Origin of the sequence: Methanofollis sp. W23 (assembly GCF_017875325.1) — an archaeon.
GTDB lineage: Archaea > Halobacteriota > Methanomicrobia > Methanomicrobiales > Methanofollaceae > Methanofollis.
The window spans coordinates 1,095,758-1,153,428 of record NZ_JAGGMN010000001.1 but is presented as its reverse complement, the minus strand read 5'-3'; the positions used below and the strand labels follow the sequence as shown (position 1 = coordinate 1,153,428).

Below are 57,671 nucleotides of genomic sequence, written 5' to 3'. Positions count from 1 at the left end.
CATGAATCCCTCGCCCTCGCCGTGTGCGGGGTGCTGCATTCTCTGTATCATGACCGCCGCCCTTACCGCCTCGGCCGGTGCGTTGCAGGCAGGACTCTTCGGCACAGTCCCCCTCTCCAAGGAACGATACTTCAATGGTCTCACCGACGGGATCTTTGTCCTCGACCCCCAGTTCAGGCTCGTCGAGATGAACAGGAAGGGCGAGGAGATAGTGCGGCACCAGTCTGAAGAACTGATCGGACTGCCGGTCGCAGAATTTATCAACCATTTTCCTGAACTCCAGAAAGGATACAGAGGAACATCTGAGGTCGCCTATGTCCAGAGCCTCACCAAGAAGGATGGGAAGAGAGAGCACTATGAACTCCGGATCTCCCCTATCATCGACTGGCGTTCCAGGACCACCGGCCACTTTCTCCTGGTCAGGGATATCAGCAGGCTCAAAGAGACCGAAGACGCTCTCCGCAGAGCCCAGAAGAAAGCCTCGATCCTCAACCAGATCTCCCAGCACGACATCAAGAACCAGCTCGAGGTGATCATCGGCTATGGAGGGCTACTCGAAGAACTCACGCCTGACGGCTCTGAGCAGAAGACGTATGTCAGGCGGATCATCGAGGCCTCGGAGATGATCGGGGAGCACCTCGGCGCCGCCAGGGACTACCGCGATCTCGGGCTCAGGGCGCCTGAGTGGCAGTCGGTGGCGGGGGCGGCAGAGCGTACGGCCAGGATCCTCGATCATCATGGCGTCACTCTTGAAGTCGAGGCAGGAGGGCTTGAGATCTATGCCGACCCCCTCTTCGGGAAGGTCTTCTACAACCTCTATGAGAACGCCATCAGGCACGGCGGCGATGTCACGGCAATGAGGGTGAGCGTTTCAGAGGCCAGGGGAGAGAACCTGATCGTCGTTGAGGACAATGGTATGGGGGTGGCCGCGGCGGCAAAAGAGAAGATCTTTGAGAGAAAATACGGTTCACACACCGGCCTTGGGCTCTTTTTGACCAGTGAAATCCTCTCTGCCACCGGGATCTCCATCAGAGAGTGCGGAGTGCCTGGCAGGGGGGCGAGGTTTGAGATCCGCGTCCCGTCCCCCCGGTGCCGGTGGCCCGGGCCCGGGGGAGACGGCCCGGGATAGAGTTATATCTGAAGCGGATGAGGAGACGGGGGGGACGGAAGATGGATAAGAAGAGTACGTCCGCCGGTGGACCGACGGTCGCCGAGGCGATGGTCGCGGCACTGGCAGACTGGGGGGTTGGTCTCTATTTTGGGGTGCCGGGAACGTCGTCGCTCGGGATCATCGACGCCGTCAGGAAACACCCTGGGGCCAGGTTCATCCAGGTGCGGCATGAAGAGAATGCAGCGATGGCGGCGTCGGCCTACCATAAACTGACCGGGAAGGTGGCGGCCTGCGTGACGATCGCGGGGCCCGGGGCGACGAACCTGGCGACCGGGCTTTATGACGCAAAAGAGGACCGCGCCGCAGTCCTGGCAATCAACGGCCAGGTGGAAGGCCAGTATCTCGGGCCCGGGGGGTTCCAGGAGATCGACCAGGACGCTTTCTTCAGGCCGGTCACGGTCTTCAACAATACAGTCCATGAGAAGACCCGTGCCCTCAAACTTGTCGACATGGCGGTGCGCCGCGCTCTCGTGGACCGGGGCGTCGCCCAGATCTCGGTCCCGAACAATATCCAGAAGGAGGTCCTGGACCCGGCCTGCTGCCCGCGTGAAGGACCGCCCCCCTCGGTCAGGATCGCACCAGACGACGAGCAGGTGAAGGAGGCGGCACGGGCCGTCAATGCCGCAAGGCGCCCGGTGATCATCGCCGGGTGGGGGGCCCGCGGGGCGGTGGAGACTCTCCTTGCGATCGCCGAGCAGGTCCAGGCCCCGGTCCTCACCACCTACCGGGCGAAGGGACTGGTCCCTGAAGACCATCCCTGGCACCTCGGGGTGCTCGGGAGCGTGGGCACCCCGGCGGCGCGACGGTGGGCGAACGAGGCCGACCTCCTCCTCACCTGCGGGGTCGGGTTCTCAAGCCAGACGCGAGTACCGGCAGAGACCCCGCTTGTCCAGGTCGATCTCGACCCGGTCAAACTCGGGAAGAACAAGGAGACGGTCTCTCTCTGGGGGGACTGCGCCGTCGTGCTCCCGCGTCTCCTGAAAGATCTCGAAGCGCGAGAGGAGAAAGGGGCAAAAGATGAGATCGCCGGTCAGAAGGCGGCATGGCTGGCACAGATCAGGGGCGAGGCCGACCCCGCCGCTGTGCCCCTCCGCCCGCCTTATATCATGCAGGTCCTCTCCGAAGTCCTCCCTGACGACACCGTCATCGCCGTCGATGTAGGCGAGAATGGGTGGTGGTTTGGCCGGAACTTCAGGATGCGCCCAGGGCAGACGTTCGTGATGTCAGGCTACCTGGCAACGATGGGATTCGCCCTGCCGGCGGCGCTTGCTGCACGTCTGGCCTACCCTGAGCGTCCGGCTGTCTGCATCACCGGCGACGGCGGGTTTACGATGGCGATGGCCGAGTTCCTCACTGCGGTCAAGTACGACCTCCCGGTCGTGGTCGTCGTGCTCGACAACCATGAACTCGGGATGATCCTGGTGGAGCAGCAGATGGAACATTTCCCCCGCTTCGGGACCGAACTGCACAACCCCGACTTCGTGGACTATGCACGGGCCTGTGGGGGAGAGGGGTTCAGGGTGGTGCGGCCAGACGAACTCGCCCCTGCTGTTACGAGGGCGCTTGCCGCGGGCGTCCCTGCGATCATCGACGTGGAGACCGACCCGAAGCGGTTCTGAGAGAGAAAAGCCTTTTTGGAGGGGTCATGCGAGGGGTTCGCCCTCTCCCCCTTCATTGATGGAGATTGGCGGGGGATTGCATCCACTCTTCATGATCTTTAGGTTCAGTAGAAATTCTCTTGATGAATATCTCTGACGGGGGGCGTGCCGCCCCCCGACCCCCCCCGCCACACGATAGGTCGAGGACGGCACCACCCTCTTTATGGCCATCTATTCTGCCTTCCAGGCCCTATTGCCATCCCGCGGGTCAGTGCGGCACTCGCCGCTGGTAGGAGGGTGTGGGAAGGCGTGATGATCGGGTGTGCCGCCCTCATCGTAGATTCCTCCTGTCCTCTCGCACCAGAGGACGGCACAACGCTTGATCTCTGTTCGTTTATCTGAGGCAAGGGTAGGGGCCAGGGATCGATCTGTCCTCACACCAGGGAACCACAAGAATGTGCAACCGCGTATGCGCGGTCCTCGGGTCCATGCCCCATTCTCCAGGCCCGGCAGAAGGGATTTATAGCGAGGGTTGTGCATAGGATGCCGGAGTGGGGGGAGAGCAATGCAGCAGATGTATGCGATCAGGACAGATCCACGGATCGATGCGGTCGCGGTCCCTGAGAACCTGCGGGTCGGACTGATGGTCGCGGAGCAGAGAAAACGGTGCAGCGCAATGGGGTGCCAGGCCAGGTTCTTCAACTTCGCCTTTGGACAGTCGCCCTTTCCGGTGCCGCCCGAACTGGTGACCTCATTGAAACGCGAGGCCACGCTCGGGTATTATACCGATGCCGCCGGGACCGAGGAATTGCGCGAGGCGGTGGCCGGGTTTTATGCACGACATTTTGGTATCGAAGCCGGACCAGAACGGGTCGTCGTAGGCAACGGATCCAAAGAACTCATCTATATCATCGTCTCGATGATGGAGGCGACCTGGGTGATCCCGTCGCCGGCCTGGATCGGGTATGCTCCGATCATCACGTTGCTTGGCAAGGAGTACAGGACGCTCCCTTCAAGACCGGACCGGGGATATCGTCTCGACCCGGCCGACCTGGAGGCGGTGCTTGCGGCGCATCCGGCCGAACGCCACATTCTGATCTTCAACAACCCCAACAACCCGACCGGGGCGGTGTACACCAGGCAGGAACTGGAGGCGATTGCATCGGTCTGCCGCGAGTACGGTTGCCTGGTGATCGCCGACGAGATCTACGCGCTCACGACATACGACTTCGAGCGCTTCACCTCGATGGGGACAGTGTACCCCGAAGGGACTTTTGTCACCGGCGGGCTTTCGAAGGACCGTTCGGCGGCAGGCTACCGCCTGGGTACCTGTATCCTGCCCCAGGACTGTCCCGAAGAACTGGTCGCTGATTTCACAAAGGTGGCGGCGACGATGTACACCTCGGTCGCCACCCCGGTCCAGTACGCCGCCATCACGGCGTACGCCGAGGACCCGGCAGTCGAGGAGTACATGCAGACGGCAAGGGCGGTCCACGGGATCATGTCCCACTATATGAGTAAGGCGGTCTCGACCATCGATGGGGTGCGGGCGACGGTGCCTGAAGGCGGGTTCTATTTTCTTGCCGATTTCAACCTCCTTGCCGACGACCTCAGGCAGTGCGGGGTCACGCGTTCCCATGACCTCAGCACCGCCCTCCTGGCCCACCCGCACCATGTGGCGACGATCGGCGGAGACGCGATCATGCTCCCGCAGGACCAGTATGGTGTCAGGGTAGCCTGCGTCGACTATGACGGTCGCCGGGCCCTCGACCTGTATCGGGAGGACCGCCCGACCACCAGTCTTGAGAAGACAGCCTTCGTCCACGAGGTAGCGCCGCTGATGGTGGAAGGCGTCGGGGCGATGCGGCGGTTTGTGGAGGAGGTGCGCAAGGAGTCAGGATAGAAAGGGGAGAGAGACATTTTTTTCATCGACGCCGCACCGCCGCACGTCTCACCCATAGGCGTGCATATTGGTCTGGGGCGCACTTCCGGGCATGGAGGGATCTCTGCTCTTTCTTTCTTTCCAAAAGAGCAGGGGGGAGCACCACACCATGCCGTCCCTCCATTTTCACGTGGGGCCCCTTGAGAGTCAGATATCTACGGAAAAACCTATTTTTCGCTCTGGAGAATTCCCTCAGGCTGGGTCTCTCTATGGGGGAAGACCACCCGAATCAAATGCGGAGTGCCCCCTGTCTCGCGCGGGGGCGCAATGACATCCAGGGACTCTTCCTGGTCGTCGACCCTATGACCTGAGCAGGATGACGATGGAGTCAGGAAGGCGGTATAGACAACCATGAAGAGAGGGGAGGGGTGGAGAGTGTTGGGATGACCTCGATGAAAAACCTCCTCATGATTTTTCAAAGAGCCGTCAGAAATTCAGTTTTAGAAATTCGTCTCCAGATCCGGGTGCAGGACTACCCAAAGACCTCCTCGAAGGAATACCTGGTGAACGGCGCAAACGGGGCGTCGAGGGTGTGGTTCACCAGGTCCTCGGTCGCCACGGCAAACGCTCCCTGGTCGGGGTAGGCAACGAAGGTGTACTCGGTGATCCCCTGATACTCCTCTGAAGTCGACGCCGCCTGCATCAGCGCGATCATCTCAGGGGTACCGATGGTCTGCCCCTCCTCCTCATACGTATCGAAGAGGTCGAGCATCGCCAGATATCGGTAGTCTCCGGGTTCGATCGTCTCGTGATGACCCTGCACCTTCGAGACTGCCTTGGGATTCGCACCCTGGTACTGGTAGAAGTTGTTTGTGATGATGAGGGAGAAGGGGTCTTCCGGCTTGATGAACCCGGCTTTGCGCTCGACCCCCCCATAGGAGTCCGCCTCAAAGCAGACCGGAGCGCTTCCTGAAGAGTTCAGGTACGGCATCGAAACCCCGGCGTTATGCCCCCCCGTCCGCGTCTGGTTCATCGTCTGCCAGAATTCCCACGCACTGTCCACACTGCTCTCTCCCTGGAGCGTGTCCATGTACAGCAGGACGTACGGGAGAAAATCGGTCTCGTTCCATGCCGGGACCGAGGGGGATGAGTGGGGCACCAGGACAAGTCCGTCCTCATTCATGCCATTGAAGGTGCCGATGAAGCCGGGCCAGTCGAACCCGACCACACGCTTCTGTCCCGACCCTACCTGAGGCTCAGAGGCGACGATCAGAAGGGAGTTCACCGTCACCTTCCTGAGGTCGGTCTCGCCGTCCATGTTTTTGCCATGGATGACCCCCCCGCCGAGTTCGTCGTTCTCTGTCCAGTTCCCCCATGCAACTGCGCTCGAACAGAGGTGCGGTGAGATCCCTCTGTCCTGGATACTTTCATTCCCGGGATCGAGGTCGCCCATAGCGAGGCCGTAGATCCTGAAGTACAGGAGGAAGGGGTAGGCATTCTCAGCGAGGATCTCCTCGCGGGCGAGATCTCTGCCCAGGGTGTCGGAATAGAGGTCGACCCCTCTCGCTTCCATCCCATCGATGACCGCATCGAACTCGTCGCCGCGTGTTGCGAGCACGCCTATCATGTGTGCTTTCAGATAGGGGATGAAGATATCATCATACTCCTCGACTGAAGGGTAAAATGTCTCAAGGAGGACGTACTCGATCCAGTCCTTGATCTGCGGCCCTGCCAGATACCCCATCGCATATGCCCGCTCCTCGGGTGTGCCTCTGAGCTGGAGGACAGGGCGGCCTTTCATGACGGTGAGTCTCCCCCCGCCGTCACCGACTGAGATCTTCAGTTCGGCCGGGTATGGGGAGGGGGCGACGAGCCTGATCCCGACGTCCTGGAGGGACTCCCCCTGAGCGAGCGAGATGGTACCCGGCCCAAGACGTTCCCCGGTGCTGTGCCATCCGGTCGGGTCGCGGTATGCCGCATGGTCGATCCAGCCGTTGTCGTCGGTGTCGGCCCAGGCGTACAGGGTGTAGTTCCCGGCAGGCAACCCGTCAATCTTGAAGGCGCCGGGTGCCGTGAGAACAGTGAACGCGGTGACATACTCCGACTGTTCAGGATGCTCACCCTCCTCCATCACTCTGAGATCTGAGGGCCCATACCGGTCTGCATCGAGGGCGACGACATAGACCGGCCCTTCGGTGTAGTCGCCGGTGATCGTGCCGGCGACCGAGGCCTGCGTCTGCCCGGTCGTGGTGCAGCCACAAGAGATGAAAAGAAGAAACAGTACTGAGAGAAGAAAGAAGAGTTCAAGTCCATGAAACACATTTTTTCCTGGATCCATTGTGCACATTCGGATAATCTCTATTTATCTTTTTCCCGTGTCACTCTCAGGTCGAGATGTCGGCCCGGGCAAAAGCATGATGAGGGGGGAGAGAGCAGAGGGGGGACCAGCACATGGCCACACCTACAGGACCGAACAGAGAGAATCTTCCCCAGATGCCCCCCCGCACCAGGCCGCGGGGGCGCTGAGCGATGTGGCTGCGACGGGCCGTCCCCTTCATCTGGGTCTCGCTTGTCGCCTTCGGCCTCATGGCATATCTGCGGTACCCGGAGTGCTTCAACCTCACCGCCCTCGAGGGCACCACCGCCGAGCACCATGCCGTCGCCCTCCTCGTCTACTTCCTTATCCTCTCGATCAGGGGCCTGGTCCTCGTCCCCTCGACGCCTCTCCTCATCTCGGGGATCGTGCTCTTCGATCCCCTGGAGGCATTTGTCGTGAGCATGCTCGGCATCCTCACCTCCTCCACCCTGGTCCATTGCTGTGCACGGCACCTTGGTTTTGATGCCGTCCTCGAGAGGCGCTACCCCGAGCAGGCCGGGCAGATCAGAGCGCACCTCATGGAACACCAGTTCCCTGTCATCGCCGGGTGGAGCATCTGTCCTGTTGTCCCGACCGACCTCGTCGTCTACCTTGCCGCCACGCTCAGGGTCCCGCTCTGGAAGTGCCTGGTCGGCGTCGGGGCAGGGGAGGCGGGCCTCCTCTCCCTGTACATCCTCATTCTCAGGGCGGTGCTCGCGGCCTGACCCTCACAACCGGCACCTATTCATAGGAGACGGCGCAGTATCGGCAGACATGGTCATCAAGACTCTGCAGGTCGATGTGATGAAAGACACAGAGGCCCTGCTCGACCGGTATGGAGGGATGCCGCTACGCCTCTTCGAGGACGAACTGGTCAGGATGGGTTTTGTCCAGCAGGGCGGCGACCCGGCAAAGGTGGCGATGGAACATGCAGGACAGGGGCTGTACCTCGAACTATCCCTTGACGAGGAAGGGGCACTCCACAGTTACACGCTTGTCCCCCTCGGGGAGTTGAGGAGAAAACAGGAACGGTTCAGGTGGTGAGGGGTCGCGTCCACCGGGAGATGCCAGGACCCGTCGACAGGGTGATGGGGGCCACCCTGGGTAAAACTTCTGTGGGCAGAGAATATGGTGGTCCTGCGCGGCCATAAAGAGCAGGAGGCGGCGCGGAACTATCAGGTGGCCCTATGTTTGCCTGGTGGCCCGGCATGATCGCACCCGGCCAGATGAGTCTGGGTCGGTGAATCGCCCGGACTCACGGGGGCGGCGTTTTATGATCTCTACAACGACCCGCGCGAGGTCCAGCCAAAGATGCTCCCGCTCTTCCCGACAAAGGGCATGTTCAACATCATGAAGGCACGCCACGAGATCTGGAAGCAGAAGTACCCTGACCGGAAACCTGCACGCGACTTCCCACTGAAGGGGATCGAGAATGCCAGACCTGAGACTCTGGCCGCCTCGCAGATCAGGGTGGACCTTGAGAAGATACCGTTCGACCCGCGTGAGTTCATCAGGAACCTCCCTGACTGGGAGAACATCGATGTGGGGTGGGGCGCGGGTGAGAAATGACCGCCCGGAAGGACGAGGAAATCCTGCGGTGCTCTCTCGCGCGTTGTGCAGGACCATGGGCAACACCCCTGGCGAAGGTGAGGAGGAAGGCATGAGATTCACCGATGGGGCCTGTAGAATATTTCATGAGGCGAGAGCACGCCTCAAGCATATGGGATGAAAATTCCTGTGATTTTACGGTGTGTGCATAGACACCTGCTCTGCCTTCTAAGCAGGATGCTCCCCGGGATCACCCCTTCGTTGCCGCCCCCACCTATCCTCGTCGTGGGGGGTCCGGGGGGTTTCCCCCCGGCAAGAAAGGGCAAAGAACCACTCTTTATTCTTTCTGTGGGCGGCATGTCTGATCAGTCTGCCTTCCTCTGTCACTCGCACTGGGGCCGCCGCCCCTGGACCCCTGTGATGGCGATTGAAGTGGGGGAGGCAGAGGAATGACCAGAATGTCTCTCAATCCTGATGATTGATCAAGCCAGGGATACTTTTGAGATGACCTCATGATGAAAATCTCATGTCGAAGTTCTCCGGGCGTGGAGGGATCGATCCTTGATCATTCTCCTTGTGACGGGGAAAGATCGTGTGAACACCACTCAATCACCATCTCCCAACGGCGAGGCGGGGGTGAAGATGCTGCAATTGAGGGGCGATCGATTGGTGCGATGGGCAGATGTTCCCCGTACGCTCTTCAGCCGCGATTGAACGTGATCGTGATCTCCAGTATGGCCTCCCCCCCAAACCCTCCCCACACCCGATACCTCTATCATTCAGAAAAGGCGATCCCCGCTCATGGGTCAGGCACCTCAGGCCTTCCATGTGCTCGCCAAACCCACCGGCGCGATCTGCAACCTTGCCTGCCGCTACTGCTTCTTCCTCGAAAAAGAGAAACTCTATCCAGGCAGCAACTTCCGGATGAGCGATGCCCTGCTGGAGGAATTTCTCAGGCAGTACATCGAGGCCCAGCAGGTGGCGCAGGTGACCGTCGCCTGGCAGGGGGGCGAACCGACGCTCATGGGACTCGACTTCTTCCGCCGCTCGGTGGAACTGGCGGAGCACTACAAAAAGCCCGGCATGCAGGTATCTTATACCATCCAGACCAATGGCACGCTCCTCGATGACGAGTGGTGCACTTTCTTCCGTGAGCACGACTTCCTTGTCGGGATCAGCATCGACGGCCCGAAGGAGGTGCACGATGCCTACCGGGTGGACAGGCGGGCTCAGGGGACATTTGACCGGGTGATGACCGGGCTCCGGTGCCTGCAGGAGCACGGGGTGGAATACAACATCCTCTGCACGGTGCACACCGCGAACAGCACCCGCCCCCTCGATACCTACCGCTTCTTCCGCGACGAGGCAGGGGCGCAGTATCTCCAGTTCATCCCCATCGTGGAGCGGGAGGACAGGACCGCGGTCACCGATCGCTCGGTGGACCCGGTGCAATGGGGGCGGTTTCTCTGCACTGTCTTCGACGAGTGGGTGCGGCGGGACGTGGGGGAGGTCTTCGTGCAGCACTTCGACACGGCGCTCGCCGCATGGGCGGGCCACCCTCCTGGCCTCTGCACCTTTGCACCCACCTGCGGGGCCGCAGTCGCGCTCGAACACAACGGCGACCTCTACTCCTGCGACCACTTCGTCGAACCGGCATATCTTCTGGGAAATATCACCGAGACTCCCCTTCCCGTGCTCGTCGGTGCAGAGAAACAGCAGCGGTTCGGGCGGGAGAAGCAGGACGCCCTCCCAGACTACTGCCGGGAATGTCCTCACCTCTTTGCCTGCCGCGGGGGGTGCCCGAAAAACCGTTTCATCTCGACCCCTGACGGCGACCCCGGCCTCAACTATCTCTGTGAAGGCTATCGGATCTTTTTCTCCCATATCGAGCGGCCCATGCAGGTGATGGCCGGTCTTCTCAGGCGGGGACTCCCCGCCGACGGGGTGATGGAGATGCGTGCCGGAGAGAAGGGCGAGCACGGGGTGAAGGCGGCAAAGGTGGGGCGCAACGACCCCTGCCCGTGCGGGAGCGGGGTGAAGTACAAGAAGTGTCACGGGCGTCGAAGATCAGGAGAGTCCATGGACCGGTGAACGGTCCGCCCGGTCTGCCAGAGTCTTTATGCTGATCTCTGCTCCTCGCAATCCCGGTTCCTGGCGAAGGATAAGAGTGTTGCCCCAACTCCAGGGAGATGCGGTCGGAGAAGGAAGACCGAACATAAGGGCTTGGAGAGGAGGGACGGACTCGATCATCTGACTTTGTAGAATTCGGCATGAACCCCTGGCTCAAGCATACCGGATGAAAATGAGATGGCTGTTGTAGTGCCGCCCCCGCGTATCCTCTGTCCGTGGGGAGTCTCGGGGGTGAAACCCCCCGGAGCGAGACAACAGGAAAGATTCAATGATAGGGGGGCCGATCTGATCGACGTGCCTTCCCCCATCGTACGCACCGGGGGCGAGTGCCGCCCAGACCCCCGTGACCACGATTGCCTCGGGAAGGCAGAATAGATGAATATGACATAAGTTGCGCTCTTGCTCGCATTCCCCACGATAATGGTTGGGCCCGAAAGCCTGAGAGTAAGATCCTGACATCCGGCGACGCCGTCCCCCGCCACAGCGCGATCAAAAGAGTGTCTCCAGATCCGATCTTCCAGACCCCTTAGAGGGACACCTTCTCTCCCGGCAATGCCCAGACCTCGACGGCGCCCTCCTCGTCCGCCCCTGCCTCTCTCACCCTGCCGCCCCTCACGACGAGGTGCCGGCGGGCTTCAGGCGGACGGTCGGGATTGATCTCCCGGTGGTCGATAGCCCTTGCATATCCGAGGGTGCAGTAGCGTCCTGGTTCGGTTTCGAGGAGGGTGAGAGCGACATAACGCCGCAGGTACCACCGCAGTTCGGCGGCAAGAGAGAGGGCGGCGCCAAGGGAGATCACGTCGATCACCACCCCGCACTCCGCCTTCTGCGGCCGGTAAAACCTGAGTATCTCTCTGCTGGTCTCGGATGCAAAAAGAGTATGAAAGAGGTCGGTCCCCTCACGCGGGATGAGGAGCAGGTGCATATCTTTAGATATACATCCTGGAGTCAGGTGCGTTCTTCTCGGTGTGCCCGACCTTCTTGATGGCCTCAAGGAAGTCGGCATGCTCCACCTTCCTGGCGCTCCGGCGGACCGCACGCATCCCGGCCTCCCGGCAGATCGCCTGGATCTCGGCGCCGGTCATTCCCTCGGTCTCGGGGAGCAGGTTCTCGATGCCGACCCCTGAGAGGTTCATCTTTGCCGTGTGGATCTTGAAGATCTCGCGGCGAGAGTCGGTGTCTGGCACCGGGATCTCGATGATCCGGTCGAACCGTCCTGGCCTGAGGATGGCGGGGTCGAGCATATCGACACGGTTGGTGGCCGCCATGATCCGCACATTGCCCCGGTTGTCAAAGCCGTCCATCTCGGCCAGGAGCTGCATCAGCGTCCGCTGGACCTCGGCGCTGCCAGACGTCCCGTCGTTGGTCCGCATGCTTGCCACCGCATCGATCTCGTCGATGAAGACGATCGCCGGGGTGTGCTCGCGGGCAAAGGTGAAGAGTTCCCGCACAAGCTGGGCGCCCTCGCCGATGAACTTGTGGACCAGTTCAGAGCCCGACATCCTGATGAACTCGGCCTCGGCATTATGCGCCACGGCCTTGGCGATGAGGGTCTTGCCGGTACCAGGGGGACCGTGCAGGAGGATGCCCTTCGGGGGTTCGACGCCGACCTCCTCGAAGATCTCGGGCCTCGTGAGCGGGTACTCGACCGCCTCACGCACCTCCTCGATCTCCTCTTTCAGTCCGCCTATCTGCTCGAAAGTGGTCTCAGGGACAGATTCCAGTTCCATCACCCGCACGCGGGCGTCATAGATGGTCCCGACCGTCTTGACGATGGAGAGGGCGTTGTTCACCGCCACCTTCATTCCGGTCTTCAACTCGGCATAGAGCTCGGGGTTGACCCTGGTGATATATTCCTGGTTGTTGCCCTGCTGCCTGAGGTAGACCTCACCGTCGCCGAGTTTGTCCACGACCGCAGCAACAAAAAGGGGGACGCGCTTGAGCTGGTTGTTCTCCCGGCGCAGCTGGTTGACCTCTTTCTGGAGCAACTCGTTTTGCATCTTCAGATCCAGGATCTTTGCCTTCATCTCCTGAAGCTGAATTTTATACAGGTCATTGTCATTGCTGACGTTAACCACTGAGTCTTCCATGTCTCTAATATAGTGGAGTCTTTATACCATTTATTAGGTGTGGAAGTGATAGTCAAAGGAAGAGGTATTGCAAGAGGCGTAGCGTCTGGAAAATTGTTGGTCTCAGATGCACCGCTCTCGTTCTTATCCGGGGTCGACCCCGAGACCGGCGTCATCATGGAGGAGGGGCACCCCCTCCAGGGACAGTCCATCGCCGGGACAGTCTTTGCCTTCCCGTACGGCAAAGGTTCGACGGTCGGATCATATATTATGTACGCCCTCAGCAGAAACGAAAAAGCCCCGGCGGCGATCATCAACACCGAAGCCGAACCGATCATCGCCACCGGTGCGATCATGGGCGGGATCCCGATGGTCGACCGCCTCGAGGTCGCCCTCGCCGACCTGCCTGACGGGACCGAGGTGACCGTCGACGGCGACGAGGGGACGGCCGCCTGGGACGCATGAGGGGCGCCCCATGCAGGTGAACTGGCGGGAGATCACCCACGCGAGAAATTCGTTCGCCGCCCTGTACGCCGCCTGCGAAGGCGAGGGGTTCAGGCTCAGGCCGGTAAAGGCCCCTGAGGGCGACGTCACCTGCTACAGTCTCAACTCGCTCAACGCCCCCCATCTCAGGGTCGAGATCGCCTCGGCCCCGTGCACCACCATCGTCGGCGGCCCGCATGCCACGGCCTGTCCGATGGAGACGGCGGCGTACGCCGACTATGTGGTGGTCGGCGAGGGGGAATGGACCCTCCCGCGCCTGTTGCACGCGATCAAGGCCGGTGAAGCCGGAGAGGTGCCGGGCGTGGCCACCAGGGAAGGGGGGATCTGCCCGCCCGACCATACGGTATATCTCCCGGCGTACCCCCCGTTCTCGCAGTTCAAAGGGTATCTTGAGATCTCGCGTGGATGCCCCTTCGGGTGTGCTTACTGCCAGACCCCGCGGATCTTTGGTCACCGGATGCGTCACCGGCCTGTCGACGAGATCGCACGCGCCGCCACGGCGTTCAGGGACGCGCGGTTCGTCACCCCCAATGCCCTTGCCTACGGTTCTGACGGCGTTCACCTGAGACTCGATAGGGTGGAGAAACTCTTCCAGGCCCTCCACAAGAACAGGATCTATTTTGGGACCTTCCCCTCAGAGGTGCGCCCTGAGTGCATCTCAGAGGAGGCGCTCGACCTGATCACCACCTACTGTGCCAACCGGCGTCTCCATTTCGGGGCGCAGTCCGGCTCAGATCGGGTGCTCAAGGCGCTCAGGCGCGGCCACACCGTCGCCGACGTCGAGCAGGCGCTCGACCTCTGCCGGGACCACGACCTCCTCCCGGTGGTCGACTTCATCGTCGGCCTCCCCTGCGACGAGGACGAAGACGAAGCGGCGACACTTTCGCTGATCCGCGAGGTCGCAAGAAACGGCAAGCCCCATGTCCACCGGTTCATCCCGCTTCCTGGAACCCCGATGGCCGGGATGGCGCCGCGGCCTCTCCTCCCCGAGACGCAGCAGGCCCTCGGCCAGCTCGCCCTCGCAGGGAGGATCACAGGATCATGGGACGATCCTGAGAGAAGGTTTTTTAAGAACCATTCAGATGTTCTATCATGACGAAAGTGTTATTGCTGGCTGATATCCATGGCCAGTTGGGCAAAATGGATGCGTTTCTTGACCTGAAGCCCGACTTTGTCATTATTGCCGGTGATCTCACGCAGTTTGGGCCGTGCGACCTGGTCGGCAAGATCGGGTCGTTCATCGACGTCCCTTGCTTCGTGGTGCCCGGCAACTGCGACCCTCGCGAGATCTGCGATTCCATCGAACGCTCCGAGTGCGTCAACCTTCATGGGGCAAGTTTCACGATGGGCAAGATCTCGATGGCAGGGATCGGCGGCTCGAACCCGACCCCCTTCGACACCCCCTTCGAACTCCAGGAAGAGGAGATCGAGCGGTTGATCACGCAGGGCACCGCCTTGATGGACAGAAACGTTCACAACGTGCTCATCTCCCACCCGCCTCCACACGGCGTCCTCGATCTGGCGGGCGACACCCATGTCGGGAGCACGAGCGTCAGGGCCCACCTCAAGGAGTTCGACCTGGTCTGCTGCGCTCACATGCACGAGCACAAGGGCGTCGTCGAGGTGGACGGGGTCAAGGTCGTCAACCCTGGCCCGGCCGCCGAGGGCAACTGCGCCATGCTCACCTTCGGCGACGACCCGGGCGAGATCACGATCGACCTGATCACGCTGTGAGAAGTTCGAGATAGGACTGCGGGATGTGGTCGCCCTCGATCCCCAGTTCCCCTTTTATGCGGGCGATCTCGTCTTCGGCCCCGGCGTCCAGGTCATGGACCATCACCTCGATCTCGACATAACTCCCAAGCCCCTCGACCTCGTCGAGGGCGACGGACGCAGTCCCAAGAGCGAACTCCTCCCGGTGTTTCCTGACTTCGGCACTCTTTCTGAAACCCAGGCGGACAAAGACCTCCTCCATCACCGCCCCCGACTCGACGGTGACATTGAACTCTTCTCGCGCCTTGGCGCTCTTTGAGATACACTTCGGACCTTTGTAGGTGACCGTGCACCGTTCGTCCTCGTACCTGAGACGGAGTGCCTCGTCGGTCTCCCTGAAGTCCCTGTCAGGGTGGTTGTAATAGACGTCACGCTGATCGCTGGAGATCGGCGTGGTCGCACCGACCCTGACAAGCCGCGCCCGTATTTCTTCGAGATCTGGAACCCGTATCTTTGCTTCGACTTCAAACATCCGATGGCACCCATTTAAGTATCTTCGTCATGACTTAATATAGACAAGGTGTATCCATGGCAATCCAGGAAGGAGACGTCATCAGACTCAATTATATCGGTCGTATCGAAGGCGAGGTCTTTGACACCACCATCGAGGCCGAGGCCGAGAAGGCAGACATCAAGAACCCGAAGAAGGACTATGCCCCGATCGTCATCCGTGTCGGGAGCGGCCACGTGATCCCGGGGCTTGACGAAGCACTTGTCGGCAAGGAGATCGGCGAGGAGAACGAGGTCGAGGTGCCGGCCGAGAAGGGTTTTGGGCCGCACGACCCAAAGCTCGTCGAGTCGGTGAGCACCAACAACTTCAGAGAGAAGCCCAAACCGGGCATGCGTGTCCAGACCGGTGAGCGCGAGGGCGTTGTCGTCAATGTGGTCGGCAAGCGTGCCGTCATCGACTTCAACCACCCGCTTGCAGGCCAGGCGCTCTCGTACACCTACACGATCGAAGGGGTCGTGGAGGATGTGGTGGAGAAGGCACAGGGCTTCATCAAGCTCTTCTCTGGCCGCGACATGGATGTCGTCTTCGAGGACGGCGTCCTGACCGTGACCCTGCCGGCAGGGATCAACTATGACAAGCGCTGGACCATGTCCCGCGGGGTCGTCGTCTACCAGACCTTCGAGTACATCGAAGAGGTCAAGGAAGTCGTCTTTGTTGAGTCCTTCAAGCGCCCTGAGCTCCCGAAGGAGGAGCCTGCAGAGGCCGCCGCAGAAGAGCCCGCCGAAGCCGCTGTTGAGGAACCGGCAGAGGCTCCAGAAGAGGCGAAGGAGGAAGAACCTGCAAAGAAGCCTGCAAAAAAGACTACGAAGAAGTCTACCAAGAAGCCTGCAAAGAAGGCCACCAAGAAGACTACGAAGAAGCAGGCTGAGGAATAATCCTCAATATCTTTTTTTACTTTCCTGCCAGGACGTCATCGAGAAAGGTCCTGGCCCGTGCATCAAGACGGTACCTGACGGTGCGTCCATCTTCTCCAGGTTCCACGGTCCCGTCGTCGCAGAGTTGTTTCAGATGTCTGGAGACCGCCTGGGGCGTGATCCCGAGGTGTGCGGCGATCTCTTTGCGACTGAGTCCTGGTTCTGTGATAAGAAGGGAAATGATCGTGCTCTTCGCCTCATTCCTGAGAGACCCGAGGATCTTCATCTCGCTCTCATCGTATCTGCCGCAGTTCTCATAGTAGCGTACATACCCTCCGGCACGTGCGGCGACGATCTTGCCGGTATCCTGGAGGAGTGCAAGATGATAGCGGAGGGTGCCGATGTTTGTCCTGGTCAGCCTGGAGAGCATGCGCATATGGGCGCCCGGCGCTGCTCTGACCGTCTCGTAGATCCGTCGTCTGGTCCTGTTCTCGAGGATATTCTCTCTGGAAACCTTGCGGTAGCTGAGATAGGGCCAGGCATGGAAGACAGCGGCAAGATCTGGAGCAAAGAAGAGGAGATGAGAGAGGAAGAAGGCCAGGTCCATGAGCGGCATGCCGGTCACCCCGGGAACCCTCTGCCAGATGCTCTTCGGAGGAGTGAAGGCAAAGGTGTCCTCAGGGAGGAGGACGCCGATCTTCATGTCCCTGAACTCCGCGGTCAGGAGTACCGCCCCGTCCCGGTCAAGCCCTTCGACTTCAAGAATCTCCATACTCCCGGCGTCGATCATGATCCTGAGATCTTCAGTCTCTGCGGGAAACGGCCAGGGGTCCGCCGGCGCTCCGGTCCGGAGCAGATAGACAGGGCGGCCGTCATGCTCTGCCGTCCGCGCCTCGCCAGCGGTCGTGCCCCTGAGCGCGGTGACGGCGGTCTCAAGATATGTGCCCGGAACGTCCGAGAAGGTGTCTGTTGTGGCGCCTCTCATCGCCGGGAAATCGGCGGTCGGCGGCCAGTATTTCCACAGAAGGCCGTCACGTACGACGACGACCCCGATGCCGTCGTGATACACAGGTTCCAGGAGGTCGGCCCTGAAACGCTCGGGCGGTTCTGCCCTGATCAGGATCTCTTCGTCGCGGGCCCCTGGGCTGTGCACCGCCACCGTCGTCGAGATGGATCCCGCTTCCTCGTAGGCCGCCACCGTTCCCTGGGCGACCTCATCGGCGTCGGCGACCGGTCCTGCCGCACCGTCCCCGACGAAGCTGGCTGCAAGGACCAGCAAGGCAAGCGCAATGAGTATTTTTTTCCCTGGTATCACGCCGTTTGTATCCTCCGCCCTGATCAGAGGATGGGAATCTGTATAGAAAGATATTCTCTCACAGAATGTTTCAGGTCGGGTTTTTCGGATCTCGGGGGCCTGTTGAACCCGGCATGAACCCCGGGTTCACGCATACGCGATGAAAATTTGCCTGAGCAGAGTTTCAGAGTCCGGAGAGATCTCTTTCAATCGTGACAGGGCAACAGTGAGTATCCTGTTTCATCGCCGCCCCTCGGCTATCTTCGTCCGTGGGGGGTCCGGAGGGCAACGCCCCCCGGCGCGAGACGACGGGGAAAATGCTGCGAGGGGGGCGTCACGTCTGATCATCACGCCTCCCCAAACATCGGTGCCGGGGGCGCTGCCCCCCGACCCCCGGAATGAAGAGAAGGCTGGGAAGGCACCATCAATGACCATGGAGAGCGTAGTGCCGTCTGCCATCGATCGCTCGCGCGGGGGACCGGGTGGGGTGGCCAACCCCCCGCAGAGACAGCCATCCAGAGAAATTACCATGAAAATCTTTTCATGCGGCATGCCTGGGGCGTGCTCCTGACTCATGAGCACTTCTACAAAACTACATCTCGTTCAATTGCATCGTGTTGGCGACTTTTTGTTCCTGACCTGTCACCAGATCCCGGAGAAGCTGATCATGAGAGAAAAAATATATTCAGGGCTTGCATGAGGATCAATCAATGCACAATCCCTCTCATCTCAATAGCACTGTTGAGATCACGTCGGTCAGGTTCTGGCCGACGATGAAGGCCCTGACCCCGATCTTCGTCTTCCTTGGAGTGATCATCCTGGTCTTCGCCGCGATCGCTCTCCTCACCTATGAGCCCTATTCTGAGATGGTCTCAGAGACCTCGTCTGGAACGGCCACTATGACAATGACGAACCCACCACCCCCCGACCCCGTCGCCGTCCTCCTGGAACCTCCCTTGTGGGTGATGTTCGTGCTGGTGGCCGCGGCAGTCGCAATCGTGATGTACAATCTGGTCGCCGCCCATATGGGGGGGATTGCGCTCAGGACCGGCACCTCTCCAGGGGTTGAGGAAAGAGAGATCGCGATCAGGGACGTGGAAGTCTGCGCCGCAGGCGGGATCGGCGGGGTGATCTTCTTTGGACTTGGGGCCTGCACCTGCCTCCTCTATATAGGTCTCGGGTGGCTGAGTTCGGTCTGGTGGCCGCACTCCGGGGCGATCTACGGGGTGAACACGACAGAGGAGATCATCATCACCGTCCTCTGGCTCTTCACCCAGGTTGCGCTTGGTGTTGTCATCTTCGGGGGTGCCGCCCTGCTGTACAATCTCTTTCTGCCGTGGACTCGCGGTGCGGTGGTGACCGTGAGGGGGACGGCCGACAGTGCCGTGAGCAGGAGTGCTCGTGGGTTGTATGCGATCAGGGCGTTCGCCACCCCGACGGTCGCCAGGGCCGCCGCGGCGATCGGATTCGGGCTTGGGTGCCTCCATTCGGTGAGCATGCCCCTTGGCGCGATCACCGGCCTCCAGTTCCTGCCGGGCCTCCCAGAGACCGAGACCGTCATCTTCGACCTCTTCCTCTCTCCCTTCATCTACGCGGGAGGAGCATTCCTCATCGGGGCCGTCGCTTCTCTCATCTACAACGTGGCCGCCCGCGTCCTGCAAGGGTTTGTGTTCTATGGTGAAGGAGAGGAGAGTCCATAGGGCGTAGAGTCGCGGATGATTCAGGACACTCTTTTGTCGATCCTGGCTCGCGGGTGGGGCGGAGTGCAAGGATAGTTTTGTCTCCCAGGTTTTGTAGAAATTCCCCTCTGGCAAGTGGCAGAGATGAGCACACTTCCCATCGTCTCTTGCCGGGGCGCTACCCCTGCCTGGACCTCCGGGATGACGATTGGGTCGGGGAGGCACGTGATCAGAAGGGCACTCTGACTGGTCAATGAGGGGTTACCATGAAAATGATCCTGAATATCGGCTCTGTAGAACCCCTCTTGATGGTTCTCTTCGACGGGGGGCGTGCCGTCCCGGCCCCATCGTAGTCCTGGGGGTGCAGGCGGCACTCGCCCCTGGTGTGATTGTGTGGGAAGGCGATTGAGTCGCCCTTGCCACCTTTGCACCGAGAAGAAGTGAGGGTTTCTACAAAGCTGAATTTTTACTTTCATCTTGGCCGGGGGGTGCACCCCCTGACCTCCCGGAGAGGAGAGGCGGGGACGGCAATGAGGCGCCCTCCTTGGTGTCCTCAGAGGAGGAAGCACCGGTCCACACACCCTGGAGACCCACGATCCTGTTCAATCGCGTATGCGTGAACCCCACATTCATGCCTGATTCTACAAAACACAATCTTTTCGCCCTCACCTTTGTTCCATTTCATCACCACCCTCCTTCTCTCCTGACCCGCGGGATGAAGAAAGACGCAAAAAATCCTATGAAGAGGAGGGCCAGGATCGCATCGAACGAAGACCTCATCGCCTGACTGATCGAGGCGTCCGCGACCTGCTCGGCCTCGGCAAGCACAGGCGCCGGGATCTCCTCAGGCGTCCCGGTCTCCATCTTCTCGACCCACCGATCGATCTCGGCCGCGATCTCTTCGCGCTCCATCCCCTCGAAGTAGCCCGAGGCATCGACGGCGGTGAGCAGGCCAGAGAAGATCGAGATGAGGAGGACGACCCCGATGAGGGCGGTCCCCACCGAGGTGCCGAGTTGCTTGGTCGTGTTCAGAACGCCTGAGGCGTCGGTCTGCTCCTCCTCTGGGGCGGCCGAGAGGGTGAGGTTGGTGATCTGGGAGAGGACGAGCCCCATCCCGATCCCGAAGACCACAGAACCTGGAATGATCATCTCGGCGGTCGTTTCCACACCGAAGATGTCCCTGAGCATCACCGTCCCCCAGATCCCGAGGGCCATCCCGATGAGGACGAGGTACTTCGAGTCGATCACCGCCGAGAACCTGGCTCCCCCGATCGAGACGATGAAGACGGCCATCGAGACAGGGAGGAGGGCGATACCGGTCTCGAATGCCCCGATGCCGGTGACCGACTGGAGAAAGACCGGGATGATAAAGAGGAACCCGGCAAAGACCGCGGTCTGCAGACTGCCGACAAGGTTGCCGACAAGAAACATCCGGTCACCGAAGAGCGCGGTCTCGACGAGCGGAACCCCCCCGGCCCGCCTCACCCGCCGCTCCCACCAGAAGAAGATCGCAAGCAGGAGGAGTCCGCCCCCGATGAAGAAGGGGATGGCCCTCCACACCCCGAGATTTTTGAGCTGGAGGATCCCGATGACGATGAGAAAGAGCCCTGCCGAGGAAAGCGCCATCCCGACAAAGTCGAGGTTCCTGAATTTTTCGGTGGGTTTTGAACCAGAGAGGAGGACCGAAGCGATGAGAATGACGACGACGACCAGGAGTTCGAGCCTGAAGGCCCATCGCCAGGAATAAAATGAGGTGAGGTAGCCCCCGATGATCGGGCCGAAGGCCGCCCCGGCCGCCGCGACCCCGCCCCAGACCCCGAAGGCGACGGCACGGTCACGACCTGAGTATGCCGCGGTGAGGAAGGTGGCCGTCGCCGGCATCATAAAGACCGCCCCGACTCCTTCGAAGACCGACCACCCGACGAGCAGCACCCCGATGTTCCAGCTTATCGAGGCGACGAAGGTGCCGATCCCGTACAGCACCACCCCAAAAAGAAAGGCACGTTTTCGCCCCATCACGTCCTGCATCCTGCTCCCAAAGAGCATGAACGAGGCCATGATCAGGGCGTAGATCGCGATGACCGACTGGATCGCCGGGACCGTGGTGTCGAGTTCGACGACCAGGGCCGAGATCGAGACGTTCATGATGGTCGTGTCGATGACCATGATGAAGATCGCCAGGCAGACGACGACGAGGACGCCCCATTTCTTCAGTCCGCCCTGCCCCTCCATCTCTTCCCCCGACCCGTGGTGCCTCTTCAGCGTGCGGCGATCGGGATCTTCTTCCTCTCCTCTTCCTCGGCCGCCTCCACCGCCTCGGCAAGTTCGGCGCCGACACTCACCAGGACTTCGGGGGTCAGCATCCCCTGCGTCAGGACGACGCCGCCCGCCGACCTCACGGCGTCCCGCAACTCAAGCGCCCAGCGGTGTTCGACGAGCATGATCGCCGCGGCCGAGTTCGGCGGGATCGAGAGACTGATGTCGTCGAGGTCGTCCTCATTCAGCCCGAAGTCCCGCTCTGAGACTGCCATCACCCCTGCCTTCGCCCCGGCCCGCGCCCCTTCCCGTCCGGCGGCGCCATAGCCGATGAGCCCGCCGATGACGGCGCCGAAGCGTGCGGCCTCCTCGTCGGAAAGGTCGGTCGCCTCAAAGGAGGTGAGGTTCCCGTCCTCGTCCTTCCAGACAAACTGGAGATCGATGAGCCTGAGCAACCCCTCTTCTCGCACTTTTCTCAACTGTTCCAGGATCTCCCCGTGGAAGTCAGGGTCCTCAAACCCGATCACGAAGAGCTGTACCGGTCCAAATGCCATGTTTTCTCTCCCCCTTGCAGACTCCGAGCCGTTCACTCGCGGCTCATCATCGCCTCGCCTTCAGTCTCCAGGTGGACATAAGGCTCCCCGCTCACATCCACCACCACCTTCTTCAGCGTCCCGGTGAACCGCCAGGGGCGCTCGCCCGGATAGTCTGCGGTCACCTGACTTCCCTGCTGGAGCCCGACACTGATCCCGCCGCCGCTGAGCGAAAATTTGCCGGGCTGGGTCTTGATCTCTCCCTCGCCTACCATCCTCTCGTCGATGTACAGCGCAAGCCGTCCGTGGGCCGTGCCCTTCGGTTCTTCGCCGGTCTTCGTGAAGACCGCCGAGAGGATGCAGGAGCCTGTCGGTACCTCGACGACGCTGCTGACCTGCTGTTCGATGCTGCCCGCAAAATTGTAGACATAGTGGAGACGGTTCTCTCTGATATAGAGGGCATGTCCGCCAAAGGTGTCGCCCTGGGCAAAGAGCACGCCCCCGCCCCCGCCGTCCGGAACCTCCACCTCGGCGGCGATGGCGTACGACTGGTTGCGGATATTCACGCCCACCGACTGGGGGACAGGGGTTGTCCCTGGATAGTAGACGAAGAGATTTCGCCGCGGCGCCGGGTGCGGCCTGGGCGAGGTGAGCACCTCGATCGCAGGCCGGTCGTCGAGCGGAAGCCCGCCGTACCGCCCGGCCTCGTGGAACCAGAGGGCCTTGAGGTGTTCGAGCGTCCCGGGATTTTCTTCCGCGAGATTTCGCACTTCCGAACGGTCGGTATCGGTATGGTAGAGTTCCCAGGTGTCCTCCATGAACCCTCCCCACCCGGAGAGCGTCGGGTGGGTGGTGACCGCCTTCCAGCCCCGGTGCCAGATCCCACGGCTCCCGAGCATCGTGTAATACTGGGTCTCTTTGCGGCTCTCAGCACCCGGTGCGTCGAAGGAGTAGCGCATGCTCGCCCCTTCGAGCGGCCACTGGGTGACGCCCTTCACGGTCTCGGGCATCTTGAGTCCGACGCACTCGAGGACCGTCGGGGCGATGTCGACGGCATGATGGTATTGGTGCCTCATCTCGCCCCGCGCCAGGAACCCCTTCGGCCAGTGGATGATGAGGGGGTCTGCGATCCCGCCGGCATAGCAGTAGCGTTTCCACATCTTGAAGGGCGTGTTGAAGGCCATCGCCCATCCGTTGCAGTAGTGGTTGTAGGTCTCAGGGCCGCCGAGGAGGTCGAGCATCGTGAAGTTCTCTTCCGGGCTCTCCGGGATCCCGTTGAAGAACTTGTTCTCATTGACCGAGCCGTACGGCCCGCCCTCGGCACTGGCGCCGTTGTCAGAGGCCAGGACGATGAGGGTGTTCTCCAGTTCCCCGGCCTCCTCCAGGTAGGAGATGATCCTGCCGATCTGGTGGTCGGTGTGGCTGAGGAACCCGGCATAGACCTCGGCCATCCTGGAGAAGAGTCGTTTTTCCTCGTCTGAGAGCGAGTCCCAGGAGAGGGTGTGGTCGGTCTCGGGGAAGGGCTCTCCGTCAGGGCCTTCCCTGCTCTCGGGCGTGCCGATCGGGTTGACGGGCGGGAGTTCGGTCTCGGGCGGGACGATCCCCATCTCCTTCTGGCGCGCCAGCACCTCCTCCCGGTAGTGCTCGTAGCCCTCGTCGAACTTCCCGGCGTACCGCTCGGTCCATTCTTTCGGGACATGGTGCGGGGCATGGGTGGCGCCGGGAGCATAGTACATGAAGAAGGGTTTGTGCGGATCGATCTGCCTGAGGTCGCGAAGGTACGTGATCGCCTGGTCGGTGAGATCTTCGGTGAGGTGATACCCCGCCTCGGGGGTCTCTGGCTGGTCGACCGGGTGGTTGTCAGAGACGAGAGATGGGAAATACTGGTTTGTCTCGCCTCCAAGGAAACCGTAATAGCGTTCGAACCCGCGGCCGACCGGCCAGTTGCGCCGCGTCGAGGCGAGGTGCATCTCCTCTTCAGGGCAGAGATGCCACTTGCCGAGCATGCAGGTGCCGTACCCCGCCTCGACGAGCACCTCGGCAAGGGTGGCGCACTCGAAGGGGATGTGCCCGTTCGAGTTCGGGAACCCGGTGGTCCCTTCGGCGATGCAGGCCATCCCGGCGGTGGTGTGGTTGCGGCCGGTGAGCAGGCAGGCGCGGGTCGGCGAGCAGAGGGCGGTGGTGTGCCACTGGGTGTAGAGAAGTCCGTCCCCGGCGATGCGGTCGATGTTCGGCGTCTCGATCAGGCCGCCATAACAGGAAAATGCGGAGAACCCGACGTCGTCGAGGACGATCATCAGGACGTTGGGTGCGTCCTTCGGGGCTCTGGGGGCTTCATATGGGGTCCAGTCAGGGACCGAGTCCCTGATGTCCAGGTTGATCACTCCTTTGAACTGTTCTGGCATCGTCTCTCCTCCGGGATCGCCTCTGCCATGCGGTCATCTCATATATCTTTTCACTTCGCCCTGATCCCGGCCACGATCGCCGCGATCCCGCCGACGATCGCAAAGGCCCCGAAGATGAACGGGAGCGTGACGGCGCCGATGAGCGGGTTGATAATGAGGATCACCCCGAAGATCAGGCTCAGGAGCCCGAGGACCCCGGTCCCGACACCCCCGCCCTGCATGGCCCAGACAAGTCTGGTGATCCCGTATACGATCCCCCAGATCCCGAGCACGATGATCAGAAAGGTCAGGAGCACGAACGGGGCATAGATAGGGTAGAGCAGGATCACGATCCCGGCAAGGATCCCGAGGACCGCCGAGAGGATGTTCCATCCCCTATTTTCACGGATCGATACCGCGCCGATGAGCGCGAGGACTCCTCCAAAGAGCCATAGGATCCCGAGGAACTGGACGATCACGACCATCGTGATCCCTGGAGTGGTCAGGAGGAGGACCCCGATGACAAGGGCCGCGATCCCCTCGAGCACCACGGCCCACCATGGCAGTTGAAAGTCTTCGTATATGACCGGGGCACCGGTTTCTTCCATTTTTTCCCTCCGGCGTACTGTTCTCCAGACGAAAGGTGTGTCGGGCGCTCAAAGACGGGATTCCAGCGATCTGTAGCGGTCGGTGCGGTCGAGTCTGGTGATGGACGGGCACTCTACGTCATGACCCTGAATAAATCTTTCCGGTCTCCTGGCCTCAGAAGACGATCTTGACAAGCCCGAGGGAGGTGAGAAGTACGGCAAGCGAGGCGAGGAACCACCCGAGGAGGATGAAGAGCACCGCAGCCTTCCGCTCCCACCCGAAGATCCAGGCGATGACCGGGCAGGCGTACAGCCCGAGGCCAGGGAGCCAGGAGATGAAGATGAGTGAGTAAACCCCATATTTATCCAGGACCGTGATCTTCTTCGCCTTCTCGCCGATCCCCTGGATCCACCGGTTGACCCGCTCTGACTGTTCTGAGGAGGTGTCGCAGACCTGGAAGATCGCAAGCACCATCCCGAGGGCGAAGGAGGTCATGACCAGGAGGATGAGGCCCGGGTGGAGCCCGAGCGAGACCCCGACGGCGGCGGCCGCGGCCTGGAAGAGAAAACTCGAGGTGACCAGTCCGAGGAGCGGGGCACCCTGGAGGCCGAGCGCGAGGTCGAGGAAAATCGGGACGCCAAGAGAGAAGACGAGGACATATGAAAGCGCCCGTGAGACCTGGACCAGGAACCTGATGAGTCGGTGCATGATCGATCTCCATGAGCACTGCCAGGGGGATAAAGGGTGTGGGTGGGAGGGCTGGAGATCTTTCATAGAGCATATCCCAAAACTCTCCAACCTTCTCCCTCTCAGGAGATAGCGATGGATATGGTGGAAATATCCTCTCTTCTTCATTGCGCACCCGTGCATTCATGCCTTCCCACACCACTGCACCGGGGGGCTTGCCGCCCGGACCCTGGGGATGGCGATGGGGGCGGGAAGCCCCCCGGTGGAGGTTAAGTGTTTAGAATTTCTGGAAGGACGTGCTTCGGTTCGAGGAGATGGACACCCCAGGAGAGTTTTGGGATGACCTCATAGTCTGGATCTATAGAATTCCTCCAGGTGATGCTCTCTGCCAGGGAACGTGCCGCACCCCGCCCCCCCCACAGAAGAGAGGCGAGGGGGGAGGGGGCACCGCACTCTGAGATCGTTTTCTCAGCCATTCTGGTTCACTCATCATCTCTGAAATCAGGGTTCTGTAGAATCGGGCATGAACCCCTGGGCCCGGGCATACAGGATGAAGATGATCGTGGGTCTCTGAAATGGGCATGGACCCGTGCTCCTTCTTCGAAGCAAGGTATCACGTAGGACCACTATCGAATTGCCGCCCCCCCGCCTATCCTCGCGCGAGATGGCAGGAAAAATTCAATGGCCGGGGGCGGCACGTCTGATCATCACGCCTTCCCGTCCCTCTCGCCGCGGACCCCAGGTGTGGAGATAGGGCGGGCCGGGAAGGCATATTCATAATCCCTGAAGAGGGAGTGCCGTCCACGACCTCTCGTGGTGCGGGGGGTTTGGGGGCGGCCAGCACCCCGCCAGAGAGAGATCAAAGGGACGGAGCAAAACTCTCTTCAGGATCTTTTTTCCGCCTCTGATTTCTCCAGGGAGTGCGAGTCGAGAGAAGCATGAGAAAACGTACCGGTCTTCGAGTGCAGGTCTGCTTCTCCAGGACCCGACGATAAAAAAATTAGAGGGCACGGGTCGCGATCCCGTTCAACTCGTCGATGAGCCCTGACAGTGCCGGTGGGACCGCCCCGTCCTCTGCACAGACCGTCTTGCCCGCGGTCGTCACCTGGTACGAGAAGAGGTCGTAGCCCTGGAATGCCGGGTGGTACTCTGGTCCAAGACTCTGGTAGTCCTCAGAAGTGATGAACCCGGTGATGTTGTCCACCGTCGTCTGGTCGAGGGGGACGAGCGTCTCTTCGCCGTGCCTGGAGACGACTGCGGTCCTGTTCGCATAGACGACGACGGTCTCGTTGGCGCCCATGAACCCGCCGCTGAGGTGATATTCGACAAGTGTCCTATCGGCGTCTTCAGGGGCGCCGGCCGATGAGGTGCACCCGGCCGTCATGAATACAAGGAGGAGGCAGCCCGAGATGATGAGAATGTGGATCGTCTTCATATCTGGATATGATCCGACGTCTTCCACGATAACCGGTCCTATAACTGCGGAATTCTTCGCAGTTATGAGAAGCGGCGCCCCTCTCTCACCGATCATGACGGGGTATCAGCGGCGGCACTAGAGATCTGATGAGCGTCATCTCCCCTCCTCCCTTGAGAGATAGAAATTTTGCCGCGCGATCTCTACAGCGCAAAAAAAGAGGACAACCCGATCCTGTAGGAATTCATGTCTATTCCCGGGGACGTGTGCGGCGCCCCCGGCGCGAGATGAGTGTGATGGTCCTGCGAATGAGGGTGGTGGGTCAGATCAATGTGCCATCCCGACCACCATGGCGAGGGGCGTGCCGCCACCCGTCCCTGCGCCGCACGATAGGACAAGGATGCAACCCCTCATATTCGTCTATTGTGCCATTCTGCCCCAATATTCGTCCCGGGGGGACGTGAGGACAACGCCTCCGGCGTGAAGATCTGGGAAGGCACGTCGATCCGATGTGCCGCCCCTACCGCAGAATATTTCCTGCCGTCTCGCGCCAGGGGAGTTGCACCCCCCGGACCCCCCGCGTCAGATAGGCGGGGGACGGCAATCCCATCCTCAAGGTCATTGATTGTGCCTTCCCCCTCCAATCTTTGTCCTGGGGCCCGGGGGCAGCGTTCCCGGCGAGAGATAATGGGAAGGTGGTTGAGTCGTCACATTCTCTCCACCATAGGTACGGATTTCTACAGGGCCACAAAACAAAAAAAAAAGAAAAAAAATATTCAGGCGAACATCTCGCCGAACGTATTCTTGATGGGCGGACGGACATAACCCGAAGAGACCTTCTGCATCGCACGGATAAAGTCGTCCTGGCGTACCTCGGTCCGCTCGTCCCTGATGGCAAACATCCCGGCTTCCATGCAGATCGCATGCAGGTCGGCGCCATTCCGTCCCTCCGTGATCCTGGCGACCTCCACGAGGTCGATGTCAGACCCGAGGTTCATCCCGTTTGTATGGATCTTCAGGATCGAGAGACGCCCCTCAGGGTCAGGCAGGGGGATCTCGATGATCCGGTCAAACCGTCCTGGCCGCAACAGGGCGGGGTCGAGAATATCGATCCGGTTCGTCGCCCCGATGATCTTCACGTCGCCTCGTACGTCAAACCCGTCCATCCCGGCGAGCAACTGCATCAGGGTCCGCTGAACCTCGCGGTCGCCCGAGGTGATCGACTCGGTCCTGTGCGCCCCCACCGCATCGATCTCGTCGATGAAGATGATCGTCGGCGCCTTGTCCTTTGCAAGCTCGAAGAGCTCGCGGACCAGCCGCGCGCCTTCCCCGATGTACTTCTGCACCAGTTCGGACCCGACCACCCTGAGGAAGTAGGCGTTCGTCTCATGCGCCACCGCACGCGCCAGCAGGGTCTTGCCGGTGCCTGGCGGCCCATAGAGGAGCACGCCCTTCGGCGGGGTGATCCCCACCTTCTCGAAGAGGTCTGGCCTCTTGAGCGGGAGCTCCACCGCCTCCTTCACCTCTCTGATCTCGTTCTCAAGCCCGCCGATATCAGAATAGATCGCGTCGGGCCGCTCTTCTACTTCCATCCCATAGACCTGCGGGTCGTAGTTCTGCGGCAGCACCTCGATCAGCGCCAGCGACTGCTGGTTCAGGGTACACCGGCTCCCGGCCTTGAGGTCCTTGGGCTCGATGAACTGTGAGACCCTGACCAGGAAACGCGGCCCTGCGCTACTCCTGACGATGACCCGGTTGTTATCGATGATATCGATGATCTCCCCGACGACAAGAGGAGGGCTCCTGAGCTGTTCTATCTCGCTCCGGAGCTTGCGCATCTCGCGCTCGTAGCGAATCTTCTGCGTCTCGACATAGCGCTTTTCCGACTCCATCTGACGCATACGCTCCCTCAGTTCGAGGTTGCGGTTCTCAAGACTGGAGATTCGCTCGAGCAGGCACTTGCAGAGCTCTTCGTTATTCTGCAGATCGGTTGGATCACAGCCACTGTCCCCCATCAGTCCTCCTCGAATAGATATATAGTATAAAATGACTTAAATGTGTTTGCGAGTAGTATGCAGTGTGAATTGTGTGGGGCTGTAGTTCGCGGCGCCCCGAAGAAGGTACAGATCGAGGGTGCAGTGCTCCAGGTGTGCGAGAAATGTGCACGCCTGGGAGTGGAGATCGCACCGCCCCGTCCGGTCGCGACACGACGGAGAGCACAGACAGGGGCACGACCAAAGGCGGCCGCCAGACCCCAACAGCACCGGGGTCGGGATGTCTTCGATATGATGGTCGGCGAGATCGTCGAGGACTTCGGGGACAGGATCAAGAAGGCCCGTCTTGAGAAGAACTGGACACAGAAAGACCTCGCAAACGAGATCAAGGAGCGTGAAATCCTGATCAAGAAGATCGAGAAGGGCGACCTCATCCCTGAGGACGATGTCAGGGTCAAGATCGAGAAGGCGCTCGGGATCAAACTTCTTGACGTTTCTGACGATGACCTGAAGAGCAGAGGCCCTGCTCATGTCTCCACGACGGTCGGGGATATCATCAAGATCAAGAGGGAGTAAGATGGCCAGACCCCTGATCATTGTAAACCTCAAGGCATATGCCGAAGGCACAGGGGAGAAGGCAACTCGCATCGCCGCCGCGGCTGAAGAGGTTGGGAAAGAGAGCGGGGTCGTGATCGGCGTCGCTCCGGCATATACGGACCTGGGCCTTATGGCCAGGGACTATGACGTCCCCGTCTATGCCCAGCATATCGACGGGGTCATGCCTGGCGCCCACACCGGACATGTGACCGCCGAACAGGTCAGGGGAGCAGGGGCCATGGGCACCCTCATCAACCACTCTGAACGGCGGTTGACCCTTGCAGAGATCGAGGCGAGTCTCTCTGCCGCGAGGCGGTGTGGGCTCGAAGCGGTGATCTGCACCAACAATGTGGCGACGACCGCGGCCGCCGCGGCGCTCGGACCTGAATATGTTGCCATCGAGCCGCCCGAACTGATCGGGACCGGGGTCTCGGTCTCGAAGGCCGACCCCGGGATCATCGAGAACTCGGTCGAGGCGGTGCGGGGGGTCAACCCTGAGGTGAAGGTGCTCACCGGCGCGGGGATCAGCACCGGCGAGTGTGTACGGATCGCGCTCGACCTGGGGACCGACGGTGTCCTTCTTGCGTCCGGCGTGGTGAAGGCCGCCGATCCGGCCGCGGCCCTGCGCGATCTGGTCTCGCTCCTTTAAGCGATAAGGGCGATCAGGTCGTGTTTGGTGATCACGCCCTTGACCTTCCCTCCGTCGAGGACGAGCACGGCGTGATGCTGCTGGAGGAGGTGGACCACGGTCTCAACCCCGACGTCGGGGGGGACGGTCGGGAAACTGGACTCCATAAAATCTTTCACTTTTCGTGCGTGCGCCCGCGTCAGGCCAATCTGCTCGACGATGGCGACGATTGCAGACTCTGAGATGCACCCGATAGGGACGCCGTTCTGGATGACAGGGAGCTGGGAGATATCTTCGCGGCCCATGATCTCGACGGCGCTCGTGATCGAGTCTTCGGGGGTGACGGCATGGACGGGGGCGTGCATCACCTGTTCGGCGACGATCGCCGGATGTTCGGCCACTTTCAGCACCTGGATGATCTTCCTGAGCGTGCTCACCCGGGGGTCGACGGTCCCTGACTCGATCCTGGCGACCATCGATTGAGAGACGCCGGCCCTGTTGGCGACGTCGGCCTGCCTGAGGCCGAGCATGATCCGCTTTGCCCTGATCTCGGCGGGTGTTGGGATATACATGATATTACCCTTGGTGATTCCATACATTAAAAATATTCACATTTTTGATCAGGAGATCGTTTCAAAGGTTCTGCTTTGAAATTGAGACGAAATAGTCCTGTAGAATTGTTCATGAGGGGAGTGCATCCCACAGGCATAGCGCATGAATATGGATCTGGATGAAGGGTGTGGCCGAGGTGCCTTCCCCTCCCCTAACGCGCGCGCGCCACTCCCGGCGATCAGAGGTTCACGGAAGATCGTCGATCATTGAGACATAAGAAGATGAAAATCTTTGAGATGCGACAGGAAGGATCTTGAGAACACAGGAAATCAGTATGGAATATTTTTCCGTGCACAGTAAATCTGAGATCTTCCTGTTCAGGTAAATCTCTGATTTTCCACGACACAAAGTGTTTCCAGGTGCGACGAAAAGGAGCATGAGAAGACGAAGTCTTCGAGGGTCTTTGGCGAGAAGATATGGGATGGCGGCCAAGCCACCCCTCCGTCATGAGTCGGTGAGGTCTTCTCCAGCACAGGGTCTGTAGAAATCCATGACACTTGATATGAGCATGAATTAATCGCCTTCCTACTTCTTCGGCCGGGGAGCGGCACGCCCCCTGGCAGAGAGTTCCGTCCAGAGAAATTACTATGAAAATGATCCAGAAGATCAGATCTCAGAGGTTCCATAGTGGTTTGAACCTATAAGATTCCTTCAAGAGTGATACACAGATTGCAGATGCATTTTCTGAATGATCGAGCCTCTGCCTTCCCGCTCTAATCTTCCTCCTCGGGGTAAAGGGGCAACACTCCTGGTATGGTGGTGCAGGAAGGCACGTCGATCTGATCCGCCGTCCTCATCATAGGATCTTTCCTGTCGTCTCGCGCCAGGGGGTTACACCCCCCGGAACCCCCTACGGACGAAGATAGGCAGGGGCGGCGAAGTGAACGCGGTCTCAACCAATTTTCACGTCTTGAAAAGAGAGAGAGAGAAAGCACGCGACGAGAAATGTTCATCCCCTATGCCTGAGCCAGGGATTCATCCTGGATTCTATAGGATCCCAAGCACAGGGATACCTGGATGGACTGATCAATCTTTAGATGGATTCAAGATAGAACGCCCTCCCGATTTCCCATCCTGCACCTTCCATCCAGACGACGACTGCCGTCTCTGCCGGTACGGTCAGGTGTTCTGATGAAGTGAGACTCATCTCAAGGTGCGTCGTCTCTCCTGCTTCAAGGGTGAACGTCTCTGGAGTATAGGAGACCTGCACTCCCTCCGGCACTCCTTCGGTCCGGGCGACCCTGATCTCTGTGCCGGCGTTGGCCTCTGAGGAGACGACGATCGGGAGGGCCGCCGATGCATTTGATATCAGGACCAGTATAGGCGCTCCTGGAAGATCAGTTCTGACTGTGTCGAAGCCAGAGGCGTTCATCATATCAAACTCAAAGAGGAAAGGAGGGGCCCCTCCCTCTCCCTCGGGGGCATTGATGATCGGTTTGTCCAGAATATCTGGCTGAAAAGCAGGAGGGGTCGGGACAGGGGTCGGGACAGGGGTCGGTGTCTCCGGTCCCTCCTCTGCCGTGCATCCGGCCGTAAAGAGGCTACCTCCGAGAATGGCAAGTGAGCACAAAAGGGCCAGAATTCTTTTCTTTTTATACATTCTCCTCTCCTCGTTTAATTTCATCCCTCAGACAGAGGATCCATCACTATTGAACGGTGGTTCAGGAGTCCACGGCCAGAGATGTCTCTATAGAAATATATGTGGATTGTGTGTCGGATCTATGCACTTCAAAAAGATGATGTCTCTTTCTTGACGCAAGGCACCTGCATAATCTGTGACCAGACACGATCCCCCACGCGACAGAGGGGGGGAGCCTGTATGATTGTGGATGATGCAGGATGTAAGCATCTTCCAGATTGAACTTCCAGTTCTTCCCGAACCCCACGAAGAAGATTGAATTGGGACGTCGAAACGCGCGGCTGTCTCCCCACTACTCTTGTGAGAAGGGAGAGCGATCTCCTCCCCGCAAAAAAGGGATTCACTGGCTCTGTAGAAACCCTCTGGATCTCTCTCTCTCTCTGTGGCGGGGGGCGTGCCGCTCCCCGGTCCCCCCGCGCCAAGATAAGTCAAGGACGGCACTCCCTATTCAGGGATTTCGAATGTGCCTTCCCAGCCCTATCTTCATCCGGGGGGTCCGGGCGGCATTCGCCCCCGGCGAGAAGATAGGGGAAGGGGGGTGAATCGCGCTCGCACCGAGAATTGGCGAGGGTTTTACAGGGCCGATTAATTGTTTCTTCTCAGCGCAATGAAGGCGCATGCAAGGAGGGCGAGAGGTGCCCCAAAGCCCGGAATGGACGGGGTCGGCACCTCGCTCTTTGCATAGATCGGCACCTCGAAGATGTCAGACCCGGTCAGGTGCCATTCGGCACTCTTCCCATTGAAGGTGTTGGCATTGGACTCGACGATCTCCCCTGGCATCTCAAGGGAATAGTGGAGGGTGCAACTGCTGAGCATGGCGCCTGTGAGTTTGTCAGAGGCATCTATCTCTTCGTCCTCGTCCAGGAATCTCATATCCTTGTAGACCAGGTACCCGTCCTCTTTAGTGACCACCCACTTCGGTGCGTCCGGAAGGAGAGGGTCGCTGCACTGGATCGTGAGGGTCACCGAGTCGTCATCCCAGGTCTCATTATAGGATATGCTGGTATTCCCTGCTTCAGCCTCGATATATTCCCTTACATTTGCGTATCCATTTTCCTTTGCGTTTTCCTTGATGAGATTATATGCAAATGAGGAGGTGGTGAACTCAATGCGATAGTCACTGACGGTTCCGTCTTCGTGTGCCGCGGCATGGACGTCCATCGTAAAGCATCCAGAGACCAGGATCAGTCCCAGGAGTGACAAAAAGACGAGAGCAACAGTTCTATTCTTTGAAAATGTCATATTATCATCCTATATCTTAAATCATTGATCATTATTTAACTATTATGAATTTTAATTCAACACAATATTAATATAAAAAATGAACTGGGGACACATTTCACGAATTCCAGGGATGTCTATGGGAGATATAATTATGGCTGAGATCTTTCCCCACCCTTCTCACCGGGGGCGCCGCCCCCGGACCCCCAGGGATCAGGAGAGGGGTGGGAAGGTACAGATCAATGAACATGAAGAAGGGGGTGCCGTCCTCCACACTCTTGTGTGTGGGGATCTTGGGGTAAAACCCACTGCCACCAAGAGAAGTCTGGATGGATTCTCCAGGGCCATTAATTGTTTCTTCTCAGCACAATAAAGGCGCATGCGAGTAATGCAAGAAATGCGCCAAAGCCGGGCAAGGACGGGGTCGATACGTCTTCTGGGTGCCAGGCCGTACCATTGCTCTTTGCATAGATCGTCGTCTCAAAGATCTCGAACCCGTGCAGGTGCCATTCAGCACGCTTCCCACTGACCGTGTCGGCATTGGACTCGACGATCTCCTCGGGCATCTCCAGGGAATACTGGAGAGCGCACCCACTGAGCACCACGGCACTGATGAGTCTGCTAAAGATATCCATATCTTCACTGGTGCTTGAGAACCTCGTGTCCCTGTAGACCAGGCACCCGTCCTCCTCGGTGATCGTCACGGCCGTCGCCTCTGAGGACATGGGTTCGTTCTCCAGGATCGTGAGGGTCACCGAGTCGCCATTCCATGACTCTTCATAGGATATGTTCCTAAACCTCGTTTCGGCCTCGACATATTCCTTGACATCCGTGTATCCATCCTCCTTCGCACACTTCTTGATGAGTCCATACCCCTGCGAAGAAGTCGTGAGTTCGAGAGAGTAGGCGCTGAGGGTGCCGTCTGCGTCTGCCGAGGCCTGGGTGCCAATCGTAAAGCATCCCGAGACCATAATCAGTCCGAGCAGTGCGATGCAGACGAGAGCAATGGTTTTGTTCTCTGGAAATCCCATGGTATTTCTCCGTATTTTAAAAAACTGAACACTACTTAGTATCGATGAATTTTCTTTTTTTATGGAATTTCTTTTGAGAATAAGAGAATTATTTTTTTTTCTGTTGCTTGAGAAAGCCGCCAGGCTTTCGAGGAACTCCTGGTGTGAGTATGCGGGTGATTCACGCTCACACCAAGAATAGGTGAAATTCTATAGAGCCACAAAGAGAAACCAGTGCACCCCCAAGTCCATGTTCTTTTCAAAAAGATTTCAGCGCCGTTTCTTCCTGTACACCGCAACAAGGGCAAGGGCAAAGACGAGCACACCGCCGACAACAAATATCCTGATTATTGGTATCCCTTTCGGTCGGGGTTCATAGAAGGGGTTGTTGTTCGGAGGAAAATCGAATGACTCTCCCCATGCTCTTTGAATAATGGTCGTCTCATCGCTCCCGACGACCCCGCCGCCCTCCCCGTACGCCACGATCCCGTAGGTATGATTTCCTGGCGTGAGGACGAGAGAGTTCTCTGAAGAGAGGTCTGCGACTCTGATTCCGTCGATGAAACCGGCGACCGCAGCCACCTCTTTGGGCCTCTCGATCTCGTAGCGAAGTTCCTGAATGCCAGGACACCACTTTTTATTTCGACCAGAGGCCTCAAGGGTGATCCCGGCGTTATTTTTTGCCGCGACCGGGAGATCGAGGTCTCTCCCTTCTGCGGCAAGGTGGATCCTCTGCCGGTTGCCGGCGGCGTCATAGCCGACGACCTCCACCTCGTGGGCGCCCGGGACATATTGTATCGGCCCCCAGAGAAGGTTCCCAAAGTAGTCATGGCCGACCGTCTCTGCGGTGTGGACGCCTTGAGGCAGGGAGACTGCACCCGACGGGAAGGAGCCGAGGTTCTGACGGTCCACGATCACCTCGTAGGTGAGATCTTCTGGTGAGTCGTAGTAGATGGTCCCATTCTCCACCCTGGCCACGCATTCGGGAGGCGTCAGGTCGCCGGTCTCTTCCACCCATGCGATACCCCCGGCCACCGCCCTGGCGCACCCGGCGGCGAGGGTGTAGTTGAGCCTCTCGGGGCGGTCTTCCGGCGTATCCCAGATAGTGACATGATCGCCGCCGTCGATCAACCTGATCACCGGGAGGTGGTGTTCCTGAAACCTGAACTCGTCTCCTGTCGCGACCCCATAGGCGCGATCATATGTGATACTTCCACTCTCAGGGAACCACTCATAGAGCCAACGGTGCTGGGGAAGGGCAACGGCCCTGAGAGAATCGCCATATGCCACGCAGTCGAGGTTGATGGCGGCGATGATCTCGTCGTGGCGGTCTTCGTGTGCGTCCAGCCACTTTTTGCTCCCGAACAACCCCACATCCTCACCGGAGAAGGCGATGAAATAGAGAGTCCGGTCCAGGTCCTCGTCCTGGAGAAGGCGGGCAACTTCGAGCATCGAGGCGACGCCGGCGGCGTTGTCGTCGGCACCTGGATACTCCTCGCCAGGGTGTTCGGGGGCGGCGGTGTCGTAGTGGGCGCAGACGATCACGGTCTGGTTGCTCTTCCCTTCCTTCACCCCGATCACATTGGAGCCGATGAGCACCGGTTGTTCTTCATCTTCTCTCCCTCCTCCACGGATCTCGACCGGCACCTCGAAGGACTCGACTGTGACGGTAAGCCCGCGCTCGTGCATCTTTTCACTGATGTACTCGGTCGCTTCTTCCTCGTCCCCCGTGAACCGCGAGAGATTACAGAGGTCGCGGGTGACTGTCTCGATCTCGTCGGTGTCCGCGGTGAAGGCGGAGGTCGTAGGGACGAGAAGGATGAATAGAGCAAAGACAAAATAGAGCCCCTTTGTGGGGATTAATGTTTTTTCACGAGATAAACCAAAAAAGAGGGGAAATTTTTGTTTCATCTAGGCATCTCCGATCACTCGTAAAATAAAATGTCAATTACATCACTTGCTGATTCGGATCCCCCACTACAAGAAATCTCAAAGTTAAACACGTCATTAGCGCTATTTGGCCTGAACGTATACTCAAGCGTTCCTCTCCAACTCTCGTCACCGCCTGGCGTGTCTAAAATTTCTTTCGAGTCGAGTACTCTTCCGCTTGCATCTTTCAAGAAGAATCTGGCAGTCTGCACCCACACATCGCCAGTCTCAATATACTCGCAGTTGACTTTGATTTTGTATGTAAGACCACGGACATACTTGACATTGAATGATTTTGCATCCGCGGTACAGGTCATACCACCAGTTTCGTCAACGGTCAATTCTCCAGCATTGAGTATTTGCACAGACTTAACTCCAATAGAGTCAGTCTGTTCGCTTTCGGCACTCACTGCAGGAACCAGGAGCATCCCGACAAGGAGAAGTCCTGCGAAAACAGCGAGTACGCTTCTGCTTTTTCTCTGCATTTCTCTCACATTTCTCCTCCCGAAGGTGCGGCACCGCAACGGCTATCAAGGATGACGACCCACAGCACCATAGCCTTCGGGCGATTTGTTGGGGCAGGGAAGTACTCGTGTTAAGTTCTCCAGCCCCGACAGGACACCGGTTTGGGTGTCCATGGACATGCATGGGGCCTTCAATATATATAAGTCTATTATGATCTCCCTATGCATCGCGAAAAGATGAGAGCCTCTTTCTCGATACAAAGAATCCTTACAGTGTTGCGATTGAATAAATATTGAGTATAAAAGTGTTATGAGTCGCGTATGACCGCATGTGATTCCAGTCGGAGTCATGTCGAGATCAGAATGAGTTTCACTTAGAGCATGTCCCAAAAGTATCCCGAACGTGAATCATCCTATGGATCAAAATCCTTCACTCCTGAAATTCCAAGCGCATATCTTCTGCCAGGGGACGGCAGCACCCTTGTCATGGTCATCTATTCTGCCTTCACGGTGCAGTCCTGGTCCCGGGGGTCCAGTAACTGCGAGTGATAAAGAACTTGAGAAGATCTTCGATCTTCGAGAACGCCCCCGGCACGGGCATGTGGGAAGGCAATGGATGCATGGACGCGATGGGTGCGCGATGAAGAAGCGTGGATCCTCCAATCATCATCCATTGTTATTATCGGTAAGGAGGAGGGCTGGAGAGTTTTGGGATCTGCTCTTGGATAGAACAATTTTTTCCCTCAGATGAAGAGTCGAAAATTTCGTGAATCTTACGTGGTCTTTGATCAAACCTCGAAGACTTTTGTCGTCACAAAATCTCCCTCCTTCGCTTCTCCACGATGAAGAGTGAACCGGAAAGACCGAAAAAAAGATCGTGAGAATCATGATGCCTTTCACCGCCTATCTTTACGCGGTGGGGGCGGCACACCTCTTTCTGGATCTTCAGTCTTGCTTTCTCGATGCAATTTGCCAACCCAGAGGGGTACAGGATTGCAATCTCCGGCGCGATTGAAGTGGGAAGGCACATCGATCGAGAGTATTTCCCACTAGAACAAGATCGTCATCTAATGAATGCGTGGAGGATGGGAAGATATTCTACCGATCCCTTCACTCAGAAGATGATGGACAATTCTCACCAGTTATCTGCGGTACATGCCCCTGGCTTGTGCTTACGATCACCCCGAACCATAGTAAACGGCTGTGTAAGAACCCTTCGGACAACGCCCCCTGTGGGGGGCCGGCCGCCCCCCCCCCCAAAGCCCCCCGCCAATGAAGATTGCGGAGGATTGCGTCCCGTCTTCATGATCTTAACTCTAACTTCCCACCCCCATCGCCATCCCGGGGGTCCGTGGGCGGCGCCCCCGGTGAGAAGATATGGGATGACACGCCGGTCAGAACAGCCGCCCTATTGTACAAACTTCTCTGCAATCTCGCACCGGGGGCTTCGCCCTCGGACCCCACGATGAAGAGAGATGGGGGCGGCGATGGAACACGATCCTCACCAATTCTCCGGTCTTAAAAAAGAATGATCCAGCAACGAAAAATGTTCATCCCGTATGCGTGAGCTCCAGGTTCATACCAAATTCTACAAAACCTGGAATACAAAAAAAGATCGCCCCACGAAGAACGGAGTCGGAGGAGTAAGCCCCCTTCTGTTCATTGCGGCATTCGACTTCGCGCCATACCCGGACAGGCCCAGGCGCCTATATGTCCTGTTCTGGCTTGCACCCGCAGGGATTCACCGTTTCATCGATTCCTGCCGTTACGTTCAACGGGTTAACTCACGCACCTGGATGCGCTTCTCGCCCGAAGGCTCGGCCGCATCATCACTGGCGGCAGGGCGTGTCGTTTCTGTGTCATTGCCATGACTCTCGCCACCCGCACTTGCATGCGGCTGCGTGCCTGGTCGGTGGGGGGACTTTCCTCAGCAGCTCTCAAGCCACCGTCGGCCGCACTCTCCCTCTCCACTTAATATATGGAACGCCCTGAATATAGTGCTAATGTTTGCGCTGACCAGTGAAGAGGGCAGGACGGCGGTCAGGACCGCCCGCGCCGCCCTCGAAACAAATCTCAGAGGCGAAGAATATACTCCGCCAGACCTCTCTTCAGTATTTTCAGAGAAGAGAGGGGTCTTTGTCACTCTCACCTCAGGAGGAGACCTGCGCGGCTGCATCGGTCTCCCGCACCCGGTGATGCCCCTTGGCGAGGGGATCGTGCACGCCGCACTCTCGGCCGCCCTCGAAGACCCGCGTTTTCCCCAGGTCCGCGCCGAGGAGTTGCCGATGATCAGGGTGGAAGTGACCGTGCTCTCGGTCCCTGAGACCCTCGCCTGCCCGGCGACCGCACGGCCCGGCAAGGTCGAGGTCGGCAGGCACGGGCTGATCGTCAGCGGGATGGGACGGAGCGGACTCCTCCTCCCGCAGGTCGCGACCGAATATGAGTGGGACGCGGAGGAGTTCCTCGACCACACCTGCCTTAAGGCCGGACTCCCGCAGGGGTGCTGGCGGCGGGACGAGGTCGAGGTCGCCGTTTTCGAAGGTCAGGTCTTCACCGAGGAGGACGAATAAATGAGTATCAGTTTTGAGATCCTGCAAAAAGATATCGCCGCCAGGAACGGGCGGCTCAAAGTCGGCGACAAGACCATACGCACCCCGGCCCTTCTCCCGGTCGTCAACCCCCACCTCCCGCTCGTCACGCCGCGGGAGATGCAGGAGATGGGCGTCGAGGCGATCATCACCAACGCCTACATCTTCTCCAAGAGCAGCGAATACCGGGACCGCGCCCTCGCCGAAGGCCTCCACAAGGTCCTCGACTTCGACGGCGTCATCATGACCGACTCGGGATCATTCCAGCTGATGGTCTATGGCGAGGTGGAGATCACCAACACCGAGACGGTCACCTTCCAGAAAGAGATCGGATCAGACATCTTCGTGCCCCTCGACATCCCGACCACGCCAGACACCCCGCGTGAACAGGTCGAGGAAGAACTCGAAGTCACCCTCGACCGGATCAAAGAAGCCCGCGAGTTCCTCGGCCCAGACGCCCCGCTCGCCGGGCCGGTCCAGGGGGCGACCTTCCCTGACCTGCGCGAGTACGCCGCCAGGCGCGTCCAGGAGATCGGGTTCGACTTCTGCCCCATAGGGGCAGTCGTCCCGCTGATGGAGAACTACCGGTACAAGGAACTGGTCGAGGCCGTCCTGGCCGCTAAACGCGGGCTCTCGCCCTCGACCTGCGTCCACCTCTTCGGCGCCGGTCACCCCTCCATGCTCGCACTCGGTGCGGCGATGGGGTGCGACATCTTCGACTCGGCCGCCTACGCCCTCTTTGCCAAGGACGGACGCTACCTCACCACCTATGGGAGCCTGAAGATCGACGAACTCTCAGAACTTGCCTGCCCGTGTGCGGTCTGCCGGAACCACACCGCCGAGGAGCTGAAGAAGAGCCCTGACAGAGAGCGTCTCCTCGCCCTCCACAACCTCTACGTCACCCTCGCCGAGATCGCCAGGATCAGGCAGGCGATCACCGACGGCACCCTCTGGGAACTCCTCGACCTGCGGTGCCGGAGCCACCCGAGGCTCCTGGAGGGCTACCGCGAGTTCCTCAGCCATGCCGAGGAACTCGAACGCCAGGACCGCCCCTCCAAGAGGCGGTTCTTCTACCAGGGTACCGAGAGCTGCCAGCGGACCGAGGTGGTCAGGTACCATAAGATGGTCGAGCGCTTCAGCCTCGGCGAGCAGGTGCTTGTCTCCATGACCGGCGAGAAGAACACAGGAGAGTACGACGACGTCCTCTCCTTCAAGCCCCCCTTCGGGCCGTACCCGACCGGGCTTGCCGAGACCTTCCCGATCGGCCAGTCCGAGGTGCCGACCTGGGACGAGGCGATGATGGAGGCAGGGTGCAAGGGGATCGCGCGGCTTGCAGAGACCCACCCTGAGAGCACGGTCTCTGTCCTCGCCCCCGCCGACTGGGCGTCCTTCGTGCGCCACGCCCTCCCTGACCTGGAGGTGCTGGAATGAAGGCGTTCTTCGAGGTGAAGAACAGGGACGGGATGGCGCGGACAGGAACCTTCACCCTCGGCGAGGAGGTCCACCAGACCCCGACGGCTCTCGACCTTGAGGAGGTCTATCCCTCGCTTGCGACGATGGCCCATGCCAACGTCCCCCTCACCGCCGACCAGGCATTCGTGGACGAGTACCTCGTTCAGCCGGAGGAGGAAGAGGTGCGGGTCGTCCATCCGCTCAGGGGAGAGGTCAATGCCGGAGGATGCGCCCTCGTCGCCAACTGGCAGACCATGCTCGAACGCCCCAGGGACTATGTCGCCACCCTTGCGACCCTCAGGGAGCAGGTGCCCCCTGACGCCGCCTGGTATGCCCCGGCGGCGGCCCTTCCTTCGAACGTTCTCTTCCTGGTCTACACCGGCTTCGACCTCTTCGACTTTGTCGGGGTCGACCTCATGACGGCACGCGGACTCTTCTGCACCCCGGAAGGCGAGGTCCCGCTCGCCGAGGTGGAAGAGGGGACGTGTCGGTGTGCCGGGTGCGAGGCCGGAGACCTCGGGCTCCACAACCGCCTCGCCCTCCTCTCGGCCTGTGCAACCGCCAGGCGGTTCATCGGCAAGGAACAACTCCGCGAACTCGTGGAGATGCGGTGCAGACTGGACGCAAACCAGGTGACCGCCCTGCGCCTCATCGACCAGGACTACACGATGGCCGAGGCCGCCGCCCCGGCGGCGCGCCCCTGCCGTCTCCTGGCCAATGCCGGCGAGTCGATGGAGCGGGCCGAGGTGAAGCGGTTTGCGGCGCGGGTCGTGGAACGCTATGTCCCGCCGCGAGACGACGTCGCCGTCCTCCTCCCGTGCTCGGCAAGGAAACCCTACTCCACCTCGCAGAGCCATCAGAAGTTCGTGCGCACTGTCAACGGCCGGGCCCATGAGGTGATCATCACCTCGCCGCTCGGCGTCGTGCCGCGAGAACTCGAAGGCGTCTATCCGGCAGGGCACTACGACGTCCCGGTCACCGGCTACTGGGACCGCGAGGAGTGCGGGCTCCTTGCCGGGTTCCTCACCGACTATCTCAAGGCCCATCCCTACGGGCGGGTCATCGCCCATCTCGAAGGCGGGGCGCTGGAGGTCGCAAGGACGGCCGCCGCCGCCTGTGGGATCGAACTCGAAGAGACGGTCGCCGCCGGGCGCCCGACTGCCCCTGCCTCGCTTGCCGCTCTCGACGAGGCGCTCGACGGCGGGTGGAAGAAGCGGGTCACTCCGATCGCCGGGATGCTTGCCTGGCAGTTCGACGAGCAGGTCGAGACCAAGGGGATGCAGGTGAAGGGCAAACCCTGGAGGCGCGCCGTCTTCAAGGGCAAGACCATCCTCTTCAACATCGACCCAGGGACCGGGCTGTACAAACCGACCTTCAATGGCTGGAAACACCTCCACGGCTACCGCGTCGAGATCGACAACTTTGTGCCGCGCGGCGACGTCCTTGCCCCTGGTGTCACCGCCGCCGATCCCAGGATCCGTGCCGGCGACGAGGTGCTGGTCGTCGGTCCCTCGGCGATGGCGACCGGACGGGCGGCGATGGGTGCGGCCGAGATGGTCAGGGCGCGCCGCGGCGTGGCAGTGAAGGTGCGTAAAGTAAAGTCATTGCAACACGAATCATGAAAGCACAGTGCACCATGCAACTGGAGTGGTAGAGTTTGTATCAGGTTGAGGAGGCTACACATCTCTCAGACAATGTGTATCAGATCTGGGTCCACGCGCCGCAGGTGGCGCGCCACGCCCGGGCAGGGCAGTTTCTGATCATCAGGGTCGACGAGACCGGCGAGCGGATCCCGCTCACCATCTCGGCGACGAAGGGTGACTCGGTCAGAGTCATCTATATGGCGGTCGGCAAGACCACTGAACTGCTCGCGACCAAGAAAGAAGGAGACGTCCTTTCCGACGTCGTCGGTCCGCTCGGCACCCCGAGCGAGATCAAGAACTACGGTACCGTCGTCGTCATCGGCGGAGGCGTGGGGATCGCGAGCACCCCGATCATCGCCCGCGAGGCGAAAGAGGCCGGGAACCATGTCATCGGGATCATCGGGGCGAGGAACAAAGATCTCCTCATCCTCGAAGACGAGATGGAAGAGGTCTGCGACGAACTCTTCATCACCACCGACGACGGGAGCAAGGGCGTCCACGGGTTTGCAAGCACGGTCCTGGAAGATCTGCTCAAGGAGCGGACGATCGACTGTGTCTGGATCGTCGGCCCGGCCATCATGATGAAGGTGACCTCCAGGGTGACCATCCCGTACAAGGTCAAGACCTTCGTCTCCCTCAACCCGATCATGGTCGATGGGACAGGAATGTGCGGGTCGTGCCGGGTCACGGTCGGCGGCGAGACCAAGTTCGCCTGCGTCGACGGCCCTGAGTTCGACGCCCACCAGGTCGACTTCGACAGCCTGATGCAGAGACAGCGGATGTACACCGACGAGGAGCAGGAGGCGCGCGAGCACTTCCACCACCATGACCATCATGGCGGGTGCGGATGCTGCGGGGGGAAGCACTGATGGCGAAAGAGGTGAAGGACTTCAAGGAGGTCAACAAGGGACTCACCGAGGAGAACGCCGTCCTTGAGGCTCTTCGGTGCATGAACTGCGTCATCCCGCACTGTGTGAAGGGGTGTCCGGTCGGGATCGATATTCCGGGTTTCATCCTGAAGGTGGCAGAGAAGGACTTCGAGGGGGCGGCGGCGGTCATCAAGGCCGACAACATGCTCCCGGCCATCTGCGGTCGGGTCTGCCCGCAGGAAGCCCAGTGCGAGGGCGAGTGTATCCTTGCAAAGAAAGAAAAGCCGGTGGCCATCGGGGCCCTGGAGCGCTATGTCGCCGACCGGGAACGCGAGCACGGCATGAAACTCCCGGCGGTCGCCGCACCGACCGGCAAGCATGTCGCGGTCGTGGGCTCTGGCCCTGCCGGGCTGACCGCCGCGGCCGAACTGGCCCGGTTCGGGCATAAGGTCACGGTCTATGAGTCGCTCCACGAGGCGGGCGGTGTGCTCACCTACGGGATCCCCGAGTTCAGGCTCCCGAAAGCGATCGTGAAGGCCGAGATCGAGCAGGTAAAGGCCCTCGGCGTGGAGTTCAGGCTCAACCACCTTGTCGGGCGGAGCGTCACGGTCGAGGAACTCCTCGGCTACGACGCCGTCTTCCTCGGGACCGGCGCGGGACTACCGTACTTTATGGGGATCGAGGGCGAGAACCTCAATGGGGTCTACTCGGCCAACGAGTTCCTGACCCGTGTCAACCTGATGCATGCCAACTGCTTCCCTGAATTCGACACGCCCATCAAGCGTGGGTGCAGGGTTGTCGTGGTCGGCGGCGGGAATGTGGCGATGGACGCCGCACGTGTGGCCAGGCGGCTCGGTGCGGCGGTGACCCTGGTCTACCGGCGGCGCGAGGAGGATCTCCCGGCCCGTGCGGTCGAGGTGAAGAACGCCCACGAGGAGGGTGTGGAGTTCCTCTGCTGCGCCAACCCGGTGCGGGTCGTCGGTGAGAAGGCCGTCGAAGGCGTCGAGTGTGTCAGGATGGAGATGTGCGAGGCCGACGAGAGCGGGCGGCCAAAGCCGACCTGTATCGAGGGGAGCGAGTTCACCCTTGAGGCCGACGTCTTCATCGAGGCCATCGGGCAGGGGCCTAACCCGCTCCTGGTCTCGATGGTTCCCGGGCTCGAGCGCGAACGCCGGGGCAACCTGGTCGTAGACGAGGACGGGCGGACAACGGTGGCGCGGGTCTATGCCGCCGGCGACGCCGCGACCGGTGCGGCCACGGTCATCTGGGCAATGGGCTCGGCGAAGACCGCTGCGGCGGCGATCGATAAGGCACTGAAAGAGGAGTAAAAAGAAGATGATCGAAGGGCGGTATCTTGAGGAGCGGAGGACTCTCCTCCGCCTTGCCGGCGTCGAGGACAGGGAGGTGCTGGACATCGGGGCCGGCCCTCTCGCCCTCATCGCCACCAGCGAGTATGACTGTTTTGTCACGAGCATCGACATCGACACGGCTCGGTTGAAGGAGACCGAGCGGCTCGCGAGAGAGGAGGGGGTCGCGGAGAAGATCTATTTCGAGGAGGCCGACGCCGCCGATCTTCCGTACGGGAACGAGGCGTTTGATATCGGGATCTGTTTCGGGGCGCTCCACCACATGGACCCAGGGACAAGACGCGCCGTCCTCTCTGAACTGGCACGGGTCTCGTACGAGAGGTTCATCGTCGCAGAGTTCAATGAGGTGGGGTTCAACGAACTCCACGCCGACGACCCCGACCTCGCCCCTGTCGATCTCGCCTGGCTGGAAGAGGAACTCAAGGGCTTTGGCCGTCCTGTCGTTCATCCACTTGAGAAACTCAGTATCTTTGTCGTGGAAAAGAGGGACTGAACTCTTTTTTTGGGCCCTGGAGAATCGGACCAGATCCTGGGCCATGCATATCCATTTTTTGAAGGGGGTGTAGAACCTCTCACCTTGATCCTTGGGGGAGGTACGCGTCGAATGCCGCCCAATCTCAACTCACCAGACCCCAGGGTGAAGAATGAGTCAGGAAGGCAGAACCGACGAGCATGACGATGGTGCGCCGGTCCCTGCCTTTATTCATCGCGGGGACAAAGCAAAAAAACTCATCGTCATCCTGTTTACACCCGTGCACCGGCATACACCTCGTTGCACTCTATAGTTGTCACTGAACAAGCGAGATTTAGAATGCTGTTCAATAATATGGCCCAATATATCCAATTTTTGTCCTCGCGTGCACCCCGCTCCCGACCGCACACACTGTCACCCAGAGACCTGGGGAGATCATGGGTAGTCTGTGTGTTCTCTATCGAGTGCAATATAGTACTATGAGAGAGAGATCTCTCTCTCCTCTCTCTAGAATAGGTACTCTAAGCCAGCATCTCTGTCCGCGTCCATTCTACTTTTTCAGTGCAATTCCGGTGCAGATCGGGTGCACATGTGCGAAATATTGGCTCTGTAGAGGCCCTCGTCTATGATCTCGTCGCCACACGATCACGCCTGGGGCGCTGCCCCTGGACCTCCAGGACCATGATGGAGCCAGAAAGGCACGCACAAAAAATGACCATGAAGAGGGGATTGCCGTCCTCGACCTATCCTCGTGCGGGAGGTTCGGGGGGACGACTGGGAGGAGTCGAGAAGATCTCTGATCTTCAAGCGGCGAGCCCCCCGTCGAAGAGAACCATCAACAGGGTTTCTACAGAGCCATTTTTTCTGCCTTCCTGGCCCTATCTTCATCCCGGGGGTCAGGACTGTTCTCTCCACTCACCCCTGCAGGGATCACCGGCGCGCGTCCAGGAAAGAGAGGAGCAAGAATATATCAGGTGCTGACCGAACCTAACCGGTATGACTCCTGAATCTGAAGCCGTCAGGCTCGTCGCCTCGCTGATGGCGCTCTCCGCCAGGACCGCACCAAAAGGGAAGGGCGTCGACACCATCGAGACAGCGGTGCTCGACGGGAACGACCTTGCCAGACTTGCCGGAGCAATGCGGACCTTCGGGGAAGAGCACGGGCTTGGGTTCTTCCTGCGGGACGCCAAGAACATCGAAGCCGCCGACGCCTGTCTTCTCATCGGGTGCCGCGGGACTGAGCCCGCCAATATCAACTGCGGGGCCTGCGGCTACCTCACCTGCACCGAGATGACCAGGGCCGTCCGTGCGCCCCGAAAAGGCGACACGCCGTTTGCCGGCCCGAACTGCGCAGTCAGGATGACCGATCTCGGGATCGCCGTCGGGTCTGCGGTGAAGACCGCCTCGATCCACAATCTCGACAACCGGGTGCTCTACTCCGGGGGCGTCGGCGCCCGGGCTCTCGGGGTCATGGAGGGGTGCACCGTCGTCTATGCCGTCCCGCTCAAGGCCTCTGGAAAAAATATCTTCTTTGACCGCACATAGGAACAGACCATGCCGATGATGAAGATCAGAGGCGGCGACCTCGACCTCGTCGAGTACGAGTTCGAGCCCTTCACCGCGGGAACCTCTCTGCGCCCCCTTGCCCTGGAGCGCGAGGTCAGGGTGGAACCGCAGGAAGGGGCCTTCACCGCCCGTGCGCCGGCCAGGATCCACTCGACTGTCCTTGACATGAACCGCTTCGCCCCGGACCGTCCTGGCGGCGGGGGATTTGGGTATGCGGTCCAGGTCTACTGCACCGCCACGGTGCGGTGCACCGAGGGCAAGACCGAGATCGAATATGACCGTGCTCCCATCGTTATCCAGGTCGTCGAGGCCTTCAAGGCGACGGTCGGGTATGAAGGCGGGTTTTTGATCCAGGCCCAGGACCATCAGCACAAACATGTCGGCCTCGGCTCGACCGGGACGGTCCTCACCGCGGTCTGTCATGCGATGAACGCCGCCGTGGGCTCCCCGCTTACCGCCGAGGAGATCAGGGTCCTGGTGGGCAGGAACTTCGTCGAGGAGACGGCCGACGATCGGGTGGCCTTCGGGTTCGAGACCGGCGTCGGGCCTGCGGTGAGCACCTACGGCGGGTTCGTGGTGATGGGTGACGACCTCACCCTTGTCTATCACCATCCCTTTGCCGCCGGGAAGCATGTCTACGTGATCATCCCAGAGAGCGGGATCTCGTCTGCCGGCAAGAGCGAGTTCGACCTCCTGATGAACCGTGCACGCGACCTCGACTACCGCGACCGCCCGCTCAAGGCCTACATGGTCATGATGGACCTGATCCCGGCCCTCGACCAGGACAACCTCGTGAGGGCCGGCGAGGTGATGTGGGAGATCGAGTTCCGCGGCTCGAAGAGGGCCGAGATCGAGCACCACGGGTTTGCGATCTATGCCTATATGAGCAGGCTGCGGGAGGCAGGACTTGAATATGTAGGGATGAGTTCGGTCGGCCCCTCCATCGCCGTCGTCACCGGGAAGTCCAGGGACGAGGTGGAGGCGATCGCCGGAGAACTCGGGCTTACCGTCACCCTTGCCACCATGGTCGACAACGAGGGGATCACCGTCTGGCGAGAAGAGGAATAAGAGGGCTTTGCGGACCAGGGGAGGCGGTCCTTTTGATCGGTTTCTCTTCCCTTGTCTCCCTTGAGGTGCGACTGAAAGGATCTACTTGTCGGACTATGTGGAATCTCTCAGATGTGTCAGAGTGACCCTCCGGTCACGTGCCTTCTCCCATGCTCGCGCGTCGGGAGGGCACAATTGATAGCCATGAAAAGGGTATTGCCGTCCTCCGCGCATCACTCGCGCGCGGGGTCCAGGGGGCGGCACTCGCCCCCGGCACATGTGGCGGGGAAGGGGGCTACAGCACACTCATACCAGGAATTGACGAAGATTTCTACATGGCCCGCAGAACCCCGAGCTCACGAGGATCTGATCTGGTCGGCCGGGACCGAGAGGACGAAGCGTACTCCCTCGCCAGGCACTCCCTCCTCCCTGATCTCAATCCCGGTGGTGCCCAGGATCTGGCGGGCAAGGTGGAGCCCGAGCCCGGTGTTCTTCCCGTGCCCGAGGTCAAAGATCTTTTTCTTCTCCTCAGTCGGGATCCCGCACCCATTGTCCTCGTACACGATCTCTGAGCTCTTGACCCTCACCCGCACCTCGGTCACTCCTCCTCCGTGCCGCCGCGAGTTCTCGATGAGGATATAGAAGACGCGGTCGAAGAGGGGGTCGGCAAGGACGCGGGCGCCCCCGGTCCTGGTCTGGAACGCAAAGTTCTGGACATCGGTCCCAAGGTACGACCGCGCCGAGACGATCACGGCATCAAGGTCCTGCCATACTGGCGTCGCCGTCCCGAGGTGCTGGACCTTGCGGGAGAACTCGAGATGTTTCTTGATCATCTCTGCAGCGTTCATCGATTTCTGGAGATATGCCTCGACCTCTGGCTCGTGCGTGGTGCAGGCCGCAATATCGATGCATCCCATCATATAGGTGAGGAGGTTCACCTGCTCGTGGCGGGTAAGACTGGCGACCAGATTGTGCATCCTGTCCCGCTGGACAAGGCCGTCCATGACACTCTTGATCCCGCTGATATCGACCACCACCCCCCGCGTCCCGGCCACCCCCCCGTCCCTGGTCACTGAGACCGAGGAGATGATCACCGGGACCGTGCTCCCGTCTCTCCTCTGGAGGGTGTATTCACGACACCCTGGAGACCTGCCGGTCCTTGGTGGGAGTCTCTCCTCAGGGAGGTCGACGAGGTCGTAGGCGTTGAGCCCCTTCGTGAGATCTTCCTCAGTGAACCCGAATTCAAGGAGGCCGTATCTGTTTGCATAGGTGATGACGCCCCTCTCGTCGGTCTCGAAGAATGCCAGCGGGAAATGGTCGAGGAGAGAGATGAGGTCGTCACGCGTATCAGAGGCGTGCTGGATGGAGACCGCGTCCGCCCTGACAAGGCTTACCCATATGCCTTTTTCTGCGGGGGTGAAGACGGGCAGGACATGGAACCGGTGTCTGTTCCGGTCGAAGGCGGTATAAAGCGACGGGGGCGAGGCCACGTCATGGACCGCCCTGGCATATTCCTTCGCGAACCGTTCTCTCTCATCAGGGGCGAAAAGATCGGTGATGGGCCGTCCGGCGGCGCACTGGCCAGGAAGGCAGAAGATGTCCCGCCCCCTCAGGTTCATGGACTGGATCATGCCCATGGGGTCGACCAGACAGAGAGTCTGGGGGAATCTGTCGAGAAGGGATGGCACTTCCTGGAGGAGGGGGGGTTCATGGAGCATTGAAGTACAATAACATCGAGAGATATATAGCTTTTTCATAATTGTTCTATGAATTATAGTATATACTATAACAAATCATGGCGATGAAATAGATTACGCAGTGTGATAGCAAATCTTCTACTTTAATCGTCCTTGTTCCTTGATATTCCTTGTGATCTGGGCGTTCTTTTATATGTACGCGTTTTCCCCTGGCATAAAGAGCATTAAAAGATGGTACAGTCCTCATCAGGCCGGACGTAGGAAGGAAGAGTGGATGGTCTGTCTCCCCGTCCTCCACTGATCGCGAGGGTGTGCAGGGAGTGAGGTTCCAGTGAAAGAAGACCTCTGATCTTCTGTGAATCATGGGCCCCATCCCCAGATCCCACGCGGATGAAGATTGGCAGAGGATTGTGTCCCGTCTTCATGGTTTTTTTCTCTGTCTTCACGGTGCAATCGTAGTCCTGGGGGGAGGCGACGAATGCATGAGTGTGCGACGAAAATGCAGGGATCTCGGCTCTGTAGAAATCCTCTTGATGAATCTCCTGGCGGGGGGCGTGGCCGCCCCCCGAACCCCCCGCGCCACGATAGGTCGAGGACAGCAGCACTCTCTTTATGGTCATCGATTCTGCCTTCCCGACCCTATCTTCATCCCGGGGGTCCGGGCGGCCCTCACCCCCGGCCAAAGAGGTAGGAAGGCGGGGGGGAGAGTTTTAGGATGCCCTCATAAAGAAGGAAGTGCCTTCCCTGACTTTTCTACAGAACTGCTCTTCGAGGTGCGAGCGAAAGCGGGTTTGAGAACGCAAGAGATCATAATTTTTCGGTGAGAGAAAGATCTCAGGTCTTCTCCTCTCCCGAATTTCACTTTCACCCCGCGCCCGGGTCATCCTTTTCCTTTCCCATGAAAAGTAGAGAGTAATGTCTCGTGCCGCAGAGGTCGCGGCCCTCACCAGGGCGGCGCGCTTTGATCGCTGTGTCCCTGACCCTGTTCTCCCTGGGACCGCAGTCGCCTCGGGAGGGTGCCGGCGGATGATGAAGGTGCTCCTCCACGGGCGGTGTGCGTACGACTGCGCCTACTGTGGGGTGCGGACATGCCGGGAGGACTGCTCCCTCTCGCCGGCAGACCTCGCCGATCTCTTCCTGCGGATGTGGCGCGAGGGGCGGGCCGACGGGCTTTTTCTCTCGTCAGGGATCCCGCGCGGGGTCGACGAGGCGATGGAGGGGATCGTCGAGACCGGGGAGATTCTGCGCCGGCGCGGCTACGAGGGCTACCTCCACCTCAAGGTGCTTCCCGGTGCGGCGCGGGCCGACATCACCGATCTCGCCAGGGTGGCCGACCGGATCTCCATCAACATCGAGGCGCCCTCGGCCTCGCGGCTCTCAGAACTCGCAGGGGTGAAGGACTACCGGCAGGACATCGAGAAGAGGCAGGCCTGGGTCGCCGACGCCATGCCAGGGCGGCACACCACCCAGGTTGTCGTCGGGGCGGCCGGCGAGAGCGACGCCGAGGTTCTGGAGTGCATGGCCAGGCAATACCAACGCCTGGCCCCGGCGAGGATCTACTACTCAGGCTTCACCCCCCTTCCCGGCACCCTGCTCGCCTCCCACGCCCCCACCCCGCTCTGGCGGCAGAACCGGCTCTACCAGGCCGACGCCCTGCTCAGACTCTACCACTTCACCGCCGACGAGGTGGCAGGGGTGCTGGATGAGGAGGGGTTCTTGCAGAATGCCGACCCCAAACGCCTCCTTGCCGGGGGGAGGCCGCGGGTGGACGTCAACCATGCCCCCCTCGCCGACCTCCTCAGGGTGCCTGGCATCGGCCCGAAGAATGCCCGCCGGGTGCTTGCCGCACGGGAGAAAGCCCCTCTCAGGTCTGAGCGCGACCTCAGGGCATGCGGCGTGCGCGGGAGAGGGGTCGGGCGCTACGTCGCCTTCGGGGACGGCGATGTGCAGAGCGGGATCTTTGAGTTTTGATGGGGGGCTGATGAGTTTGATTTCAGATCTTCTCTCGTCCGGTTTTGATCCTCTATTCAGAGGTTCTTCACCCCTGACACGATGGTGTGAGAAAGCGTGATGATCCGGCGTGCCGCCCCCAATTGCAGAAACTTCTCCGTCGTCTCGCGCCGGTGGGGTGCACCCCCCGGACCCCCCACGGACGAAGATGGCCGAGGGGCGGCGATGGAATGATCCTTCCCTGTCGTGATGAAAGGGATCCCTCAATATCTCGAAACGTTGATCAAAGCGATTTTCATCCCGTATGCTTGAGCCCAAAGCTCATGCTCAATTCTACAAAGCCGAAAAAAGATGATCACGAAGAGGGGGCAGGGGTTTTCAGTCTCCCGCCGTCCCGCACCCTTCACTTATACTCGCGCTTCGAGTACGAATACTTCTCAGAGTCCCCGCCCCGCACCACGATATAGATCCACTCCCAGAGGGACTTGAGCGTCCCGAACTGGTCGTAGCGGCGCATGTCGAAGGCGACGCGCAGCGACGGGTCGAGGTAGACCTTCCCGACCTCCCTGGTGCGGCGTGCGATCTCCAGGTCGTCGCCGGCGTCGATGCACTGGTACATCCCGACCTCGATGAAGACCTCGCGGCGGAAGGCGGTGTTGCACCCGAGGGTGTAGTAGATCGTGTGCGTCCACGAACCGAGGCGGGAGAAGAAGTTGGCCAGGGCAAGGGAGATGGAATGTTTGAGGTTCTTCTCCTTGGGATGCACCAGGCCGTAGACCTGGACGACGTCCGTGTGGCGGGCAAAGTCTTCCTCGATCCGCTCCAGCCAGTCAGGCGGGATGATGCAGTCGGCGTCGGTCGTGGCGACGATCTCGCCCTTCGCCGCCTTCGCTCCGTCGTTCCGGGCGCCGCCGACCTTTTTGCTTGTCTGGAGAAAGACCTGGTCGGCATATTTGGCGGCGATCTCGCGGGTTTTGTCCTTGGACCCGCCGTCGACGACGATGAGTTCGTAGCCCTCCCTTGGGAGAGTCTGGTTGCAGAGCGACGCAAGACAGGCGGCGATGTTCGCCTCTTCGTTATAGGTGGGGATTACCACTGAGATCATGAAACTATCAACTCCTGGTAGAGGTCAATGTGAAGGGCCGCAACCCTCCGGATATCAAATTGTTCTGAGAAATCCCTGGCACGAGCGGCATGGGCGCTCAGGAGGGCGTCGTCTCTGAGATACTCGCTGGCCCCGGCAAGGTCGTCGAAGTAGAGGACGGCGTCCTTGAAGAGCCCGGTGAACTCCGGGATATTGCGGGCGACGACCGGCAGGCCGCTGGCAAGCGCTTCCAGGATGACGAGCCCGAAGGTCTCGGCAAAACTTGGCATGAAGAAGAGGTCGGCGCCGCAGTAGGCGGCGGCGATGTCGTCGACGAACCCGGTGAAGAGGATGTTCTCCCCGCACCGGCGCTTCTCATCCTCGATCTGGCTGCGACTTTTTGAAAACTTTCCGTACGGGTATCCTCCGACCCAGACAAATCTGGTGTCCGGGTGCTCGCGTGCGAGGGCGAAGAAGTCGAAGATACCTTTCCGCGGGGTCTGCTGGGCGACGGTGAGCACCACCTGTTCGTCCTCGCCGATCCCGTAGGCCTCGCGGAAGCCCGCCCGCTTACCTGCGTCGGGCCTGAACCGCTCCCTGTCCACCCCGTTCGGGATGAGCGTGGTCGGGACGTCGGGGGCGAACGTGTGTACCTCCTCCTCGCAGCACGGCGAGACGGTGATGATGTGGTCGAAGCTCTGGTAGATCCCGGGATAGAGACGGTTGACGCTATCAGAGAAGGTGAGGTTGCCGGCATTGAGCCGCGGCGTCGAGTGGGCGGTGAGCACGCTGACGGCGCTGCCTATCTGCTTGTGGGCAAGAGCGAGGGGGCCGAAGGTGTGGTAATGGACGAGGTCGAAGTCACGGCCATGGGCATTCCATGAGACCTCTGGGCCGTCCTCCGTGTCCTCGATCGCCCGGTACAGACTCCTTGCCAGCGTCGAGCATCCGATGTACTTGAAAAAGAGCATGTCCTCGACGAAGAAGTCAACTTTCATGAACACTCCTCAAGTAATACTATCCAGGTCCACGCTCATATCAGGGTGCCGGTGTACCCCGCCCGGATCACCGGCTGGTCAACTCCTCGTAGAGCCTGACATGGAGGTCTGAGATCCTCCTGATGTCGTAGCGTTCGGTGAAGGGTCTGGAGAGGGCGGCGTGCCGGGCGAGGAGTGCGGTGTCCTCGATGAGTGTTCCGGCCTCTGCAATATCGTCGAAGTAGAGGGCGGCATCGCCGAAGTTCCCGGTGAACTCAGGGATCTTGCGGGCGACGACCGGCAGGCCGGTGGCAAGTGCTTCCAGGATGACCATCGGGAGGCCCTCGGCGAAACTCGGCATGAAGAAGAGGTCGGCGCCACAGTAGGCGGCGGCGATGTCGTCGACGAACCCGGTGAAGAGGACGTTCTCCCCGCACGTACTCTTCTCCTCCTCGATCTGGTGGTGGTCTTTTGAGAACCTACCGTATGGGAACCCGCCGACCCAGACAAATCTTGTGTCCGGGTGCTCGCGGGCGAGGGCGAGGAAGTCGTAGATGCCTTTCCGCGGGGTCTGCTGGGCGACGGTGATCACCACCTGTTCGTCCTCGCCGATCCCGTAGGCCTCGCGGAAACTCGCACGCTTCTCTGCGTCGGGTCTGAACCGCTCCCTGTTCACCCCGTTCGGGATGAGCGTGGTCGGGACGTCGGGGGCGAATTCGCGCACCTCCTCCTCGCAGAGCGGCGAGATGGTGACGATGTGGTCAAAGCCCTCATAGATCCTTGGGTAGAAGGTGTTGACCGTGTCGGAGAAGGCGAGGTTGCCGGCATTGAGCCTCGGCGTCGAGTGGGCGGTGAGCACCTTCACCGCTCCGCTCAGCCGTTTGTTTGCGAGGGCGAGAGGGCCGAAGGTGTGGTAGTGGACGAGGTCGAAGTCGCGGCCATGGGCGTTCCAGGAGACCTCGGGGCCGTCGTTGCCGTCGGCGAGCGCCCGGTACAGGGTCTTTGCCAGGGTGGCGCAGCCGATGTACTTGAAAAAGAGCATGTCCTCGACAAAAAAGTTGACTTTCATGGGAGAGCCTTCACGAACTCAAGGACATGACGGATGCACCCGTCCATATTAAGATACTCAAACTCTGAGAACCGACCGACGAGATCGATCCCGAGGGCTTCGCAGTACTCCCTGACAATTTTAATATTTTTCAGGTAGGCGAGGTCGTAGATGACATAGGCATATTTCTGGCGTTCGACCGAGGTGGTGAGCACCTGGTCACGGGAGGTGATGACTCCCATCTCCATGAGGCCGTCGAGGGTGGAGGCGACGAGGTCGGCGTCGGAGAGGGCGGCGGTGGGGTCGCCGTCGCGGTAGGTCACCTCGGCGAGGACCGAACTGCACCCCTCGGGGGCGTTGGTGTCGCTGTAGCCTGAGGGGAAGGAGATTCTGTTGAAGGGTCCGAGTTCCTCCTGCGGGACATAGACCCAGGAGTACGGCGGGACGTCGCCCTTCAGCCCGACGCAGACGCAGGCGACCGAGTTGTACTTGAGGCCCCCGCAGGCCTCGGCCACGTCAGACGGGACGCCGTCCAGGGCCGGGAGGAGGGCCTGGAGGGGGATGGTGGAGACGCACCGGTCGGCGACGACCTCCTCGGTGCCGTCTGAGATCACCCAGCGCTCGCCCTCGCGCCTGACCGACCTGACCACAAACCCGGTCCTGATGGCGTCCTCGACCGGGGCGGCGACGGCCTTCACCATCGCCTCGATCCCGCCCTCCTGCGGATACGAGAAGACCGACTGGTGGGTGTAGCCCTCGGTCTCGATCCCGACCGCCGACCTGACCACGTCCTCCACCGGTGGGCGAGGCACGCGCCCGTCCATCCAGTGGGCCGACATCTCCTCTGGCGGGAACTTCCAGATCTTTCGGTTGTACGGGAGCATGTAGCATGCCGCGATCCCCTCGCCGAAGGTGGTGCGGATCCACTCGCCAAAGTTCTCAGGGGGTTTCACCTCGCCCTTCTCGGCGGCGATGAGCGCCTTGATGAACTCGTTGATGCAGAAGAAGAGGTCGTCCTTCGGGAGGTCGGCAAGCCCGTTCTCGAAGGGGTACTTCACGTACCGGCCCTTGTAGAAGATCTTCGTCTTTCTCTGCCGTTCGGTCCGGTTCTCCCCGAGCGCTTCCTTCATGAGGGAGAGGACCTCGGTATCTCTTGAAAATATAATGTGCGACCCGCCGGTGTCGAAGGTGAAGCCGTCGATGACCTTCGAGCGGCAGAGCCCGCCGTACCCGGACTCTGCTTCAAGGACGATCACGTCTTCGCCCTGCTGGCGCAGCAGTCGCGCCAGCGTCACCCCGGTCAGTCCGCCGCCTAATATCGCCGTTTTCACGGTGTAATAGGTTTGTGGAGGATTCATTTATGGTTGTTGATATTCCGGTCCAGGCCGGGTGCGGGGGTGCAGGATGGACTGATCGTTCTGGGGTGAGCAAGACGATCTTTTACACGGTCAGGCCACCCGTTTATCTCGATGAGTGGATAGATTGATCGATATATATATTTGCGCAAAAAAGACTTCCTCTATCATGAAAACCCCTGGAAAACGTACCTCGACCCTGCTTATCGCCCTCGTCCTCCCCCTCGCCTTCATGGGTTCCTTGCTGGTGCTGATGTGCAGCGTTTCCAGCGTCCCTGAACTGATAGCCGCACTGGTGTTCATCGGCGGGGTGCTCATCGCCGTGGCCCTCGGCGCCGTTGCGAGTGGAAAAGGAGCGAAGGCGCAATGGATCGCGGTCTCATTCGTCGTCGGCGCCCTCCTCTGCGTCGTGATCGTTTTTGGGATCAGTCTCAGTCTTGCCTGGCACGAGCACCGTCCAGGCCTCGTCTCCTACCATGTCTCGGTCACCGGCCTGGAAGGAGGGAGCGGCGAAGGGTCCACCACGCTCCTCGTCCCTGTCCCGATGAAGGACGGCGAGATCGTCATCCCACCGTCAAGGCTTGTGAACCAGACCTTTGAGAACTGGACGACGGCCCTGGTCGAAACAGAGGACGGGACGATGCTGGCATTCCAGCACCAACACACGAATCTGACAGATATTCAAGGCGACTTCTATGTACCTGAGGAAAATATAACCGACACGAAACGTCTCCCTGAAGAATATCTTTCCCCGGTCCTGGAAACGATCAGTGACGGCTGCTACACCACGGTGATCTATGTGGACGAGGGGATCAGGCCACCGGGAAATTTGACCGTGGACCTCAGACTGAGCGCAGGGGGTGGTCTCTATCATGGAATGTTCGAGCAGATGTACCGCACAGAGGTCCAGGAAACTGTGCCGCCAGGGACTGCCGGGCGGATCGTCGTGACGGCGGAAGTTGGAGAGTACAGGCCGCGGGGACCGTGAGAGAGGGAGTGGTGGAGAGCAGGAGGCGGCATTCTTTTTGATCTCCGGCTTTGTAGAAACTCTCTTGATGATGTTCTGTGGCGGGGGGGCGTGCCGCCCCCGGTCCCCCCACGGAGAGAGGATATGCAGGGGCGGCATAATGCTCGATTTCTATTCGCTCATCAAACGCAAAAAGAAGGATCAAGGATCGATCCATCCTCACACTGGGGAGTTACAAGAATGTTCATCACGTATGCCTGAACC

The 57,671-nt window shown here is 60.1% G+C and carries 48 protein-coding genes and 1 other RNA gene (1 of these 49 cut by a window edge); 25 read left to right on the top strand and 24 right to left on the bottom strand.

What is annotated here, in order from left to right:
* From J2129_RS04795 to J2129_RS04785, 3 genes are all read left to right on the top strand, one after another.
* Positions 1-1,129: the 3' portion of a histidine kinase N-terminal 7TM domain-containing protein gene (locus J2129_RS04795; protein ID WP_209629784.1), read on the top strand. Its footprint begins 545 nt before the window's first position; the window shows 1,129 of its 1,674 coding nt (coding positions 546-1,674); its start codon lies beyond the left edge, outside the window; its stop codon occupies positions 1,127-1,129.
* Positions 1,130-1,170: 41 nt separating this feature from the next.
* Positions 1,171-2,790 carry a thiamine pyrophosphate-dependent enzyme gene (locus tag J2129_RS04790; RefSeq protein ID WP_209629783.1) on the top strand — a complete coding sequence of 540 codons (1,620 nt, stop codon included), beginning with the start codon at positions 1,171-1,173 and terminating at the stop codon, positions 2,788-2,790.
* Positions 2,791-3,334: 544 nt separating this feature from the next.
* Positions 3,335-4,672 (top strand): pyridoxal phosphate-dependent aminotransferase, encoded by a 1,338-nt coding sequence (locus J2129_RS04785; RefSeq protein WP_209629782.1) that lies wholly within the window; start codon positions 3,335-3,337, stop codon positions 4,670-4,672.
* Positions 4,673-5,183: 511 nt separating this feature from the next.
* Here the strand turns inward: J2129_RS04785 and J2129_RS04780 are convergent.
* The gene (locus J2129_RS04780; RefSeq protein ID WP_209629781.1) at positions 5,184-6,989 is read right to left on the bottom strand and encodes a hypothetical protein; all 1,806 of its coding nucleotides are present in this window, start codon (positions 6,987-6,989) and stop codon (positions 5,184-5,186) included.
* 191 nt (positions 6,990-7,180) lie between these two features.
* Between J2129_RS04780 and J2129_RS04775 the strand changes: the two genes are divergently transcribed.
* From J2129_RS04775 to J2129_RS04760, 4 genes are all read left to right on the top strand, one after another.
* Positions 7,181-7,732 (top strand): VTT domain-containing protein, encoded by a 552-nt coding sequence (locus J2129_RS04775; RefSeq protein WP_209629780.1) that lies wholly within the window; start codon positions 7,181-7,183, stop codon positions 7,730-7,732.
* Between the two features lie 49 nt (positions 7,733-7,781).
* Positions 7,782-8,051, top strand: a complete 270-nt coding sequence (locus J2129_RS04770) for a hypothetical protein (RefSeq protein WP_209629779.1) — start codon at positions 7,782-7,784, stop codon at positions 8,049-8,051.
* 267 nt (positions 8,052-8,318) lie between these two features.
* Positions 8,319-8,576 (top strand): hypothetical protein, encoded by a 258-nt coding sequence (locus J2129_RS04765; RefSeq protein ID WP_209629778.1) that lies wholly within the window; start codon positions 8,319-8,321, stop codon positions 8,574-8,576.
* Positions 8,577-9,356: 780 nt separating this feature from the next.
* Positions 9,357-10,646: an anaerobic sulfatase maturase gene (locus J2129_RS04760; RefSeq protein WP_209629777.1), complete on the top strand. Its 1,290-nt coding sequence runs from the start codon at positions 9,357-9,359 to the stop codon at positions 10,644-10,646.
* Between the two features lie 565 nt (positions 10,647-11,211).
* On the opposite strand, the gene J2129_RS04755 is transcribed toward J2129_RS04760, so the two are convergent.
* Positions 11,212-11,610 (bottom strand): DUF5804 family protein, encoded by a 399-nt coding sequence (locus J2129_RS04755; RefSeq protein WP_209629776.1) that lies wholly within the window; start codon positions 11,608-11,610, stop codon positions 11,212-11,214.
* Between the two features lie 4 nt (positions 11,611-11,614).
* On the bottom strand, positions 11,615-12,775 hold the full coding sequence (locus tag J2129_RS04750; RefSeq protein WP_209629775.1) for a proteasome-activating nucleotidase: 1,161 nt from the start codon (positions 12,773-12,775) through the stop codon (positions 11,615-11,617).
* 45 nt (positions 12,776-12,820) lie between these two features.
* Here J2129_RS04750 and J2129_RS04745 point away from each other — a divergent pair, with 45 nt between their 5' ends.
* Genes J2129_RS04745 through J2129_RS04735 form a run of 3 tightly spaced genes read left to right on the top strand, consistent with a single transcriptional unit; the run spans position 12,821 to position 14,992 of the window.
* A complete protein-coding gene (locus tag J2129_RS04745; RefSeq protein ID WP_209629774.1) occupies positions 12,821-13,219 on the top strand; it encodes a DUF126 domain-containing protein in 399 nt (132 codons plus the stop codon).
* Between the two features lie 10 nt (positions 13,220-13,229).
* Positions 13,230-14,354: a TIGR04013 family B12-binding domain/radical SAM domain-containing protein gene (locus J2129_RS04740; protein WP_209629773.1), complete on the top strand. Its 1,125-nt coding sequence runs from the start codon at positions 13,230-13,232 to the stop codon at positions 14,352-14,354.
* Complete coding sequence (locus tag J2129_RS04735) at positions 14,351-14,992, top strand: metallophosphoesterase (protein ID WP_209629772.1); 642 nt, start codon at positions 14,351-14,353, stop codon at positions 14,990-14,992. The genes J2129_RS04740 and J2129_RS04735 overlap by 4 nt, the downstream gene beginning before the upstream one ends.
* Here the strand turns inward: J2129_RS04735 and cyaB are convergent.
* A complete protein-coding gene (gene cyaB / locus J2129_RS04730) occupies positions 14,982-15,503 on the bottom strand; it encodes a class IV adenylate cyclase (protein ID WP_209629771.1) in 522 nt (173 codons plus the stop codon). The two genes, J2129_RS04735 and cyaB, sit on opposite strands and share 11 nt — an antisense overlap.
* 56 nt (positions 15,504-15,559) lie before the next feature.
* Between cyaB and J2129_RS04725 the strand changes: the two genes are divergently transcribed.
* Complete coding sequence (locus tag J2129_RS04725) at positions 15,560-16,417, top strand: peptidylprolyl isomerase (protein ID WP_209629770.1); 858 nt, start codon at positions 15,560-15,562, stop codon at positions 16,415-16,417.
* 16 nt (positions 16,418-16,433) lie between these two features.
* Here the strand turns inward: J2129_RS04725 and J2129_RS13185 are convergent, their stop codons facing one another.
* Positions 16,434-17,711, bottom strand: a complete 1,278-nt coding sequence (locus J2129_RS13185; protein WP_209629769.1) for a winged helix-turn-helix transcriptional regulator — start codon at positions 17,709-17,711, stop codon at positions 16,434-16,436.
* Between the two features lie 689 nt (positions 17,712-18,400).
* On the opposite strand from J2129_RS13185, the gene J2129_RS04715 reads away from it, so the two are divergent.
* Positions 18,401-19,390: a hypothetical protein gene (locus J2129_RS04715; RefSeq protein WP_209629768.1), complete on the top strand. Its 990-nt coding sequence runs from the start codon at positions 18,401-18,403 to the stop codon at positions 19,388-19,390.
* Positions 19,391-20,053: 663 nt separating this feature from the next.
* Here the strand turns inward: J2129_RS04715 and J2129_RS04710 are convergent.
* The 7 genes from J2129_RS04710 to J2129_RS04680 all read right to left on the bottom strand — a co-directional run bounded on the left by J2129_RS04710 (position 20,054) and on the right by J2129_RS04680 (position 29,246).
* Positions 20,054-21,601 carry an MFS transporter gene (locus J2129_RS04710; RefSeq protein ID WP_209629767.1) on the bottom strand — a complete coding sequence of 516 codons (1,548 nt, stop codon included), beginning with the start codon at positions 21,599-21,601 and terminating at the stop codon, positions 20,054-20,056.
* A gap of 26 nt (positions 21,602-21,627) precedes the next feature.
* The gene (locus J2129_RS04705; protein ID WP_209629766.1) at positions 21,628-22,179 is read right to left on the bottom strand and encodes a DUF6325 family protein; all 552 of its coding nucleotides are present in this window, start codon (positions 22,177-22,179) and stop codon (positions 21,628-21,630) included.
* 32 nt (positions 22,180-22,211) lie between these two features.
* Positions 22,212-24,563 (bottom strand): arylsulfatase, encoded by a 2,352-nt coding sequence (locus J2129_RS04700; RefSeq protein WP_209629765.1) that lies wholly within the window; start codon positions 24,561-24,563, stop codon positions 22,212-22,214.
* A 50-nt stretch (positions 24,564-24,613) separates the two neighbouring features.
* Positions 24,614-25,150, bottom strand: a complete 537-nt coding sequence (locus tag J2129_RS04695) for an HdeD family acid-resistance protein (RefSeq protein ID WP_209629764.1) — start codon at positions 25,148-25,150, stop codon at positions 24,614-24,616.
* Between the two features lie 154 nt (positions 25,151-25,304).
* Positions 25,305-25,838, bottom strand: a complete 534-nt coding sequence (locus J2129_RS04690; RefSeq protein WP_209629763.1) for a small multi-drug export protein — start codon at positions 25,836-25,838, stop codon at positions 25,305-25,307.
* A 979-nt stretch (positions 25,839-26,817) separates the two neighbouring features.
* Positions 26,818-27,252, bottom strand: coding sequence for a hypothetical protein (locus J2129_RS04685; RefSeq protein WP_209629762.1), 435 nt, complete (start codon positions 27,250-27,252; stop codon positions 26,818-26,820).
* A 755-nt stretch (positions 27,253-28,007) separates the two neighbouring features.
* Positions 28,008-29,246 (bottom strand): proteasome-activating nucleotidase, encoded by a 1,239-nt coding sequence (locus tag J2129_RS04680; protein WP_209629761.1) that lies wholly within the window; start codon positions 29,244-29,246, stop codon positions 28,008-28,010.
* Between the two features lie 57 nt (positions 29,247-29,303).
* Between J2129_RS04680 and J2129_RS04675 the strand changes: the two genes are divergently transcribed.
* Together J2129_RS04675 and tpiA are read left to right on the top strand one after the other, a co-directional pair.
* A complete protein-coding gene (locus J2129_RS04675; protein WP_209629760.1) occupies positions 29,304-29,801 on the top strand; it encodes a multiprotein bridging factor aMBF1 in 498 nt (165 codons plus the stop codon).
* A gap of 1 nt (position 29,802) precedes the next feature.
* Positions 29,803-30,471: a triose-phosphate isomerase gene (tpiA, locus tag J2129_RS04670; protein WP_209629759.1), complete on the top strand. Its 669-nt coding sequence runs from the start codon at positions 29,803-29,805 to the stop codon at positions 30,469-30,471.
* On the opposite strand, the gene J2129_RS04665 is transcribed toward tpiA, so the two are convergent.
* From J2129_RS04665 to rnpB, 7 genes are all read right to left on the bottom strand, one after another.
* Positions 30,468-31,022 (bottom strand): CBS domain-containing protein, encoded by a 555-nt coding sequence (locus tag J2129_RS04665; RefSeq protein WP_209629758.1) that lies wholly within the window; start codon positions 31,020-31,022, stop codon positions 30,468-30,470. The genes tpiA and J2129_RS04665 overlap by 4 nt on opposite strands.
* 1,073 nt (positions 31,023-32,095) lie before the next feature.
* On the bottom strand, positions 32,096-32,662 hold the full coding sequence (locus tag J2129_RS04660) for a hypothetical protein (RefSeq protein ID WP_209629757.1): 567 nt from the start codon (positions 32,660-32,662) through the stop codon (positions 32,096-32,098).
* A 624-nt stretch (positions 32,663-33,286) separates the two neighbouring features.
* Entirely contained in the window at positions 33,287-33,943 is a 657-nt protein-coding gene (locus J2129_RS04655; protein WP_209629756.1) for a hypothetical protein, read from the bottom strand.
* Between the two features lie 326 nt (positions 33,944-34,269).
* Positions 34,270-34,953, bottom strand: coding sequence for a hypothetical protein (locus J2129_RS04650; protein ID WP_209629755.1), 684 nt, complete (start codon positions 34,951-34,953; stop codon positions 34,270-34,272).
* Between the two features lie 249 nt (positions 34,954-35,202).
* Positions 35,203-36,843, bottom strand: a complete 1,641-nt coding sequence (locus J2129_RS04645; RefSeq protein WP_209629754.1) for a M28 family metallopeptidase — start codon at positions 36,841-36,843, stop codon at positions 35,203-35,205.
* 14 nt (positions 36,844-36,857) lie between these two features.
* Positions 36,858-37,346: a hypothetical protein gene (locus J2129_RS04640; RefSeq protein WP_209629753.1), complete on the bottom strand. Its 489-nt coding sequence runs from the start codon at positions 37,344-37,346 to the stop codon at positions 36,858-36,860.
* A gap of 1,611 nt (positions 37,347-38,957) precedes the next feature.
* An RNA gene (gene rnpB, locus J2129_RS04635) (RNase P RNA component) lies at positions 38,958-39,293 on the bottom strand.
* Positions 39,294-39,328: 35 nt separating this feature from the next.
* Between rnpB and J2129_RS04630 the strand changes: the two genes are divergently transcribed.
* The 8 genes from J2129_RS04630 (at position 39,329) to J2129_RS04595 (ending at position 48,350) form a co-directional block, all read left to right on the top strand.
* On the top strand, positions 39,329-39,895 hold the full coding sequence (locus tag J2129_RS04630; protein WP_209629752.1) for a TIGR00296 family protein: 567 nt from the start codon (positions 39,329-39,331) through the stop codon (positions 39,893-39,895).
* Complete coding sequence (tgtA, locus tag J2129_RS04625; protein WP_209629751.1) at positions 39,896-41,344, top strand: tRNA guanosine(15) transglycosylase TgtA; 1,449 nt, start codon at positions 39,896-39,898, stop codon at positions 41,342-41,344. It begins immediately after the preceding gene.
* On the top strand, positions 41,341-42,987 hold the full coding sequence (arcS, locus tag J2129_RS04620) for an archaeosine synthase subunit alpha (RefSeq protein ID WP_209629750.1): 1,647 nt from the start codon (positions 41,341-41,343) through the stop codon (positions 42,985-42,987). The genes tgtA and arcS overlap by 4 nt, the downstream gene beginning before the upstream one ends.
* Before the next feature lie 35 nt (positions 42,988-43,022).
* The gene (locus J2129_RS04615; RefSeq protein ID WP_209629749.1) at positions 43,023-43,877 is read left to right on the top strand and encodes a sulfide/dihydroorotate dehydrogenase-like FAD/NAD-binding protein; all 855 of its coding nucleotides are present in this window, start codon (positions 43,023-43,025) and stop codon (positions 43,875-43,877) included.
* Entirely contained in the window at positions 43,877-45,205 is a 1,329-nt protein-coding gene (gltA, locus tag J2129_RS04610; protein ID WP_245320625.1) for an NADPH-dependent glutamate synthase, read from the top strand. The genes J2129_RS04615 and gltA overlap by 1 nt, the downstream gene beginning before the upstream one ends.
* 7 nt (positions 45,206-45,212) lie before the next feature.
* A complete protein-coding gene (locus J2129_RS04605; protein WP_209629747.1) occupies positions 45,213-45,737 on the top strand; it encodes a class I SAM-dependent methyltransferase in 525 nt (174 codons plus the stop codon).
* Between the two features lie 975 nt (positions 45,738-46,712).
* The gene (locus J2129_RS04600) at positions 46,713-47,261 is read left to right on the top strand and encodes a DUF2148 domain-containing protein (RefSeq protein ID WP_209629746.1); all 549 of its coding nucleotides are present in this window, start codon (positions 46,713-46,715) and stop codon (positions 47,259-47,261) included.
* Positions 47,262-47,270: 9 nt separating this feature from the next.
* Entirely contained in the window at positions 47,271-48,350 is a 1,080-nt protein-coding gene (locus J2129_RS04595; protein WP_209629745.1) for a GHMP kinase, read from the top strand.
* Positions 48,351-48,685: 335 nt separating this feature from the next.
* On the opposite strand, the gene J2129_RS04590 is transcribed toward J2129_RS04595, so the two are convergent.
* Positions 48,686-50,086, bottom strand: a complete 1,401-nt coding sequence (locus J2129_RS04590; RefSeq protein ID WP_209629744.1) for an ATP-binding protein — start codon at positions 50,084-50,086, stop codon at positions 48,686-48,688.
* A gap of 855 nt (positions 50,087-50,941) precedes the next feature.
* Here J2129_RS04590 and J2129_RS04585 point away from each other — a divergent pair.
* On the top strand, positions 50,942-51,997 hold the full coding sequence (locus J2129_RS04585; protein ID WP_209629743.1) for a radical SAM protein: 1,056 nt from the start codon (positions 50,942-50,944) through the stop codon (positions 51,995-51,997).
* Between the two features lie 382 nt (positions 51,998-52,379).
* On the opposite strand, the gene J2129_RS04580 is transcribed toward J2129_RS04585, so the two are convergent.
* The 4 genes from J2129_RS04580 to J2129_RS04565 form a co-directional block, all read right to left on the bottom strand.
* Positions 52,380-53,081 carry a glycosyltransferase gene (locus tag J2129_RS04580; RefSeq protein ID WP_209629742.1) on the bottom strand — a complete coding sequence of 234 codons (702 nt, stop codon included), beginning with the start codon at positions 53,079-53,081 and terminating at the stop codon, positions 52,380-52,382.
* Positions 53,078-54,058: a glycosyltransferase family 4 protein gene (locus J2129_RS04575; RefSeq protein WP_209629741.1), complete on the bottom strand. Its 981-nt coding sequence runs from the start codon at positions 54,056-54,058 to the stop codon at positions 53,078-53,080. The genes J2129_RS04580 and J2129_RS04575 overlap by 4 nt, the downstream gene beginning before the upstream one ends.
* A 67-nt stretch (positions 54,059-54,125) precedes the next feature.
* On the bottom strand, positions 54,126-55,106 hold the full coding sequence (locus J2129_RS04570; RefSeq protein ID WP_209629740.1) for a glycosyltransferase family 4 protein: 981 nt from the start codon (positions 55,104-55,106) through the stop codon (positions 54,126-54,128).
* Positions 55,103-56,443, bottom strand: a complete 1,341-nt coding sequence (locus tag J2129_RS04565; protein ID WP_209629739.1) for an FAD-dependent oxidoreductase — start codon at positions 56,441-56,443, stop codon at positions 55,103-55,105. The genes J2129_RS04570 and J2129_RS04565 overlap by 4 nt, the downstream gene beginning before the upstream one ends.
* Before the next feature lie 2 nt (positions 56,444-56,445).
* Between J2129_RS04565 and J2129_RS13140 the strand changes: the two genes are divergently transcribed.
* Together J2129_RS13140 and J2129_RS04560 are read left to right on the top strand one after the other, a co-directional pair.
* Positions 56,446-56,571 (top strand): hypothetical protein, encoded by a 126-nt coding sequence (locus J2129_RS13140; RefSeq protein ID WP_281069794.1) that lies wholly within the window; start codon positions 56,446-56,448, stop codon positions 56,569-56,571.
* Positions 56,572-56,609: 38 nt separating this feature from the next.
* Positions 56,610-57,428, top strand: coding sequence for a hypothetical protein (locus J2129_RS04560; RefSeq protein ID WP_209629738.1), 819 nt, complete (start codon positions 56,610-56,612; stop codon positions 57,426-57,428).
* The last annotated feature ends 243 nt before the right edge of the window (positions 57,429-57,671 follow it).

Coding starts and splice junctions, on each gene's coding strand:
- J2129_RS04790 (WP_209629783.1), top strand. CDS start 1,171: ATGGATAAGAAGAGTACGTCCGCCGGTGGACCGACGGTCGCCGAGGCG.
- J2129_RS04785 (WP_209629782.1), top strand. CDS start 3,335: ATGCAGCAGATGTATGCGATCAGGACAGATCCACGGATCGATGCGGTC.
- J2129_RS04780 (WP_209629781.1), bottom strand. CDS start 6,989: ATGGATCCAGGAAAAAATGTGTTTCATGGACTTGAACTCTTCTTTCTT.
- J2129_RS04775 (WP_209629780.1), top strand. CDS start 7,181: ATGTGGCTGCGACGGGCCGTCCCCTTCATCTGGGTCTCGCTTGTCGCC.
- J2129_RS04770 (WP_209629779.1), top strand. CDS start 7,782: ATGGTCATCAAGACTCTGCAGGTCGATGTGATGAAAGACACAGAGGCC.
- J2129_RS04765 (WP_209629778.1), top strand. CDS start 8,319: ATGCTCCCGCTCTTCCCGACAAAGGGCATGTTCAACATCATGAAGGCA.
- J2129_RS04760 (WP_209629777.1), top strand. CDS start 9,357: ATGGGTCAGGCACCTCAGGCCTTCCATGTGCTCGCCAAACCCACCGGC.
- J2129_RS04755 (WP_209629776.1), bottom strand. CDS start 11,610: ATGCACCTGCTCCTCATCCCGCGTGAGGGGACCGACCTCTTTCATACT.
- J2129_RS04750 (WP_209629775.1), bottom strand. CDS start 12,775: ATGGAAGACTCAGTGGTTAACGTCAGCAATGACAATGACCTGTATAAA.
- J2129_RS04740 (WP_209629773.1), top strand. CDS start 13,230: ATGCAGGTGAACTGGCGGGAGATCACCCACGCGAGAAATTCGTTCGCC.
- J2129_RS04735 (WP_209629772.1), top strand. CDS start 14,351: ATGACGAAAGTGTTATTGCTGGCTGATATCCATGGCCAGTTGGGCAAA.
- cyaB (WP_209629771.1), bottom strand. CDS start 15,503: ATGTTTGAAGTCGAAGCAAAGATACGGGTTCCAGATCTCGAAGAAATA.
- J2129_RS04725 (WP_209629770.1), top strand. CDS start 15,560: ATGGCAATCCAGGAAGGAGACGTCATCAGACTCAATTATATCGGTCGT.
- J2129_RS04715 (WP_209629768.1), top strand. CDS start 18,401: ATGCACAATCCCTCTCATCTCAATAGCACTGTTGAGATCACGTCGGTC.
- J2129_RS04710 (WP_209629767.1), bottom strand. CDS start 21,601: ATGGAGGGGCAGGGCGGACTGAAGAAATGGGGCGTCCTCGTCGTCGTC.
- J2129_RS04705 (WP_209629766.1), bottom strand. CDS start 22,179: ATGGCATTTGGACCGGTACAGCTCTTCGTGATCGGGTTTGAGGACCCT.
- J2129_RS04700 (WP_209629765.1), bottom strand. CDS start 24,563: ATGCCAGAACAGTTCAAAGGAGTGATCAACCTGGACATCAGGGACTCG.
- J2129_RS04695 (WP_209629764.1), bottom strand. CDS start 25,150: ATGGAAGAAACCGGTGCCCCGGTCATATACGAAGACTTTCAACTGCCA.
- J2129_RS04690 (WP_209629763.1), bottom strand. CDS start 25,838: ATGCACCGACTCATCAGGTTCCTGGTCCAGGTCTCACGGGCGCTTTCA.
- J2129_RS04685 (WP_209629762.1), bottom strand. CDS start 27,252: ATGAAGACGATCCACATTCTCATCATCTCGGGCTGCCTCCTCCTTGTA.
- J2129_RS04680 (WP_209629761.1), bottom strand. CDS start 29,246: ATGGGGGACAGTGGCTGTGATCCAACCGATCTGCAGAATAACGAAGAG.
- J2129_RS04675 (WP_209629760.1), top strand. CDS start 29,304: ATGCAGTGTGAATTGTGTGGGGCTGTAGTTCGCGGCGCCCCGAAGAAG.
- tpiA (WP_209629759.1), top strand. CDS start 29,803: ATGGCCAGACCCCTGATCATTGTAAACCTCAAGGCATATGCCGAAGGC.
- J2129_RS04665 (WP_209629758.1), bottom strand. CDS start 31,022: ATGTATATCCCAACACCCGCCGAGATCAGGGCAAAGCGGATCATGCTC.
- J2129_RS04660 (WP_209629757.1), bottom strand. CDS start 32,662: ATGTATAAAAAGAAAAGAATTCTGGCCCTTTTGTGCTCACTTGCCATT.
- J2129_RS04655 (WP_209629756.1), bottom strand. CDS start 33,943: ATGACATTTTCAAAGAATAGAACTGTTGCTCTCGTCTTTTTGTCACTC.
- J2129_RS04650 (WP_209629755.1), bottom strand. CDS start 34,953: ATGGGATTTCCAGAGAACAAAACCATTGCTCTCGTCTGCATCGCACTG.
- J2129_RS04645 (WP_209629754.1), bottom strand. CDS start 36,843: ATGAAACAAAAATTTCCCCTCTTTTTTGGTTTATCTCGTGAAAAAACA.
- J2129_RS04640 (WP_209629753.1), bottom strand. CDS start 37,346: ATGCAGAGAAAAAGCAGAAGCGTACTCGCTGTTTTCGCAGGACTTCTC.
- J2129_RS04630 (WP_209629752.1), top strand. CDS start 39,329: ATGTTTGCGCTGACCAGTGAAGAGGGCAGGACGGCGGTCAGGACCGCC.
- tgtA (WP_209629751.1), top strand. CDS start 39,896: ATGAGTATCAGTTTTGAGATCCTGCAAAAAGATATCGCCGCCAGGAAC.
- arcS (WP_209629750.1), top strand. CDS start 41,341: ATGAAGGCGTTCTTCGAGGTGAAGAACAGGGACGGGATGGCGCGGACA.
- gltA (WP_245320625.1), top strand. CDS start 43,877: ATGGCGAAAGAGGTGAAGGACTTCAAGGAGGTCAACAAGGGACTCACC.
- J2129_RS04605 (WP_209629747.1), top strand. CDS start 45,213: ATGATCGAAGGGCGGTATCTTGAGGAGCGGAGGACTCTCCTCCGCCTT.
- J2129_RS04600 (WP_209629746.1), top strand. CDS start 46,713: ATGACTCCTGAATCTGAAGCCGTCAGGCTCGTCGCCTCGCTGATGGCG.
- J2129_RS04595 (WP_209629745.1), top strand. CDS start 47,271: ATGCCGATGATGAAGATCAGAGGCGGCGACCTCGACCTCGTCGAGTAC.
- J2129_RS04590 (WP_209629744.1), bottom strand. CDS start 50,086: ATGAAAAAGCTATATATCTCTCGATGTTATTGTACTTCAATGCTCCAT.
- J2129_RS04585 (WP_209629743.1), top strand. CDS start 50,942: ATGTCTCGTGCCGCAGAGGTCGCGGCCCTCACCAGGGCGGCGCGCTTT.
- J2129_RS04580 (WP_209629742.1), bottom strand. CDS start 53,081: ATGATCTCAGTGGTAATCCCCACCTATAACGAAGAGGCGAACATCGCC.
- J2129_RS04575 (WP_209629741.1), bottom strand. CDS start 54,058: ATGAAAGTTGACTTCTTCGTCGAGGACATGCTCTTTTTCAAGTACATC.
- J2129_RS04570 (WP_209629740.1), bottom strand. CDS start 55,106: ATGAAAGTCAACTTTTTTGTCGAGGACATGCTCTTTTTCAAGTACATC.
- J2129_RS04565 (WP_209629739.1), bottom strand. CDS start 56,443: ATGAATCCTCCACAAACCTATTACACCGTGAAAACGGCGATATTAGGC.
- J2129_RS13140 (WP_281069794.1), top strand. CDS start 56,446: ATGGTTGTTGATATTCCGGTCCAGGCCGGGTGCGGGGGTGCAGGATGG.
- J2129_RS04560 (WP_209629738.1), top strand. CDS start 56,610: ATGAAAACCCCTGGAAAACGTACCTCGACCCTGCTTATCGCCCTCGTC.